This window comes from Microbulbifer mixtoriginis (SeqCode) (assembly GCF_052467945.1).
In genome coordinates this window covers 3,301,274-3,358,944 of sequence record NZ_CP174328.1, presented here as the reverse complement: position 1 = coordinate 3,358,944, position 57,671 = coordinate 3,301,274, and the positions used below count along the sequence as shown (strand labels likewise).

At 46.7% G+C, this 57,671-nt stretch carries 51 protein-coding genes and 1 pseudogene (1 of these 52 cut by a window edge); 14 read left to right on the top strand and 38 right to left on the bottom strand.

Going from position 1 to position 57,671, the window contains the following annotated elements:
- On the top strand, window positions 1–591 hold the 3' portion of the coding sequence (locus ACJJIJ_RS14715; RefSeq protein ID WP_444889418.1) for a glycosyltransferase. Its footprint begins 306 nt before the window's first position; 591 of the gene's 897 nt are visible here — the last part of the coding sequence; the start codon falls outside the window, past its left edge; it ends in the stop codon at window positions 589–591.
- A 38-nt stretch (window positions 592–629) separates the two neighbouring features.
- Here ACJJIJ_RS14715 and ACJJIJ_RS14710 read toward each other — a convergent pair whose 3' ends face one another.
- The 3 genes from ACJJIJ_RS14710 to ACJJIJ_RS14700 form a co-directional block, all read right to left on the bottom strand.
- A complete protein-coding gene (locus ACJJIJ_RS14710) occupies window positions 630–3,011 on the bottom strand; it encodes an autotransporter family protein (protein ID WP_444937744.1) in 2,382 nt (793 codons plus the stop codon).
- 17 nt (window positions 3,012–3,028) lie between these two features.
- A complete protein-coding gene (locus tag ACJJIJ_RS14705; protein ID WP_444887180.1) occupies window positions 3,029–3,793 on the bottom strand; it encodes an OmpW/AlkL family protein in 765 nt (254 codons plus the stop codon).
- 253 nt (window positions 3,794–4,046) lie between these two features.
- A complete protein-coding gene (locus ACJJIJ_RS14700; protein ID WP_444937743.1) occupies window positions 4,047–5,000 on the bottom strand; it encodes a LysR family transcriptional regulator in 954 nt (317 codons plus the stop codon).
- Between the two features lie 114 nt (window positions 5,001–5,114).
- Here ACJJIJ_RS14700 and ACJJIJ_RS14695 point away from each other — a divergent pair, with 114 nt between their 5' ends.
- From ACJJIJ_RS14695 to ACJJIJ_RS14680, 4 genes are read left to right on the top strand one after another with little or no spacing between them, the layout of a single operon-like run.
- Complete coding sequence (locus tag ACJJIJ_RS14695; RefSeq protein ID WP_444937742.1) at window positions 5,115–5,336, top strand: hypothetical protein; 222 nt, start codon at window positions 5,115–5,117, stop codon at window positions 5,334–5,336.
- A 2-nt stretch (window positions 5,337–5,338) separates the two neighbouring features.
- On the top strand, window positions 5,339–6,268 hold the full coding sequence (locus ACJJIJ_RS14690) for a sodium-dependent bicarbonate transport family permease (RefSeq protein WP_444937741.1): 930 nt from the start codon (window positions 5,339–5,341) through the stop codon (window positions 6,266–6,268).
- A gap of 6 nt (window positions 6,269–6,274) precedes the next feature.
- Window positions 6,275–6,766: a 5-(carboxyamino)imidazole ribonucleotide mutase gene (purE, locus tag ACJJIJ_RS14685; protein ID WP_286036982.1), complete on the top strand. Its 492-nt coding sequence runs from the start codon at window positions 6,275–6,277 to the stop codon at window positions 6,764–6,766.
- 5 nt (window positions 6,767–6,771) lie between these two features.
- Window positions 6,772–7,872, top strand: coding sequence for a 5-(carboxyamino)imidazole ribonucleotide synthase (locus ACJJIJ_RS14680; RefSeq protein WP_444937740.1), 1,101 nt, complete (start codon window positions 6,772–6,774; stop codon window positions 7,870–7,872).
- Between the two features lie 20 nt (window positions 7,873–7,892).
- On the opposite strand, the gene mnhG is transcribed toward ACJJIJ_RS14680, so the two are convergent.
- From mnhG to mbhE, 7 genes are read right to left on the bottom strand one after another with little or no spacing between them, the layout of a single operon-like run.
- A complete protein-coding gene (gene mnhG / locus ACJJIJ_RS14675) occupies window positions 7,893–8,243 on the bottom strand; it encodes a monovalent cation/H(+) antiporter subunit G (RefSeq protein ID WP_444910496.1) in 351 nt (116 codons plus the stop codon).
- Entirely contained in the window at window positions 8,224–8,559 is a 336-nt protein-coding gene (locus ACJJIJ_RS14670) for a cation:proton antiporter (RefSeq protein ID WP_444910495.1), read from the bottom strand. Before ACJJIJ_RS14670 ends, mnhG begins: the two co-directional genes overlap by 20 nt.
- The gene (locus tag ACJJIJ_RS14665) at window positions 8,559–9,032 is read right to left on the bottom strand and encodes a Na+/H+ antiporter subunit E (RefSeq protein WP_444937739.1); all 474 of its coding nucleotides are present in this window, start codon (window positions 9,030–9,032) and stop codon (window positions 8,559–8,561) included. Before ACJJIJ_RS14665 ends, ACJJIJ_RS14670 begins: the two co-directional genes overlap by 1 nt.
- A 2-nt stretch (window positions 9,033–9,034) precedes the next feature.
- Entirely contained in the window at window positions 9,035–10,555 is a 1,521-nt protein-coding gene (locus ACJJIJ_RS14660; protein WP_444899844.1) for a Na+/H+ antiporter subunit D, read from the bottom strand.
- Window positions 10,552–10,926 carry a Na+/H+ antiporter subunit C gene (locus tag ACJJIJ_RS14655; protein ID WP_252083283.1) on the bottom strand — a complete coding sequence of 125 codons (375 nt, stop codon included), beginning with the start codon at window positions 10,924–10,926 and terminating at the stop codon, window positions 10,552–10,554. The genes ACJJIJ_RS14660 and ACJJIJ_RS14655 overlap by 4 nt, the downstream gene beginning before the upstream one ends.
- A gap of 1 nt (window position 10,927) precedes the next feature.
- Window positions 10,928–11,347, bottom strand: a complete 420-nt coding sequence (locus ACJJIJ_RS14650) for a Na+/H+ antiporter subunit B (RefSeq protein WP_252083282.1) — start codon at window positions 11,345–11,347, stop codon at window positions 10,928–10,930.
- Window positions 11,344–13,629, bottom strand: coding sequence for a hydrogen gas-evolving membrane-bound hydrogenase subunit E (gene mbhE, locus ACJJIJ_RS14645; RefSeq protein ID WP_444937738.1), 2,286 nt, complete (start codon window positions 13,627–13,629; stop codon window positions 11,344–11,346). Before mbhE ends, ACJJIJ_RS14650 begins: the two co-directional genes overlap by 4 nt.
- Before the next feature lie 508 nt (window positions 13,630–14,137).
- On the opposite strand from mbhE, the gene ACJJIJ_RS14640 reads away from it, so the two are divergent.
- Window positions 14,138–15,280 carry a flavohemoglobin expression-modulating QEGLA motif protein gene (locus ACJJIJ_RS14640; RefSeq protein ID WP_444937737.1) on the top strand — a complete coding sequence of 381 codons (1,143 nt, stop codon included), beginning with the start codon at window positions 14,138–14,140 and terminating at the stop codon, window positions 15,278–15,280.
- 24 nt (window positions 15,281–15,304) lie between these two features.
- Here ACJJIJ_RS14640 and ACJJIJ_RS14635 read toward each other — a convergent pair whose 3' ends face one another.
- From ACJJIJ_RS14635 to ACJJIJ_RS14580, 12 genes are all read right to left on the bottom strand, one after another.
- Window positions 15,305–16,000, bottom strand: coding sequence for a pirin family protein (locus ACJJIJ_RS14635; protein ID WP_444937736.1), 696 nt, complete (start codon window positions 15,998–16,000; stop codon window positions 15,305–15,307).
- A 230-nt stretch (window positions 16,001–16,230) separates the two neighbouring features.
- Complete coding sequence (locus tag ACJJIJ_RS14630; RefSeq protein ID WP_444937735.1) at window positions 16,231–17,127, bottom strand: LysR family transcriptional regulator; 897 nt, start codon at window positions 17,125–17,127, stop codon at window positions 16,231–16,233.
- 632 nt (window positions 17,128–17,759) lie between these two features.
- The gene (locus ACJJIJ_RS14625; protein WP_444937734.1) at window positions 17,760–18,731 is read right to left on the bottom strand and encodes a glutathione S-transferase family protein; all 972 of its coding nucleotides are present in this window, start codon (window positions 18,729–18,731) and stop codon (window positions 17,760–17,762) included.
- A gap of 78 nt (window positions 18,732–18,809) precedes the next feature.
- The gene (locus tag ACJJIJ_RS14620) at window positions 18,810–19,241 is read right to left on the bottom strand and encodes a DoxX family protein (protein ID WP_252083276.1); all 432 of its coding nucleotides are present in this window, start codon (window positions 19,239–19,241) and stop codon (window positions 18,810–18,812) included.
- A gap of 165 nt (window positions 19,242–19,406) precedes the next feature.
- Window positions 19,407–20,144: an OmpW/AlkL family protein gene (locus ACJJIJ_RS14615; RefSeq protein ID WP_444937733.1), complete on the bottom strand. Its 738-nt coding sequence runs from the start codon at window positions 20,142–20,144 to the stop codon at window positions 19,407–19,409.
- Window positions 20,145–20,428: 284 nt separating this feature from the next.
- Window positions 20,429–21,691 carry a hypothetical protein gene (locus ACJJIJ_RS14610; protein ID WP_444937732.1) on the bottom strand — a complete coding sequence of 421 codons (1,263 nt, stop codon included), beginning with the start codon at window positions 21,689–21,691 and terminating at the stop codon, window positions 20,429–20,431.
- Between the two features lie 45 nt (window positions 21,692–21,736).
- On the bottom strand, window positions 21,737–22,621 hold the full coding sequence (locus ACJJIJ_RS14605) for a hypothetical protein (RefSeq protein WP_444937731.1): 885 nt from the start codon (window positions 22,619–22,621) through the stop codon (window positions 21,737–21,739).
- A gap of 330 nt (window positions 22,622–22,951) precedes the next feature.
- Entirely contained in the window at window positions 22,952–23,488 is a 537-nt protein-coding gene (locus tag ACJJIJ_RS14600; RefSeq protein WP_444937730.1) for a hypothetical protein, read from the bottom strand.
- A gap of 244 nt (window positions 23,489–23,732) precedes the next feature.
- Window positions 23,733–26,753 carry a DUF2339 domain-containing protein gene (locus ACJJIJ_RS14595; RefSeq protein WP_444937729.1) on the bottom strand — a complete coding sequence of 1,007 codons (3,021 nt, stop codon included), beginning with the start codon at window positions 26,751–26,753 and terminating at the stop codon, window positions 23,733–23,735.
- A 231-nt stretch (window positions 26,754–26,984) separates the two neighbouring features.
- Window positions 26,985–27,323: a DUF4166 domain-containing protein gene (locus ACJJIJ_RS14590; protein ID WP_444939585.1), complete on the bottom strand. Its 339-nt coding sequence runs from the start codon at window positions 27,321–27,323 to the stop codon at window positions 26,985–26,987.
- Between the two features lie 23 nt (window positions 27,324–27,346).
- Window positions 27,347–27,547, bottom strand: coding sequence for a hypothetical protein (locus ACJJIJ_RS14585; RefSeq protein ID WP_444937728.1), 201 nt, complete (start codon window positions 27,545–27,547; stop codon window positions 27,347–27,349).
- Window positions 27,548–27,596: 49 nt separating this feature from the next.
- Window positions 27,597–27,956, bottom strand: coding sequence for a hypothetical protein (locus ACJJIJ_RS14580; RefSeq protein WP_252083269.1), 360 nt, complete (start codon window positions 27,954–27,956; stop codon window positions 27,597–27,599).
- 337 nt (window positions 27,957–28,293) lie between these two features.
- Here ACJJIJ_RS14580 and ACJJIJ_RS14575 point away from each other — a divergent pair, with 337 nt between their 5' ends.
- Window positions 28,294–28,710, top strand: coding sequence for a thioredoxin domain-containing protein (locus ACJJIJ_RS14575; RefSeq protein ID WP_444937727.1), 417 nt, complete (start codon window positions 28,294–28,296; stop codon window positions 28,708–28,710).
- Entirely contained in the window at window positions 28,703–29,404 is a 702-nt protein-coding gene (locus ACJJIJ_RS14570) for a cytochrome c biogenesis CcdA family protein (RefSeq protein ID WP_252083267.1), read from the top strand. The genes ACJJIJ_RS14575 and ACJJIJ_RS14570 overlap by 8 nt, the downstream gene beginning before the upstream one ends.
- A 182-nt stretch (window positions 29,405–29,586) precedes the next feature.
- On the opposite strand, the gene ACJJIJ_RS14565 is transcribed toward ACJJIJ_RS14570, so the two are convergent.
- Both ACJJIJ_RS14565 and ACJJIJ_RS14560 read right to left on the bottom strand, forming a co-directional pair.
- Window positions 29,587–30,711, bottom strand: coding sequence for an alkene reductase (locus ACJJIJ_RS14565; RefSeq protein WP_444937726.1), 1,125 nt, complete (start codon window positions 30,709–30,711; stop codon window positions 29,587–29,589).
- 36 nt (window positions 30,712–30,747) lie between these two features.
- Window positions 30,748–32,238 carry an aldehyde dehydrogenase family protein gene (locus ACJJIJ_RS14560; protein ID WP_444937725.1) on the bottom strand — a complete coding sequence of 497 codons (1,491 nt, stop codon included), beginning with the start codon at window positions 32,236–32,238 and terminating at the stop codon, window positions 30,748–30,750.
- A gap of 58 nt (window positions 32,239–32,296) precedes the next feature.
- Here ACJJIJ_RS14560 and ACJJIJ_RS14555 point away from each other — a divergent pair, with 58 nt between their 5' ends.
- A complete protein-coding gene (locus ACJJIJ_RS14555; RefSeq protein ID WP_444937724.1) occupies window positions 32,297–33,280 on the top strand; it encodes a LysR family transcriptional regulator in 984 nt (327 codons plus the stop codon).
- A 202-nt stretch (window positions 33,281–33,482) separates the two neighbouring features.
- Here the strand turns inward: ACJJIJ_RS14555 and ACJJIJ_RS14550 are convergent, their stop codons facing one another.
- Entirely contained in the window at window positions 33,483–34,301 is an 819-nt protein-coding gene (locus ACJJIJ_RS14550; protein WP_444937723.1) for a hypothetical protein, read from the bottom strand.
- Between the two features lie 451 nt (window positions 34,302–34,752).
- Here ACJJIJ_RS14550 and ACJJIJ_RS14545 point away from each other — a divergent pair, with 451 nt between their 5' ends.
- Entirely contained in the window at window positions 34,753–37,584 is a 2,832-nt protein-coding gene (locus ACJJIJ_RS14545) for an Ig-like domain-containing protein (protein ID WP_444937722.1), read from the top strand.
- Window positions 37,585–37,854: 270 nt separating this feature from the next.
- On the opposite strand, the gene ACJJIJ_RS14540 is transcribed toward ACJJIJ_RS14545, so the two are convergent.
- On the bottom strand, window positions 37,855–40,023 hold the full coding sequence (locus tag ACJJIJ_RS14540) for a winged helix-turn-helix domain-containing protein (RefSeq protein WP_444937721.1): 2,169 nt from the start codon (window positions 40,021–40,023) through the stop codon (window positions 37,855–37,857).
- 220 nt (window positions 40,024–40,243) lie between these two features.
- On the opposite strand from ACJJIJ_RS14540, the gene ACJJIJ_RS14535 reads away from it, so the two are divergent.
- Together ACJJIJ_RS14535 and ACJJIJ_RS14530 are read left to right on the top strand one after the other, a co-directional pair.
- Entirely contained in the window at window positions 40,244–41,089 is an 846-nt protein-coding gene (locus tag ACJJIJ_RS14535) for an alpha/beta hydrolase (RefSeq protein ID WP_444937720.1), read from the top strand.
- Between the two features lie 57 nt (window positions 41,090–41,146).
- A complete protein-coding gene (locus tag ACJJIJ_RS14530; protein WP_444937719.1) occupies window positions 41,147–42,331 on the top strand; it encodes a serine hydrolase domain-containing protein in 1,185 nt (394 codons plus the stop codon).
- A 190-nt stretch (window positions 42,332–42,521) separates the two neighbouring features.
- Here ACJJIJ_RS14530 and csrA read toward each other — a convergent pair whose 3' ends face one another.
- From csrA to ACJJIJ_RS21085, 7 genes are all read right to left on the bottom strand, one after another.
- Window positions 42,522–42,710, bottom strand: coding sequence for a carbon storage regulator CsrA (gene csrA, locus ACJJIJ_RS14525; protein WP_252083258.1), 189 nt, complete (start codon window positions 42,708–42,710; stop codon window positions 42,522–42,524).
- A gap of 1,172 nt (window positions 42,711–43,882) precedes the next feature.
- Window positions 43,883–44,152, bottom strand: coding sequence for a hypothetical protein (locus ACJJIJ_RS14520; RefSeq protein ID WP_444937718.1), 270 nt, complete (start codon window positions 44,150–44,152; stop codon window positions 43,883–43,885).
- A gap of 588 nt (window positions 44,153–44,740) precedes the next feature.
- On the bottom strand, window positions 44,741–45,139 hold the full coding sequence (locus tag ACJJIJ_RS14515; protein ID WP_444937717.1) for a hypothetical protein: 399 nt from the start codon (window positions 45,137–45,139) through the stop codon (window positions 44,741–44,743).
- A gap of 14 nt (window positions 45,140–45,153) precedes the next feature.
- On the bottom strand, window positions 45,154–48,837 hold the full coding sequence (locus ACJJIJ_RS14510; protein WP_444937716.1) for a S8 family peptidase: 3,684 nt from the start codon (window positions 48,835–48,837) through the stop codon (window positions 45,154–45,156).
- A gap of 200 nt (window positions 48,838–49,037) precedes the next feature.
- Window positions 49,038–49,220 (bottom strand): hypothetical protein, encoded by a 183-nt coding sequence (locus tag ACJJIJ_RS14505; RefSeq protein WP_444887150.1) that lies wholly within the window; start codon window positions 49,218–49,220, stop codon window positions 49,038–49,040.
- Between the two features lie 451 nt (window positions 49,221–49,671).
- Window positions 49,672–49,917, bottom strand: coding sequence for a hypothetical protein (locus ACJJIJ_RS14500; protein WP_444937715.1), 246 nt, complete (start codon window positions 49,915–49,917; stop codon window positions 49,672–49,674).
- Window positions 49,918–49,920: 3 nt separating this feature from the next.
- On the bottom strand, window positions 49,921–50,154 hold the full coding sequence (locus ACJJIJ_RS21085) for a transposase (RefSeq protein ID WP_476169765.1): 234 nt from the start codon (window positions 50,152–50,154) through the stop codon (window positions 49,921–49,923).
- Window positions 50,155–50,455: 301 nt separating this feature from the next.
- On the opposite strand from ACJJIJ_RS21085, the pseudogene ACJJIJ_RS14495 reads away from it, so the two are divergent.
- Window positions 50,456–51,518: pseudogene (locus tag ACJJIJ_RS14495) on the top strand (IS3 family transposase).
- Between the two features lie 558 nt (window positions 51,519–52,076).
- On the opposite strand, the gene ACJJIJ_RS14490 reads toward ACJJIJ_RS14495, so the two are convergent.
- Window positions 52,077–52,670, bottom strand: coding sequence for a hypothetical protein (locus ACJJIJ_RS14490; protein WP_252083252.1), 594 nt, complete (start codon window positions 52,668–52,670; stop codon window positions 52,077–52,079).
- 105 nt (window positions 52,671–52,775) lie between these two features.
- Window positions 52,776–53,342 carry a tyrosine-type recombinase/integrase gene (locus ACJJIJ_RS14485; RefSeq protein WP_252083251.1) on the bottom strand — a complete coding sequence of 189 codons (567 nt, stop codon included), beginning with the start codon at window positions 53,340–53,342 and terminating at the stop codon, window positions 52,776–52,778.
- Between the two features lie 237 nt (window positions 53,343–53,579).
- On the opposite strand from ACJJIJ_RS14485, the gene ACJJIJ_RS14480 reads away from it, so the two are divergent.
- Window positions 53,580–53,876, top strand: coding sequence for a hypothetical protein (locus tag ACJJIJ_RS14480; RefSeq protein ID WP_444937714.1), 297 nt, complete (start codon window positions 53,580–53,582; stop codon window positions 53,874–53,876).
- Between the two features lie 716 nt (window positions 53,877–54,592).
- Here ACJJIJ_RS14480 and ACJJIJ_RS14475 read toward each other — a convergent pair.
- The 3 genes from ACJJIJ_RS14475 to ACJJIJ_RS14465 all read right to left on the bottom strand — a co-directional run bounded on the left by ACJJIJ_RS14475 (window position 54,593) and on the right by ACJJIJ_RS14465 (window position 57,331).
- On the bottom strand, window positions 54,593–55,045 hold the full coding sequence (locus tag ACJJIJ_RS14475; protein WP_444910472.1) for a nucleoside deaminase: 453 nt from the start codon (window positions 55,043–55,045) through the stop codon (window positions 54,593–54,595).
- A 926-nt stretch (window positions 55,046–55,971) separates the two neighbouring features.
- Window positions 55,972–56,772 carry an Ntn hydrolase family protein gene (locus ACJJIJ_RS14470; protein ID WP_444937713.1) on the bottom strand — a complete coding sequence of 267 codons (801 nt, stop codon included), beginning with the start codon at window positions 56,770–56,772 and terminating at the stop codon, window positions 55,972–55,974.
- Between the two features lie 115 nt (window positions 56,773–56,887).
- On the bottom strand, window positions 56,888–57,331 hold the full coding sequence (locus tag ACJJIJ_RS14465; protein ID WP_444937712.1) for a hypothetical protein: 444 nt from the start codon (window positions 57,329–57,331) through the stop codon (window positions 56,888–56,890).
- Window positions 57,332–57,671 lie beyond the last annotated feature (340 nt).

Genomic DNA, 57,671 nt, shown 5'->3' with positions numbered 1-57,671 from the left:
CAGCAAAGAGGGCTGCAAATATTTTTTGTTGAGGAAGATCTGGGACCCTATAAAAAATATGCTTATGCTTTTGAAAGATTTCCTGACAGCTTGATTGTTACTGTTGACGATGATGTTCTTTATCCGCCGGATATGATTGATTTACTTTATCAGGCATATGAAAAAGATCCATCCAAGATTTATTGCCACAGGGCTCATCGAATGCGTCTAGATAAAAAAGGAGCACTACTGCCTTATGGAAGTTGGGAAAGTAGCATAAGGGACACAGAGGCATCTCATTTAGTCTTTCCAACTGGCATGGGAGGAGTTATGTATCCTCCAAACTCCTTGCATAAGGATGCGTTTGACCCCGAAAAATTTATGACCCTGTGCCCAAATGCAGATGATATTTGGTTGAAGGCAATGAGTATTAAAAGCGGGACTTTGGCTGCGCGTATTTCTGATTCCCGTAGCTGGAGACATCGCTTCTTAATGATTCAGGGCTCACAAGAATATGCATTAATGAAGGAAAATCATAAGAACCGTCAGGGGAATGATTGCAAAATTAAGAAGGTCTTCTCTGAATATGACATCTATGATTTGCTGAAATAGTAAAAGATTGAATTGTCGTTGAGATGAGAAGCTAGAGTCTACCATTTATAACGAAACCCAAGCTCTAGCCCTCCTACAAAACTGTCCCCAATACTCTCCAGGCCGCTGCTGAAAAATAATTCAGTATAGATGGAACAGTGGTCCCCACATTCCTCATAACTAGCCCCCATTCTTAAGTCTGCATACCAAAAATCTGGTTTTTGGTAGAGGCGGGCCCCAGAAACGACTAAGTCAGTTTCCTGGTTGAGATTTAGAGTGACCCCGGGAGTTACATAGTAACCAAAGCGCTCCAGAGGTAGGGAACCGTACATATTTCTACTTGATTTACGCTGGCTTTTGCGCTTTTCAAAAGTGGTTCCTAGGCGCAATAAAAACCCATTATTATTAATGTCTCCTACTTTTACAGCGTAGGTATCTTCGAAATCCTCTGCTTCCTCAGAAGTATAAATAAGTTGTGCATGGGGGGTAATAGAATAATAATCATAGAGCTTGAAGCTCCACCCTCCTTCTACAGAAAATCCATAACCATAGCCCTCACTGCTATTGCGAAGAGCACGTAGGTCTTCTGCGTCGAAGTTAAAGTCAAACCAACTTAGCTTAAACTGAGTATCCAGGTACAGGCCTTGGTAGCCATACCAGGTTAAATAGCTACTGACGCCATATGTTTTGGCATCTATATTGCCATCACCAAAAAATGATTCTACTGTATTTCTTGAATCGCCATAGTGCAAAGCCAAACTAACAATAGGTGTGGTGTCAAGAATTAATAGGTTGAGAGGAAAGTCGATACCAAACTGAAATTGATAATAAGTTTGATCCCAACTTGCCCAGGTGGTGGACTCTTTGGGAGTTGTAGTTATATAGCGTGCGCCATTACGTAGCCATAGTCCCTTGCGATCAATAGCGGTTTCCAATGAACTGGTGTAATCGGTGTTATAGACGTCCCGATAACTGCTACCAACCCAATAACGATTGCCTACACGACTCCGCAATGTGGAGGGGATATTTAAAGAGCGCAGCACTTGCGGAAGGGTTTCATACATTACCGCAGCGGGCTGCCAGCGAATCATACCGCCTTTGGGAAGGCGACTTGAATTACTTACTGTAGAACGTAGATACCAATTGCCATCCTCATTTCCAGTTTCGTCACTGTGGTGTAGGGTATAGGCGTATGCTCCACCAATAGTTGCTGGTTGCTCATCCTTGGTAATGTAGTCGCCGTTTAAAATAAAGGCATCTTCAGTAGAGTCACCCTCAATAGAAATTAGTTTTATTCCATTGTCTTGGGTGCGTGCGCCAGTGCCGTTGCGATTATAAACGGTTACATAAGTTGATCCGCTGGTATCCCCTCTGATGATTAGCTGGTCACTGCCGGCAGAACTGTCATTGAGTGCTACATCTAACCACAGGCGTCCGTTTTCGCCGCTATAGTGTCCATACTTATTATCACTATTTTTTTGAATGATTAGAGTGTTGAATTCTTTATTCGCAAGATCGATAGTGCCGTCGTTAGCTACGCTGCCGGTAATTTTATACTCTTTGGCATCTATAAAAGTTTGGCCGCCCCATTTGATGTGTAACCCCAATGGATTGTTTTCAGCGTCTTGGCCGCCGCCAACATTTAAACTGCCCGTTAAAATAATTTTTGAACTACCCCAAACAACAACACGTTCCCAGTTGGTTAGTTTGTTGCCATCCACACGATAGTCTAGCTTGAAAATCAGTGTGTCGATATTCCCATCTTCTGCACTGAGGTCATCACCACCATTTAAAATTGCATCACCCTCGAAAGAATAGGAGTCAATGACTAAGGTATCTGATCCATTACCACCGCGTATCTCATTGCTAATTCCCTCATCCCAATGGATGTAATCATCTCCCCCACCGGCATCCAGGTAATTAAAAATGAAACCTCCATCCAGAATAATTTGGTCGTTACCTTCGCCGCCCCAAACATGAAAGGTGAGTCCGTCTAAAATTTGGATATCATCGTCACCAGCTCCGCCATAAATCCCCCCGCCATTAAGGTAGTTACCAATGTCGCTATTGCGATTATCCAGTACGATTAGATCGTTTCCATTTCCGCCAAAGACAGAATCTTTAACTATTGCCCCTTTCACATGAATGGCATCGTCGCCTTCGCCACCGAAGACGCTATTGATAGTGCCGCCATTTAAATCCAAGGTATCATTGCCGCCTAGTGCATCGACATCGGCCTCTTCTGCATCATTATCTTCGTCACAGGTTATTTGATCTGCGCCACTAGTACCCGTATTACTCGGAGTACACTGCGCGATGGCTTTCAAGGGGAAAATAATCGCTAGTGTCAATGCGGGAGAAAAAAGTAAAGCATTAATCCACTGGCGGACGAAATAGTTTGATTTATAGTTTTCCATTGGGGTGTCTGCACTAAGTTTCATTTACAGAGTTCCGCCATTCAGAACTTGGTGCCAATGCCAACATTGATGATCCAGGGGTTGTAATCGAAGTGTGCGTAGAGGCGGTCTGATCCTAACTCTGTGGGGAAGTTAACTGTGGGGTCGGTATCTGATAAGTAGTAAAGAGCCGCCAGATTAATTAACAGAGGATAACGAAATTGACGGAAATCTAGGTTGAAGTCGATACCCCCTTGAAGAGCCCAATCCCAGGAATGTCCCATATTAAGAGCCCCTGGCGCCACTGACATACCTGAGTCCATCAAATATTCATCAAATTGGCGGCTGATAGAAACCGTATGGTAATCGGTATAGTTAATACCGGCGCCTAGATAGGGTCGAAAAAAATAGGATGGATCGAGAAAATACCAGTTAGCAAAGGCGAGAGTGGTCGATACCTTAAAATCCCCCAGTTGAATTTGGCTGCTGCCTGGGTTGCCAGTAAAGTTGTCGAGGGTCACATCATAGGCAGCACTGTTAATGTGCATCAGCTCGAACCCCAAGCGGTCTGAGGGGCGCCATACTCCGGAAATTTGCCAAGTTTGTGCTGTGTCTATTTCCCAGGTCGAATTATATAAGTCCCATTGTTGTAATACCCGGTATTTCAGTGAAGTTCCGGCATCATTGGGAGCAACATAACTGAGCCCGAAGCGAACTATAAATTCACCCCAGTCAATGTTGCGCCAATCTTCCTGGGCTTTAACACTGATTGTGCTTGTGGCTAAAAGGAATATAAAGAGTCTGAAAATTATTCCCTGGATTTTCATCGTTATACCTTTCTGTGAAAATCGATGACGGCCGGCGTCATTTATTGTTTCCCGTTACATTTAGATAACTGGTGATTTTGGACTCACCAATAGGTATCCCAAAAGTAGCAGGATTCGGCCGGTGCAGAGTAAATTTGACGAGTATTAAATCGGGATTTTTTGGTGGAAGATTGGCTATCACCCAATAGGTTTAACCTGTGTGCGGAGTTAGCCAATTAAAATACTGAATTTTTCTGTACTTTTACATTATGGATTATTGACTGGGAGATAGAGGCCAAGCGATACCGCTCTCTACCGGTACCGTCTCAAGGTTGCGGGCATACTCAAGGAATCCTGCGGCGGCAGGAGATAATGGACGGGACTTTCGCCTGGCCAGATACCAATGGGTAATAATTGGCAGTGATTCCACTTCTAAAATTGACAGGCCGGAATGGCCGCCAAATGCGAGAGTATGTTCGGAGAGAATAGATACCCCGAGCCCTGACATTACAGCGTGCTTTATCGCTTCATTACTTTCGATGGTCATGCGAATATTGAGGTCGATATGTCTCTCTTGTAGGAAACGCTCAATGGCGTGACGGGTTCCAGAGCCCTCCTCGCGCCGCAGGAAGGGACCGCTGGCAAACTCTTCAAGGGGAATCTTTTTTCTACCTGCTAGCGGGTGCTTCTCCGGTGCTATGGCCAACAGTCGATTGGGCAGAAATTCCACCAATTCCAGGTCAGGGTTTTTGGGAGGGTGGCTGAACACATAAAAATCATCCTCATCCTCACTGGTGTAGTCGATGATCTGCCGACGATTACCCACGCGAAAGAGAATATCCAACTTTGGATGCTGCTCGTAAAATTCGCCAATCAGGTGGGGAATAAAATATTTGGCGGTAGTGACGACTGCCAGTTGTAAACGCCCTGTTCCAAGACCGCGCAGTCTGGCTAGCTTTAATTCCAGATATTCATAGCTCTTGAGGATTTCTCGGGCACTGTCCACCAGAGTCTGTCCGGCTTCAGTGAATTGCAATTGTTTACCTACGGCGTAGTAGAGGGGCAAGCCTACGGCAACAGACAACTTGGCCAACTGCATGGATACACTGGGCTGAGTCAGATGCAGCGCTTTTGCGGCGCCACTGATACTGCGGTGTTCATATACTGTAAGTAAAACCTCCAACTGCCTGACAGTGCCGATGCGGGAGTGAGCTCTGCTGGATAACATGATTTTTCTTGTTCATAGATAAAAGATGATAGTTAGCATAATCATTATCTATTTTTATCTATTGGTCTACCTAGGGATAATGCGCCCACTTCAATCCATGGGAGGGGCCCCTGCATGCACAAGTCACAACTTTACTTTGGTACCTTGGTAGGACTGTTAGTTATGTCCATTGGATGGATATTGGCGCTGGTTGGTATTGATGCCGCCGCACTAATGGTGGTGGGGCTGGTGGTGGTGCTTGCCAATGTGGGGTACGGGCTAATGAAGCGTGTTCCCCAGAAAATTCGACTACCCCTATCTGAACTCCGTGATCGCTCCAAGCGCGGGAAGCACTGATCATGCAGCTGGATGTTGTAGTTGGTTTCTTCATCCTTGGGGCTCTGGCGCAGCTGGTACGTAGTGATTTACGCCTGCCCACCGGTCTCTACCAAAGCTGTGTGATCTTTCTGCTGCTGGCTATAGGGCTCAAGGGTGGGGCGGCGCTCAGTACTTATTCCGCTTCCACCCTGATTCCTCAATCTCTCGCAATTTTGGCCTTTGGTGCACTGCTTCCTTTGTTGGCCTTCCCGCTTCTCTATTGGATAGGCAAATGGAGTCGGCTGGATGCAGCGGCTACTGCAGCCCACTACGGGTCGGTCAGTGTCGCCACCTATGCTGTGGCGGTGGCCCTGTTGGAGGCGAAGGGCATCGAATACGAAGCCTATTTCCCCTTATTTGTGGCCTTACTGGAAGTTCCGGCTATTGTGGTGGGAATTCTCCTTGCGCGGAAGTCGATGCAGAACAGCAATAAGGGGCGCCTGGCCCATGAGTTGACCTGCAATCAGGGGGTTCTTCTCCTGCTTGGCGGGATCGCCATTGGGGCCTGGGCCGGTGAGCGTACAGCAGCAGTCATGCCTTTTTTTGGTCAGTTATTTCACGGTGTGCTGGCTCTTTTTCTGCTGGAAATGGGGAGAGTCGCGGCGGCGCGACTCGCAGATGTGCGCGGGCAGGGTGCGTTCTTGCTGAGTTTTGGTATATTTATGCCCCTGCTAGGCGGTGCAGCCGGGGGTGCCCTGGGAGCATTACTGGGGTTGTCGGCGGGAGGAATTTTCCTGCTGGCAGTACTCGGTAGCAGCGCCTCCTATATTGCGGTGCCCGCAGCTATGTCTGTGGCTCTGCCGCAGGCCAATGCCAGCGTGTCCATCACACTGTCCCTGGCGATAACGTTCCCTTTCAATGTCCTGGTGGCGATTCCCGTCTACCTGGCGTTTGTTCAACATTGGAGTTAGCCGCAAGTGAAATCACTGCCCTTTGAAAAAGTCACCATCGTTATGGGGTCGCGATCGGATTGGCCCACCATGGCCAATGCCACCAAACCCTTGAACGAGCTGGAGGTTCCTTTTGCCACTGCGGTTGTGTCCGCTCACAGAACCCCCCAGCGTCTGGTGGAATTCGCCAGTGAAGCCCACAAAAACGGCACCCAGGTGATTATTGCCGGAGCTGGTGGCTCTGCCCACCTGCCGGGAATGATTGCCGCTATGAGCCCGCTGCCAGTGATTGCCGTGCCTGTTGAAAGCCGTTTTATGACCGGAATGGATAGCCTTCTTTCCATCGTGCAGATGCCCAAAGGTATCGCCGTAGCTACCCAGGCGGTAGGTGCCTCTGGGGCTTATAACGCGGGCCTGATGGCGGCACAGATGCTCTCCCTGGGCGATGCTGAACTACAGGAGCGACTGATCGCTTGGCGCGAGCGTCAAACTGACCAGGTTCCGCTAACGGTGGAGTGAAGTCAGTGAGTGAAGTAACCAGACATATCGCTATTGTCGGCTGCGGGCAGCTGGCGCAGATGATGGCACAAGAGGGTAAGCCCCTCGGTATTACATTTAGTTTCCTGGCGGAGAAGGGCGAGGACGCGGGTTGTGTTGAAGGTCTCGGCACAATAGTCAGGCTGGATGAGGCGGGCAGTGGCGAGGATTTATTTCAGGCACTTGGTTGCCCTGAGGTGATTACCGCCGAGCGTGAGCAGGTGGATGTGGCGCTGTTGAGAGCGTTGCAACGCTTCTGTCCCGTTTACCCAGATCCCCATGTTTTTGAGAAAGCCCAACACCGCTTGAGAGAGAAGCGGGCACTTACTGAGAGTGGTCTTCCGGTTGCGCCTTTTATGCCGGCGCAGGGGCGCGATGAATTACTGAATGCCTTGGATAAGCTCGGTTATCCAGCGTTTATCAAGAGCTGTGAAAATGGCTATGACGGTAAGAACCAGTGGCGGGTGAAAGATGCAGCAGAGCTGCAGGAAGCCATAGAAGAGGCCAAAGATCTGCCCTGCGTGGTGGAAGCCTCGGTAGATTTTTCCTGTGAGGTTTCCCTGATCGGTGCCCGCTCTGTTTCAGGGGAAGTAAAGACTTACCCACTAACTGAGAACCTGCATCGCCAAGGTACGCTGTTACTCTCCAAGGCGCCTTATCAGGATGAGCAATTATTGGCCAGTGCCCGTGCCTATTTGCAAAAGCTGATGGATGACTGGGACTATGTGGGCGTACTCTCAGTGGAGTGCTTTGTCACCAGTGAAGGCTTGCTGGTGAATGAAATTGCGCCACGGGTCCACAATAGCGGTCACTGGACTTTAGTGGGTGCGGACACCAGCCAATTTGCCAATCACCTACGTGCGATATTGGATATGCCACTGGGTGACACCGAGTGCCCACGACCCGCTGCCATGGTCAATATGCTTGGTGTGGATCGAGCGCCAACAGGCAAGAATGAGGGCGTTTGGCTCTACGGCAAGACGCTCCGTCCCGGGCGTAAGATGGGCCATGTGATCCTGGTGGATGACAGTTCAGAAGAGCTGGCTCAGCGCTGTGAGGCAATGATTGCCGATCTCTATCAGCAGTAACTAACTCACCTGGGCAGGATCTACTTTAAGTCCCTCTTCGGGTTTTTGAAGCGGGGACTGGCGGTCCTGCCTCGCCACATAGGGGTGCCTACCCGATAGGCCGCTCGCGCAATCATATGCACCCCGATGGGCACAGTGAAGAGCAAAAATAGTAGCGCCGCCACTGCGCGTGCGGTTACCTGGGTATCGTGGAACATTGCGGCTACGCCCCCCAGTAACAGTCCGCAGCACAGGGTGGCGGCTTTGCCCGAAGTGCTCATGCGAGTGTAGAAATCCGGCATTCGTAACAAACCCAAAGCCGCACTAAAACCGAATAGGCTGCCCACTAGCAAAAGGGTAGCAATAAAAACCTCATCGAATACCACTGCCACTTCCCTCTTGCAATACGGTCTTTTTTCCGCTTTTCTCGATAAAGCGGGCGAAGGCGACACTCACCAGGAAGGCTACCAGTGCCAGGGCAATGGCCGCACTCAGATAGGCTGGCTCTCCCGAGGCAATCGCTAACAGAGCGCAATAGGCTACTGCAAGAATATTCAGCACATCGAGGGCTACAACCCGGTCTGCCAGTGTTGGACCGAGAAAAATTCGCATAAAACACATGGCCAGAGCCAGTAATAAAATGAGTGATGAGACATTAATGGCCGCTACGATTAGCGGCGCGTTGATATCAACGATAGTACTGTGCATCAGGAAAACGCCTCCCGCACGCGTTTCTCAAATCCCAGATGAATTTCCTCACGAAAAATATCTGGGTCATCAACGAACATAGTGTGTACTAAAAATCCAGAGTTATCCGGAGTGATTTCCAGAACTACCGTTCCCGGTGTGAGTGATATTAAATTCGCCAGTATAAAAATCTGGGTTTGATCGGTTATTTCTAGAGGTAGCCGCACTACCTGTGGACGGCTTTGTAATTTTGGTGAGAACACCTCCAAGACTGCACGTAAACTTGAAAGTACCAGTTCCTGTAGAAAAAAACTGCCTAGGCGGATTAGACGAGGTAGACGCTGGAAGTACTTGGTTCCCTCAGGGATCTTGGGCGAAACCCGCAATGCCAGATAACCGACAAAATAACCAAAACAAAAGTTTGTCAGTGTCGCATTACCGGTCAGGGCCGACCAGCTAATGGCCAATATTAAATTGAGTAAAAATACGCGCATAATCAGTGGTTCCCCGCGTATTGGGTTTCCATTCCCAGTACGGCCTCAATGTAATCACTTGGATTCAACAATTCCCCTGCCGCGGCCAGTGAGTAGTCGATTAAAGGGCCCGGTACCAGCCCGAGCACTAGAGTGATCAGGGCTAGTAATGCCACCGGCAATAGGCGCTGGTAGCGCTCCTGCTGGGGAATATTCTTTAAACTCTGACAATAGTCCTTCGGGTGATCCTTTAAAAAAGCTTCCGCCCAAATTTTGCTCATGGAAAACAGGGTCAGGGCCCCGGTAATTAAGGCCACAGCCACAACCCAGTAAGCGTCTAGATCTAGGCTTGCCTTCAATAGCAATAGTTTGGCCCAGAAACCCGACAACGGTGGAAAACCGGCCAGGCTGAAGGCGGCGATAAAGAAAAAAACAGAAAGCAGTGGACTGGCCCGATAGAGGCCTCCAATCTGGCTTAATTCGTAACTGCCTGTTAGGCGTTTAGCAGTTCCACTGATAAGAAATAGATTGGTTTTGGCGACGATATTATGAATGGTATAAAAGATCGCTCCGGCCAATGCCAGTGGTGTATCGAGCGCCAAGCCCAATACCAAGAAGCCAATCTGGCTGATGATATGGAATGCGAGAATTTTACGAAACTCATAATGTGCCGCTGCGCCCAATACGCCGGTGAGCATGGTCAATAATGCAGTACCCAGCAAAATAGTGTGGGGGAACTCCAGCTCACTGGGAAAAATAAGAGTGAAGGTGCGGATTAAAGCGTAAACCCCTACCTTTGTAAGTAGGCCGGCAAAAACTGCGGTCACTGTGACAGGTGGTGCATGATAAGAGGCGGGCAGCCAAAAAAATAATGGAAAAATGGCAGCTTTAATACCAAAGGCACAGATAAATAACACCGCCAGAGCAGAAACAGCAGTGGGGTTATCCACAGTGGTTAAAGAGACATGCAGCTGGGCCATGTTCAAGGTGCCTGTTAGCCCATAGGTCATGCCGATAGAGGTCAGCATTAGCAATGTGGAAACTAGATTAAGTGCTACATATTTAATTCCGCCATCCAGTTGAATACGATCTCCACCAAGCACCAGCAATGCGAAAGAGGCAATCAGCATCACCTCAAACCAGACATACAGGTTGAATAAATCTCCAGTAATAAAACTACCGCAAACTCCAGCCAGTAATAACTGGAAGAAACTATGAAAGCCCAGTTTAACCCGGTATTTCCTGATATCAGACAGGGAAAAGACCGATACACAGAATCCAACGATACCGCTAATCAGTAGCATAATGGCGCTCAGCCGATCTGCGACTAGAGTGATACCGAATGGCGCAGCCCAATCTCCCATCTGTGCCGCACGGGTGCCGCCTGTTTCCACCAAGTACAGAATGATAAAGGTCACACCGAGTAGAAGTGTGCAGCCAAAGACAGAAATAGCACCACACAGGCGCTTTCGCCCTCGCGCTGGAAAAGTGGCGAGTGCGGTAAGGATTGGTACTAAGAAGGGTAGGGCCAGTAACCAGCTCAAGGGGATTTATCCCTCTTGGGCAAAACCGGCTCGGCAATACGCATCGAATCCACATCCAGGGTGCCGAGTACTTTATAGGCCTGAGCAATCAGGGCCAGAGCAAAGGCCAGTAGGCCAAATCCAATCACAATGGCGGTAAGGATTAATGCCTGAGGCAAGGGGTTGGAAATTGGCCCAGGAGCAACTTCCATGCCTTTTGGAATTAGGGGAGGGGCGGCGCGAGTGACGCGCCCCGCGACAAATATTGCCAAGTTGGCGGCATTACTAATGAGTATCAGCCCAAAAAGATAATGTAGTAAATTTCTGGCCAACATCAGGTAGACACCGGTAGCGATCAGAATGCCAACAACGAGAGCGAGTGGACCTTCCATCTTAGTTGGACTCCTCCAGGGCAAAAATCAGGGTCAGCACAGCGCCGAGTACTGCGAAATAAACCCCGATATCAAAAATCAGTACATTGCTAATAGTGATTCCGCCAGTATTTTTACCACCGGTAATCTGCAGCCACTGTCCTGAGAATGGCGCTTCACCAGAAAAAAGGCCCAGCATTCCGGAAACTGCGGCGATGAGTACACCGCTCGCAGCCAAAGTGCTCGGGGGAATCTTTAGGGCACTCTGTGCGGACTCCATGCCCCAAGCGATGGCAAATAAGGCAAATGCGGAGGCGGCGATCAAGCCAGCAATAAATCCTCCTCCTGGATAATTGTGCCCACGCAGTAACATATAGATAGAGAACAATAGAATCAGAGCTACCAGTACTCGGGTTGCGGTTTGAAGTATCAGCGAATTCATTGCTTACCTCGCCGTAATTGATGGCCGAGTAGGGTGACTGCAGCCACAGCCGCAGTAAAGACCACAATAATTTCTCCAAATGTGTCCAGTGCTCGAAAGTCCACCAAAATGACGTTGACGATATTGCGGCCATGGGCTTCCGGAACCGATGCTTTCTCAAAAAACTCGGTGGTTGGGCTCTCTAGAGGTGTCTGTAGTACCGCCAGTAGGCTGAAGGTGACCAGTAGACCTAAAACCGCGCTGAGGGTGGCATCTCGTGGGCGGAACAATACCTTGCGACCGGGATTAAATACCGGTAGGCGCGGCAGGATTGCCGCAACCAATACCAGGTAAAGGGTTTCCACTAGCAGCTGGGTGATCGCCACATCCGGTGCGCCAAGAAATAAGTAGATCAGGGCAATTCCCACTCCTAGGGCTCCCAGGGCACAGATGGCAATAAGTGGCTTGCGCGCCGAGCCCGCCATATAGGCCCCTCCCACGGTCAATAACAGGGCGGCCCATTCCTTTAGGTTGAGGCGTGGCCAAGCGTATTCCATAGGAAATTGTCCACTGCGTATCAGGGCATAAGCGAGGGCCAGGGACACAGTGACAAAAATTACTGTTAGGTAACGCCGCATAATACCGTTTTGTAGTATACGGGTTTGTAGTGCGGCAAAGGCTTTGAGTAAATCCAGAGATTTATCCCACAACTGATCGGCATTGGTGGGCGCATGTTTGAAATCCCAGGCCAACCAAGCACGCATGCGCCGTAAGCCCAGATACATGGTGACTCCTAAAACAAAAGTGAGAATACTCATCAGCAGGGGAATATTAATGCCGTGCCATAACTTAAGTTTAATGGTCTCTGGGATTCCCAGAATTGCGCTCAGTGCCGGTTCAACCAAGCCGCCACCAACAAGATCTGGCGCCATACCGAAAGTAAGGCCCAAGCCACTCAAAATTAACGGGCTAATCCACATGCCCAGTGGTGCTTCTTGAACATTGGATATATGTTGCGGCTTTTTTTTCCAGAACGGTTTGATCGCCACCATTCCCGCTACGGTTACCGTGACGGCATTGACAAAAACCGCCACTGTGGCAACCAGCGCCGGTTCTGAGGCCACTGCTAAAGCGCCTTCATATTTAAGCTCTTTGCCGATAAATCCTAAAAAAGGTGGAAACCCGGCCATGGAGAGAGCCGCTGCTGAAGCCGCAATCACAGTAATTTGCATTGAGTGGCCGAGTCCGCCCAGTTTGTTGAGATTGCGTGTGCCGGCCTGTTTGTCGATAATGCCCACCACCATAAACAGCGCCGCTTTGTAGAAAGAGTGCACGATAAGAAAGGTAATGGCAGCGGCCACAGCAGCTGAGGCATCGGAGCCCAGGAACATGGTCAGGGTACCTAGCGCAATCAGGGTGGTATACGCCAGGGCCAACTTCAGATCGGTTTGTCGCAGCGCCGCCAAGGCCGCAACCGCTGCCGTAGCGGCACCCGTACAGGTTAAAATCCATTCCCAATACTCGGTATGCGCTAACACTGGATGCATACGCGCGAGCAAGTAAATTCCAGCTTTTACCATGGTGGCTGAGTGAAGATAGGCACTTACTGGAGTAGGGGCGGCCATAGCATTGGGCAGCCAGAAATGAAAGGGCAGCTGTGCAGACTTACAAAAGGCGCCTATTAATATCAGTATTAAGATCGGTAAATAAAGAGGGCTTGCTCGTACAGTTTCACCGGTGGCCAATACCTGGACTAAATCGAAACTCTCTGCCAGAGAGGCGAGTAGTAGCAACCCAACGAGTAGGCACAACCCACCTAGTGTAGTGACCAGCAAGGCTTGTAAAGCAGAGCGACGTGCAATGGCGCTGGTGTTGTTATAGCTAATTAGTAGATAGCTGGAAATGGTTGTTATTTCCCAAAAAACAAATAGGGTAATTAAGTCTCCCGCCAGAACCAAACCCAGCATACCCACCATAAAAAGGTAGAGGTAAAAGTAAAATCGGCGCAAATCGATGTCGCCGCGCATATAAGCGGCAGCATAGATGGTAACAAAAATTCCAATGCCACTAATTAACAGGGCAAAAAGGAAGCTCAGGCCATCGACATAAAAACGCAGGTCAATTCCCAGTGCTTCAACCCAGGTAACGCCAAAGGAGAATTCCTTACCGGCTGAAATATCCGGCATATGCACCATTAAGATAATGGTGAAAATAGTCGGAAGCACAGGTGAGAGTAGGGATATCCATCTCCCTGGCGTAGCCTGATCGATTTTGCGACCTTCCGTGTCGCCCACTGCGCCCATCAATACATCCCCGATTGCCTCGATCTATTTTAGGAGGGAATTGGCAATAGAGCTGGCGCGGAATCTTAGTATCGAGATTATTATGTTGCTGTCGATTGGAATACTGTTCAATTGATACGAATCGAATTGAATGGAAATTACGACTAGCTACCTCTATATATACTTTTTAGGAGTGTTTTTGCCAAAAGTAATTGTCAATCAGCTAGTTGGAAATAATTTTTATTAGAATCGCTTAAAAACCTGGATAGGGTATCCGTCAATTACCGAATCTGAGGTATTTAGGGGCTCAAGCTAAATATCTTGGTGAGTGTCGGTTTGTTCGACTAAGAAATTTATCTTACTTAGAGTCAGATGTTCTTCTGAGGGGATGAATTTGCGCCATATTGCATAAATAGAAGTAGGATAATAATTTGATGGTAGAATACCTGCTATTTAGAGACTTCCTGAGTAGTTGAGCAAGATAAGAATTTCACTAATTTTATAAATAATATGCTTAAAGGATGCAACTATGGATCGGTCACTTAACGAACATCCTGAGCTAAAGATCCTAGATCAAGATTTATTTGAGTTGGTGCGTGGGGTGGAAATTCTTGCGGCAATTGAGCCAAAAAATTTTCGGGCGATGAAAGAAGAGTTTTTCTCGAAGAAGTTTTCCATTAATCCTCGGTTTGTATACCGTGAACAAAAAATGGACATATTTCAGCGCAAACGGCTGCTTTATGCCCTTCCAGTTGAATCCCTGTCAGATGAGGATCTGACTCAGCTATATAGCGATATCATCGAATCTTATGTCGATAAATTGGATCAGTTTCGCTTTGTGGGAACGGATGATTTTGTTTATAACTCCTTGCGTTACTTTGGAGAGCCCACAGATAAGGATGTAAATAATGCCAATTTTATTCTGCACTTGCCTGATGATTTGGAATCTAGTGATGATCGGTTTCTGAATGCTAGTGAGATGATGCAGTATCTCAGTGACTTCGCTAATAGACAAGGCTATAGCTACGATATTTGCATCGATGATCATATGATTGCCAATGCTTTGGTGGCTGGTAGTACGATTAAAATCAACTCCCATGCCAATATTTCGGAGACTGAGGTATCTGCGCTGGCTCACCACGAGCTGGGGGTTCACCTGGTTACCACTCTTAACGCCCGTAGCCAGACGTTAAAAATTCTAGAGTTGGGTTGCCCTGTCAATACAACTACTCAGGAAGGCTTGGCGATTCTGTGTGAGTACCTGGCTGGATACCTCACTCTGCCAAGACTAAAAGTATTGGCCTTGCGGGTGGTTGCGGTGCAATCCATGTTACAAGAGAGGGATTTTAAACGTACTTTTATCCTGCTCAAAGAAAAATATCAGGTGGAGGAAAATCTGGCCTTTACGATTACTACCAGAGTCTATCGAGGTGGCGGCTTCACCAAGGATTATCTTTATCTACAAGGTTTTCATCTGATGTTAAATGCCCTGGAAAACTGTAAGGATTTTAATAACCTTATGACCGGTAAGGTATCAGTCGAATATCTGCCTCTTGTTTCTCGGTTGATTGATAAAGGCTATCTGCATGCACCACATTTTATCAGCCCTGCGATAAAAGAATCGCAGTCTATTGATCCCGTTAAGCGGTTTATTGCCCATGCGATTAAATAATTTTTTAGAGAATCTTACCTAGATTCAGTTGGCTGGTAGGTCAAACCACAGGGCCGTGATGCTATTCTTTATCGCTTTCAGTTGTACTTGTTTCTTGAATAAACCCAGGCCATCCCCTGAGGCCAGTATAGATTTATCATTTATACTGGCCTCACCTTCAATGACATGTAAGTAGCCGGGCCGCTCATGGGTTTGTATTGTAATGCTTTCTCCGGTATTTAATTGCAAACGGTATAGACTGGTATCCTGATGTATGGAGAGTGTGTTTCCGCTTCCATCGGGGGTGATAAGCGCAGTCAGCTTATCCCGTTGTGGGATTGACTGCTGTTCGTAACTGGGTTTTATGCCTCGGCGATTCGGTTCAATCCAGATTTGTAAAAATTTAAGCTGCTCCGTTTTTGAGTGGTTGTATTCCGAGTGAGTGATGCCGGTTCCCGCACTCATCCTCTGAATCTCTCCAGCTGATACGACCAAACGATTACCCTCACTGTCTTTATGTTCAATCGCACCCTGCAAAATGTAGGATATAATCTCCATATCCCGATGGCCATGAGTATCAAATCCTGCACCAGGTATAACGGTGTCATCATTGATAACACGCAGTACAGAAAACCCCATATGATTAGGGTCGTAATAATGCCCAAAAGAAAAGCTATGTCTACTATCTAGCCAGCCAAAACGGGCTCTACCACGTGCTTGTGAGGGTCTGTAATAATACATAGCCTGATCCCTATTAATAAGATTGGTTGTGATGATAGGGCTATGATAGATAATGGTTACGAAAACAAACATTGGATAAAAACGGACAAGTAATTCGCCTTAATCGAATGAATGGCCTCCAACTTAACATTCGTCTATCCCATCTTCCCATGCTAAAAAAGAGAAAGCGATAAAGAAATATGGATCTATGGAGAAGAAAGGAAGCAGGAAAAAATGAAGAATAAGCACTATTACTCAGAGGCTGGCATCTCCAGGGTTAGTAGGCGCAGTTCTCCAATAAATTCCCGAGCCACAGGTCCAAGCTTATCCTGGTCCTTGAAGTTTATATAAAAACTGGTGGAACGTGTCCCGCCTTTTTTTAAGCGAAGCAGTTTCAGAGTCCCATCATTGAGTGAGTCAACCACCAGTGGCATAGGCAGCCAGGCAAACCCCATGCCCTGGGTGATTAAATCTAGAGATGCACGCAAACTACCCACCTTCCAGCGTTGCTCTGCTCCTAGCCAGCCTGAATCCCGGTTTGTTTGAATCGCCGAATCCCGCACAATAATCTGCCGATAGGATTTTAGATCCTCAAATGTTAACTCACGGTCAAACTGGAGTAGTGGATGTGCATTGTGAGCCACGGCCACAAATTTGATACGGCAGATTTCATCGTTGAGGCTGTCATCCATGGTAAAGGCCGAAAGGCCCAGGTCTACGAGTCCTTCCTGAATCAATTCGTTGGTACCGGATAAAACAGTATCCACAATATCAATATTGACCTGAGGGTAGACCCCAGACACTTTCTCTAAAGCCTGGAAGACTACCTTCTGTGGAAAGGCTCCATCTACCGCAATGCGTAACTCCGATTCCACCCCTTCACTCAGGCTATCTGCAATAGCCTCAATACGAGATACCTCTTCCAGTAGGAACTTGCCACGACGCAGCATTAATCGACCAGCTTCAGTAAGTACTACCTTACGCCCCGATACTTCAAACAGCTTAACACCGAGTGACGCTTCCAAGTTCGTTACCGCATGGTGAATACTGGATTGGCTCTTGTGAACCATCGAGGCTGCCTGATTAAAACCGCCAGCATCTACAACGGCCTTAAACATCCGCCATTGCTCAAGGGTGGTCTTTTGCATGAGTTTTCCCTCTCCTGAGAGCCATTTCAGAAAGGCTACTTTATTCCTCGACTACACAGAATGATAGTGAAAATTATAGGTGGTACTCCTGTGAAGATTTTAAAGTAATTGTTTCTCCCGCTTGGTAAGGCGCTATGAAAAAGAAAAAAGTCGGTATCTCCTTGTGTTGTATCTTTACACTTGTTGTCCCAGGGAGGAGATAATGAGTGAATTAGCGGTTTTTTTTGAATTCATCAAAGCTAGTCGGATGAGAAGCAAGATAAGCTCTGATTCGAGTATGGTATTGCTCGTGTCACTTCTGAAACAAATATAGAGAAAAGTTGAATACGCTTCTATTGATATTGAAAAAGTTTGTTGCTTTACCGTAATGGTATTGGCTAAATCTCAACGTCTTATATTCCCTGTTCAGAGACGTATATATATTCTCTGGCATATTAATCTTTGTATTCCGTACATGGAAAATCTCGAGATTAACTTGCTCAGTAATTAACTCTGTGAGTTGTAAACTATTGTGATGTGGTTTATCTGCAAACAGACTCACGCTTTAAGACCCCAAAGTAAAAAGGAGGCCGCGTTGCGGCCACTGTAAGGATATGTGGATAAGTGTGCAGTAACGGCTTTTTGGGCTAGGCTTAAGCCCGATTGTGAGGGGTGGTGTAATCGATATCCGGTCCCACTGGAACTATCTGAGTTGGATTGATCATTGTGTGACTAAAGTAGTAATGCCGCTTGATATGGTGAAAGTTCACGGTCTCTGCAACTCCGGGCCACTGGTATAGTTCGCGTACATAATTGCTGAGGTTGGGGTAATCCTCAAGGCGTTGACGATTACACTTGAAGTGTCCGTGATAGACGGAATCAAAGCGTATTAGGGTAGTAAATAACCGCCAGTCGGCCTCAGTGATTTTTTCTCCTACTAGATAGCGCTTTTGACCTAAAATATTCTCTACCCGATCCAGGGCATCAAATAAATTTGTATAGGCTTCTTTATAAGCTTCCTGAGTGGTGGCAAAACCGCTTCGGTATACGCCGTTGTTGATATTTTCGTATACTAGTTCATTGATGGTATCAATTTCTGTTTGTTTTTCCTCAGGGGAAAAGTTCTGCGTATCCCCGCTAATTTCATTAAATGCTTGATTAAACATACGGATAATTTCTGAAGATTCATTGCTGACAATACAATTTTGCAGCTTATCCCAAAGTACTGGCACAGTAACGCGACCAGTGTAATCAGCTTTATTACGTGTATATAACTGATGCAAGAACTGATAGCCAAATAGCGAATCACCACTGCTGCCCTCATCGGTATTAAAACTCCAACCATGTTCCAGCATATCCGGGCTGACTACAGAAACACTGATGTGCTCCTCCAGTTTTTTTAACTTGCGGAAAATTAAGGTTCGATGAGCCCAGGGGCAAGCCAGAGATACATATAAATGGTAACGCCCGGATTCCGCCTTAAAGCCACCTCTACCACTGGGGCCTGCGCTGCCATCACGGGTAATCCAATTGCGCAGTTGAGCAGCTTCTCGCTTAAACGATCCGCTGGAATCTTTGGTGTCATACCACTGGTCTTTCCATTGGCCGTTGACTAATAGTCCCATGTTTCTCTCCTGAATCAGTGTTTGTGATAATCGGCCCTGAGGTAGCCAGGGCGAGATAAAAGTATGTTGGCTAAATTATCAAATGGTATTTTTACGCTTATCGATGCTTAAGCGACCGGCGCCATGAGCGGCCAGTACCAGGAAGCCGCCAGCCATGGCCATGTTTTTAAAGAACATCAAAAATTGCATCTGATCGGCTAAGTTATGGTGATACAAGGCCGCGGTTAGCAGGCTGAATGCCGCAAATGCCAGGGCGGTAAGGCGAACATGGAAGCCGACGATCAATGCCAGGGCTCCGCCAATCTCAAATAAGATTACCAGTGGCAGAAGGAATTCTGGCAGGCCGCCCATAGCCAAGTACTGGGCGCTGCCCTCATAGTTCTGAAGCTTATTCACTCCCGCTAGTATAAAGATTGCTGCCAGGCCGATACGCCCACTGAGGTCGGCGATGTCTGCAAACAGATTCGAGTTTGTACTTGTCTGGACTGTGGATAAAGTAGAAGTGGTCATAGGGACGCTCCTCAAAATGTGAATAAGTGGATAACACTGGGTTTTGGCTAAGTAGTCGATGTCTTTAAGGAGCAGTTTAGTGATATTTAATAGAATGAAAATTGGTATAAATAGGCTTATTCATTCTAATAAATAGAAAGAAGGGGCTGCGATGTGCTGAACACCTCAGAAGTGGTAACCGATACCCAGGGAGTAAACAAATGGGTCTATATCCACATTCACCCGAATGTGAGAGCTGTCATCAGCTCCAGAGTGAAAATGGATCTTTGCCTTGGTATCAATATCCAGATACCAAATAGCCGCGTTAAACAACCAGCGGCTCTCCCTGCCAAAGGCGACATCTATACCAACCTCCCCGGCAAGTCCCCAGGAGTTGTCCAGCTTGAGTCTTGCTCGTGATTCGGCTCCGAGTACTGTCTCAAAGTAGTTCTGGGCTACACGGTTGATATGCTCGCTGAAAAAATGGGTGTAATTTACTCCAACACCAATATATGGCTGCACCCAGGATTCTGTACATACCGGGTACCACTGCAACGTGAGGGTAGGAGGTAGGTGTTTGATATCCCCCAGGCGAACCCTGCCCAGAGGCTCCCCAGTATTCGGGTCTGGCAGGCCACTCACCTTAAGGTCGTGTTTGAATGGCAGTGCAGCCAACAGCTCCAGCCCCCAGTGATCGGCGAATAACCAGGTGCCCGTAAAGCTCACGGAGTAACCAGTATCCACGTAAACTCGTGTATCAGGCAGTATGGTGCCATTTAGGCGCAGATTGTCGGAATCGTCATTGGGAGCTACTGCAGCGGCGCCAACACGAACTATAAAGTCTCCTTTTTGGTAATCTGCTATTGCCAGGCAACTGGTTAATAAGGTGGCAAAGAGTGTTATTGCCTGTCTGAGCCGTATCATCTCTCACTTCCCTGAAAGTCCATCTGAGAAAGGGGGCTTTCAATGAGTGTAGACTTTAAAAAATTACTTATTTAGATATGTTTTTAAGTAGATGAATTGACTACTTCTAGTTAAGATTTAATAGAGTGGGTGGGATTTTGTACAGGTGATTTAAAGAATAGATACTTATTAGATCAAATATCTGAAGTATCTATTAAATTTCAATAAATGGTGCCTGCCAAGGCGGGCACCAATAAAATCCTAGATTTACCCTACTAAATAGTAGGGTGATTATCGTTCTAGTCTTAGCCAGATAACTGCTCTAGCAGATCTTTATCACTCTCGTACCAATATTCATTGCCGCGACCAAAGGTACTACTTGCGGTTGCTCTTATCGCTCGGTAGTGATCGTTCCATTTGGTGAACTGGGACTGGGCAAAAACATAAACGGCGGCAACTGACGCACCCGCAGTAGCGATAGTTATAGAATTAGTATTAGTCATAGCGGCGCCAAATGACTCCCCCATTAGTTCACCCTGTTTTTGAAGGTAATAGACACCTGACTTTTTACTTACCGTTGTCGCAAAACCAATTGCCATAGCCGTTGCTCCGATTTTTTTGATCTCTCCCCAGGAGTTGCGCCATGCCCCAGTTGTTTTGAAATTTCGTGTATTGATATTTTTATTTACATAGGTAAGACCAACGACACTACAAAGCTTTTCAATCTTATCGGGATTTGCGCCCACTGGGTTGGAAAGGAAGATCTTCTGACCAGCCATTTTCATACGCAATCCGCGCACGATTTCTTCATCCTTCGCCGCAAAACGGCTTAAAGAGGGGGCAGTCTGCAAGATTTCCAACGCTCGCTGGAGGGTTTTGGCACCCTCACCGTGTACTAACCAGTTGACTGACTCACGGGCATCAGCGGCCTGTTGTATCAGAGAGGTCAGACCATCGACAGATGGCAATGCACCGTGCTCTCCTTTGTTAATCCAGTAGAGGGAGTAATGATTGTCAACTTTGGTAATATCTCTGGGAAGTATCTCCGTTCCGCCATAAGCTTTTTCAATATGCTTAATTAGTATGCGGCCGGCTGAATTATTTGATCCGAATTTGCCGCTCACTGCAGCATAGTGTGCACCATTCCATTTATGTTTATGCTGCATCTTATCCAGGGGAATACTATTTGTTTTCCAGGTGTTTCCATCATGTCGAACTTTGTAAACTCCTGTTGTTTGACTTCCTGTATTAGGTTGTAAAGAATCATCATAGTGGAGTTTATGGATCAGAACATCGCCATTATCAATAAAGTATTCAATGGCCATACCATGGCGTACTAGGTAGCGAATAGTTCCAGCTCCATTGGCACTCTGGCTACTGCCAGTATCGGCATTTAAGCTTATTAGTGCTCGTAGCAGGGTGGCAGAATAGTAATTAGTTTGCGCTTCCTGTTTTACTTTTTCATACATCGGGTAATGGGCATTGTTGACATAAACATCACGGCCCTGTTTTGTCCCCATAGGAGCCATTTCAATTATTTTGGTCCAACCGGCACGAAATGCTGGCATAAGATCTCCTTATCATAGTTCTAAACTAAATCGCAAATAAATTAATCAGGGATTAAAATTTGGTGGCGGTGTTCCTTTTTTGACCACAACAAAAGAGTCTTCGCCAACTCTACTATTACCCTTGCGAATTTTATGGTAAACCCAGGGTTCCGGATCGCGGGCCTGACTAAATCTTGCTTCTGGGAATTGTCGCTTAATTTCTTCTTTTCGTTTTTGCATAGCCGGGCTCAACTTTAAATTTAGCGTTGAGTAAGTATTCGTCATTAAATTTTCCATTGCGGCAATACTATAAGTGGCAGGGGCATAACCTAATGCGCTGAAGTTGACATCAATGAAATATTGGTCATCTATCGGAGCATAGAGTTGCGTGTCGTACACAGCTTCGCTAAAGGGATTCTCTCGTAGTTCTAGTTCGCTACATTTAGGATGTGCCTCACAGTACAGCCAGTTTATGCCATTTATGTTTTTTGAATGCCATTTGATAGGGGCTGCTTTGGGGATCATGTCGATTTCAGGGGGGCCGTAATGAAAATATAGATCCTTTAAAATCACCTGTTCAAGGTGGCTTGGATTAAAGCAACTCATACTTTCAGGTAGATCATCTACCCGATAAACCCTAATTGATATTGTTAAAAAACCATATTCTCTGGAAATCCAGGGAGGTCCATAAAAACCCCAGTTGCGTTTTAAAATGGACTGCCCTGGCATTCTTCCCTCTTGGTACCATTTGCCGCGACTTAGATCGTCATAGGCTTCCCGGTTATAGATATCAATGCGGGGGCCATAATATTCCTCATTAATATCGGCCACGCTGTTGGGGGGCAGTGAGATACTAAAGTGGCTGCCGGACAGGTTGGCAGTCAGTGTTTCAAGTTTGTCCCGATTTGGTACAAATGGCTTTTTTCTGGAGGCAAAGAGGCGTTCAAACATAGACTTGGTGGTTCCTATCCACAACGCTAGCGCTTACGGGATTTTGGCCGCCGTATTATAGTGCTGGCTATTTATTGTAAAGTGCAAACTACTTCACGTTTTTATTGTGAGGGAGTTCCTTTTTGCGGTACGTTCGTGCAGTAAGCGGGCAGGTTATGGATCAAGTATCGTTGGTGGGGAATAGTTTCTGTGAAATTTGGTAGATGAGTACCGTTTATCTTTTTGTTCTTTCATTTTTGACTGCTCGCCTCCGAAGTGTAACCAATGTTTCAATTGACTTATAAAGCCAAATAAAGGTGCCTATTTTATTCGCCAATAAAATAGGCACCTTTACTCCTGCTCACCAACTGAATTTGATTGGTGCTGAATTAAGGATAGCTTTAGCAGAAGCCAGGTATGGTAAGTGATTCCCAAGAGGTACATCATTATGCCGAGTGCAATGAGAATACCTGCTGGGATAAAGGCGTCGCTTTGTTTTAGCAAGCTGGAAAAATACTGGTAGTCAAAAATATTACCCTCAGTAGATAGTTGAAAAATAAATAGGAAAAAATAGCTATACCAAATATTTGAGTTGATTTTGGAAAGGTGTTTTTTTTGCAGTTCAGATATGAAAGGTTTTCCGGTATGTAGGTATCGTATGCGATAAATAATGCAGGCTGAACAAGAAATAAATAAAAATGCAAGAAAACTGGTTGCAAAAATGGTGTTGGCATTTTGCATGTTTAGGTTGGATAGGTAGTGGAGATCAAAAATGTCGCCTTCGGTGTACACTTGATAGATAAATAAAGTTAAATATATATAGCTAATATTTAAGAGAATCTTTTCAAGATGTTCTCTTGTAGGCTTTGAGATTGATACTTTTCTCATGGTTCTACAAATTTTTATTCTGTTTAATCCATTGGTTGATTTTCAGCCAATCGTAATAATAACAATCAGCTGATTGTCTAGGGTGATGAAGGCTAAAGTTCTCTGTCTTTGGGCTTAGTGCTCAATTTTTCAGTACGCGACCGTGATCCTACCTGAAATTGGTGGCTTGTTTAACTTGTCACTGGGTGATCAAATAATGGGTTATTTGATCACCACAAAGATTGGAAGATAAATTAGAATTTATTTAACTTCTTGCTGTTAAAACTTTCTGATACTGAAACGCCGCTCCCAGCATGCACAGCCCCACCAACATACAGACCACAATTTTCTGTATCAGAGAAAAGTCCTGCATATCCCAAAGCACAATTTTAAGTGCGGCAATGCTGTACAAAATAAGTGAAAGTTTCAGTAACTTTTTGGTATCAGGTTTTAGGGTTTGGAATAGTAGCAGTGTTGCATGCACCACCAAGGCAAATGATATTGCCGGCAGCCACATGGTTTCCAGCACTTGGGCCAGCAGCGCAATATAAGCTGGGATGGCTGTAAGGTGCAGCACCCACAGGTTAAACAGCCTGCGGCCGGGCCATACGGCTCTATTGGCGAAAAAGCGCTGATAAACCAACAGTGAAGCGATTCCCAGGGCCACCAGGTTATACAGCCCCAACACTGGCGCCTTGGCGGCATTGGCAATGACGGCAGCAACTTGTAACAAGGTAATAAACTCAAACAGGCGCAGACTTAGCATATAAAGCGGGGTCAACTGGTTGCGCAGTGGCGCTAATTGGGGTTTAAAAATATACAGACCGGCGAAGTACAGCTGGCATAGTAAAAGTGCCAGTGCAAAGTCACGGCTTAGCGCGTAGCTAATAATAAGTAGCGTTGCCGCAAGATAGTAAAAGGCCAATGGAAAGAGTGGCTTAAGTGCCCGGTGCAGGGCCAACCGCCAATCCTGGCCGACCGGCTTCCGCCGCAATCCCTGGCCGATCCACAACAGTGCAGCCATTGATATCAGTCCCAACAGCAATCCACTCATGGCAAACCCCTGCCAGTTGGCGAATTCCTGCAGGGCACAACTGATTATTGCTACAAGGCTTGCGCCTGGGATTAAGATGCGCAGTTCCTGTTTTAATACCTCAAGCTTTAGGTGTGTATAGAGTGCCAGAGCGATAGCGCCAGACAGCCAAACGGCGATGGGGAAGTAGTCGTTGGCCTTATAAAGTACTGTTGGTAGGAAAAATATTGGCACCAGAGCGTAAAATAGCTTGCGCAAATTGAGTGCCAGAGAGAAGCCAGTGGATTGCATATCCAGGTGTTTATACAGAGCTGCAATCATCCACAAGCTAAGGAAGGCCTCTACACTAGCGATCTTTCCGTAAGGTATTTGATCGTAAAAATGCAAGTTACCCACAATCGATGCACTCGCTAGTAGTGGGATAAACAGCAGTAAGTAATGGCTGAGTCCAAACCATTCACTAAATGCTGAGCCAGTGCGCTTGCCGTGCCAGATTAAAAAGCCCATCGGTAACAAGGCAAGCAGCCACATACCCTGGGGCCAGAGGATGCCAACAGATAGCAGAAAGCTTGCGGATAAAAACACCACAAAAGCGTTATCTGCGAAAGAGGTTAAATGGTGCTCTCTAGGAGTAATCCGATCTGCGCAGTGCTGCAACAGTCGGGCTAATGCAAAGGCAGCCGCACAGAGCGCCAACCAGTTACCCCAACCAGAATCTGCGCTTAATGACAGCAACATTGGTGCGGGAACAACTCCGCCAGCTACCCAGGTCAGAGCTTGCCACAGCATGGTAACGCCAGCCGCAGATAGGGCGATGTAACCCTCGCTTCTTACACTGATAAAACCAAAACGGGCACCGAGAAAAATCAGCAACAATCCCTCTAGACACCAGACAATCCCCAATAAAGCGGGACTGCACAACGCAAGGATCGCCAAGCCTGCCAGTAATCCACCGTGTAGCAGAGCCATACTCTGTACAACACGGGCGGAAATGCTGGTGGCGTTGTAGCCAAATAGCCAGCGTGAATAAATGGCCAGAGCCATCCAGGGTAGAAGGTTCAGCAGCCACACAATGCCCAGTGCGTTACTGTTGGGTGCCAGCGACCAGCTGATGTGGATAAACAGCACCAGGTTTGCGGCAATAATAATCAGGCGTTTCCGTTCCAGCCCCCTGGACTCTATTAATTCAGCGTTTAGACCCCGCAAGGCGTAATGGGCAAAGCCATAAAAGAAGCCGTGTAGTATTAGTAATGGCCCCCAGGTAGATGTAGCCTCATCCAGATTTGAGACGGAAAACTCCAGCATGCCTGCGCTCAGTACCATGGTTACGATCGCAAGCTGTGGCCAGCGTATTTGCCTGGACAAATGCAGCATCGCCAGGGCGAGAGCCAATAAATAGCTGAGATAAACAAGTGCGGAAGGATCAAAATGATTCGTCACCAAAGGCATGGTGGCGCCGCCCAGCAGTGTGACCATGGACACCACACGTGTCTCAAATAATAAAGCCAGTAAGTAAGAGAGCCCCGTTGTCACCACCAACAGGCCGACTCCAACAGGAACTGGCAGCAACTGATAGTAAGGCCCGGCAAAGTATCCACACAGGTAGAGAAGAATCACCCCAAGCGCTATCAGCCCAGAGCCGTAGTCCGCCATATGGGGCATACGCCGGCTGAAAGTCACACCGCCAAGAGTTGTGGCTGCTGCGACAACAAAGCCCAGGGTAACCTTGCCAGCCGGGCCCAAATAGTTATTGAAAGAGAACTGCAGCAAGTAAGCAAAGCCAAAGACCAGTGCCAGTATGCCGGTAGCGGTCATAAAGAATACCGGGGCCTTACCCTGGCGCTGGTAATGGCGATAAAAGTTTGCAAGGGGCTCCCACACGCGATTCAGTGGTTCCAGAGCTGGTGCCACTAGGCTAGCTAATCCCTCCTGCAACCAGGGTGTGACTACTGATACTTTTCTGTTTTCTTGTGGAATTGATTTGGATTCAGCAGACGCGGTTGTAAGGGGTATGTTTGCTGGCTGGGTTGGCTCAATGGTTTGCCGGGACTCAGAGGGGGAGCCCATAAGTAGGGCTAAATCATCCTCTAATCCAATAGTGTTTTCTGACAAGGCATCTTTGTTTTCTGTATTGCCTCGCTTGAGTTGTGCCTCAAGGGCGGAGAGTCGCCTTTCGAAGGTCTCCAGCCGACGCCGGTTGTCACGTTCCAGTAGGGCTAGTTCAGCCCGGAGCGACAGCAGTTCACTTTCCATAACTTGCTCTTATCGTTTTGGTCGAGACTATCCCGTGTCTGTTTTTACAACAAGTCCAGGGGGAGCCTCTGAAAACCCTGTAGGCGGGTCTTGAAGACTACAGCTACTGCGTTGTAGCTCTTGCAAAGGCCGATGGCCATTCGCTGTAAGCTGCGCCTAACATATGCAGTCTTCAAAATCCGCAGAGATATTACGGAGTTATTCAGGGGCTTCCTAGTGAACTGCACGGGCTTAATCGATCATTTTTCCATCGTCTTTCTTTAATGTACCTGAGTAGCCAAAGATAAGGCCCAGCAATGGCAAGGAGATTTTTACTTCAAATTGGTAGAGCCCATTCACAACGGCTTTTCCAGCGGAAACCCTTGGCCTGAATATTGTTGGAATAGGAATACGAAAAAGTGATACAGATTGCTGTAGCCATTGCCAGTTGCCACTCTCTGTTGAGACCCCTAGCTGTATTTTGACCGGGCCAGTGGATTCCACCCAGTAACCACCTTGTTGGTGGGTCTTCACTGGCTGGAACTCTGAGGTAACAGTATGGGTTCTGGCAAAAGTGCGGGACCAAATCAGTTTTTCTGGGGAGTGATGGATGTCTACAGAAAAGGCACTTTGCCAGCTGTCGTTGGAGCCCCTAGCTTGTGCGCCATTCGTCGACCAATCCAGCCGGCGACGCCGGAACCAAAACGGGTCTCCACCTCCCCATACAGCTTGGCACCTTGCGTATGCAGGTGCTGCAAAAGTGGATTCAACTCACTATAACTAGGCCCAAACCAGTTGATGACGGCAGTATTCACTGGTTAATACTTAAAGAAGTCACTAGAACTCTTTTGTTTTCTGCAGTGTTCAAGCTTTAGGGCGAACCACGGCTCGCATTGCGCAGTAAATGGTTTTATCACCATCCTTAACCAGCACTTCAGAAGACTCAGAAATCACCTGGGATACAACGAGGTCTGAAACACTAACCACCTCCATTAGCTCTTCCTTGCAGCCTGCAATATTGGCGGCATTAGAAATGGCAGAATCGTAACTGGTTTTGTGGGAGAAACCTCTCTCTTCCTCACCGCGGCGGCTGCGTTGAATACTTTGATAAGCCTCTTTGCCCGCATCCACGGTATCGCCAATAACACGGCCCGGTTTGACTTCGAGTTGCATGCAGGAAGCGGTGGCAAGAGTAATGGCTATAAGGGCAAAAAGTTTGTTCATTTTTCGATCTGAATCCATTTGACATTGAATACTGACGTAGAGCTTCGAGACACGCTTGTTACGGTCGCAAAAATTACCCGCGGGATCTTATAGGGATATTGTCAGCAATCAAGTGACTTAGTGGGTAGATAGGCCCAACAGATGGTTAAGAACAGCCAGTCAATAAGTGAAGCCTGAGATTTGTCACAGTTCTCAGATTTTCCGGATCAGGTGCGGTTGCTTATATTTAAAGCTACCGGGTGTAAGAAATTTACTAGCTAGTACGACAAATCTAGGTAAGCAGCCAAACTTGCCTATTTATTGAAATTTTCAACCCTTCACTTGGGATATTACCAGCATGAAAGTATTTCACCGCACCCTGTTCTTAGTTATCTTACTGCTCTCTATGCCCTTCGCATCAGCGGGAGAGCCCTTCTCCGAAGAGCCCTTCTCCGAAGAGCGCTTCAAAGAGCTGCAAGCTGCCAAGCAACCCGTATTGATTGATGTACGGGCAGACTGGTGCCCTACCTGTAAGAAGCAGGGCACAATTCTTGCGCAGTTCCAGGAAGATAACCCCCAGTGCGGCCTCACAATCCTTAATGTGAATTTCGACAAGCAAAAAGAGTGGGTAAAGCATTTCCGTGCGCCCAGGCAGTCAACTCTGCTGCTCTATCGTGGGGACAAGCAGGTGTGGTTCAGTGTTGCTGAAACACGCGCTGATGTTATTCGCCAGAATATCTTTAACTCAGTTAAGGCCTGCGGCGAAAATGCTTGAAGTCAGCGCCATCCCCCTGGCCTTGATTGCGGGCACACTTAGTATTCTCTCCCCCTGTGTTTGGCCACTTGTGCCAATGGTGGTTGGTGCCTCCAGCAGCGCTGGGCGCTGGGGGCCTTATGCGCTCGCCGTAGGGCTTAGCTTGTCATTTGCCCTGGCTGGAACTGTGCTCAGTTTCCTGTTGGTCTCTTTAGGGCTGGACCCAGAGCTATTTCGCTATATTGCTGCAATCCTGCTTGTGGCCGTTGCCCTTATTCTGCTGATTAAACCCCTTTCCGACTGGGTGACCCTGCGTTTGTCGAAAGTTACCGCTGGGGCGAGCATTACTGGTGATGGCGCCTGGGCCGGGCAGTTTGGTATCGGCTTTCTCACAGGAATTATTTGGTTGCCCTGCGTAGGTCCCACGCTAGGTGCAGCAATCGCGCTTGCTTCCATGGGCCAGCAATTAGGCCAGTCATTTATGGTGATGTTTTCTTTTGGGCTTGGTACCGGCGCTGCGCTACTGGTGGCAGGCGGGCTATCAAGGAAAATTTATAGCCGTTTATCACCATCAGTTGGTACTTTTGCTGTTGGCGGCAAAGTAGCACTTGGTGCCATACTTTTGTTGCTTGGGATTATGGTGTTGAGTGGCTTTGATAAAGTCCTGGAAACCTGGGCTTTGAACTGGATGCCTGAGTGGACTTTTAGTTTTTAATAATCATCTCAAAATAAATCACTATTTAGTCGAGGTGTCCAAAGCGACTAATAGTTATTTTAGTGTCTAGAAAAACACTGAAAATTACCTCAGGAATCCAAGAAGTTTTACGAGTAAGTTTAAAGCCCCAGTAACCTTCAATTACTGGGGATTTTTATGTCCTGTTAAGGAACTGTTAAAAATTATGGCTGGTAAGAAGGGTAATCGGTATAGCCCTCATCAGTACCGCCATACATAGTTTCCGGGTCAACTTTATTAAGAGGCCAATCATTGCGAATACGTGTGGGAAGGTCCGGATTGGCAATGAAAGGGCGGCCAAAACCAAAGATATCTCCGTTACCCGCCTGCAGCACCCGCAAAGCCTTCTCTGGGGAATACTTGCCGGCATACATGATGCGCCCGCCAAAGATCTCTCGCACTTCCTGGTAGAAATTCTCGGGTAAATCCGGTGCATTATCCCAATCTGCTTCTGCTAGAGATAGATAGGCAATTCCCGCCTCGTTCAACAGTTTGATAGCTTCGATATAAGTTGTGTGTGGGTCACTCTCCACCAGGCCAAGATAAACACGGTCCTCATCGGTACTTTCAAACAGCGGAGCAAATCGAACGCCGAGACGATCATTGCCTACCTCTGCTGATACCGCTGCAACAATCTCTTTGAGGAAACGCAGTCGGTTCTCCAGGCTACCGCCATACTCGTCATCGCGTTGATTGGTATGCTCAGAAATAAACTGGTTTACAAGATAACCATTGGCACAATGCAGCTCAACACCGTCGAAGCCTGCTTCCAAAGCATTGCGTGCTGCCTGGGCATAGATCTGCACCAGTTCTTTAACTTCTTCTGTTGTCAATGCACGAGGTTCACTGGGATCAGCCAAAGCACCTTGCCCTGGCCCTGTCTGAATAAATACCTTTACCGCATCTGCACGAATTGCAGATGGCGCAACAGGAGCCGTTCCACCCGGTTGTAGTGATGTGTGGGATACACGCCCCACATGCCAAAGCTGTGCAAAAATAATACCGCCTTGATCGTGAACGGATTTGGTCACTTTTTTCCAGCCTTCGATCTGGTCCTGTGAATAAATTCCGGGAGTCCAGGCATAACCCTGGCCCCTGGGTTCAATTTGCGTGCCCTCTGTAACCATAAAGCCTGCACCGGCACGCTGAGCGTAGTAGTTGGCCATTAAGTCATTAGCGATGTTGCCAGGCTGTGAACTACGCGACCGGGTAAGCGGCGGTAGAACAATGCGGTTTTTCAGGGTGTAAGGGCCCAGGTTGATTTCACTGAATAGTGCTTCGTTTTTCATAACTACTTTCCTGCTAAAAGCTAATTGCAGTGAGGCTTAAAAAAGACCGTAGGGCTTTTCATTAAGGCTGATAAAGATATTCTTCTTTTGCGTGTAGGCATCAATCATCGATTTATGGGTTTCACGCCCAATACCTGATTTCTTGTAACCGCCGAATGGTGCATGGGCAGGGAGTTCGTGATAGGTATTCACCCACATGCGGCCAGTTTCCACGGCTCGTGCAACGCGCAGTGCACGGTTTATATCCTGAGTCCAAACGGCACCTGCCAAGCCATAATCAGATTGGTTGGCCATCGCTATAACTTCTTCCTCAGAGGAGAATGGAATCACTACAACAACTGGGCCAAAGATTTCTTCTTGTGCGACTTTCATTGCGTTATCGGCATGGGTAATGATTGTCGGCTCAATATAAAAACCCTGTTCTAATCCTGGCTTTTGTAATCGCTTACCTCCAGTCAGGATTTTTGCACCTTCCTCTTTGGCGACATCTATGTAGCCAAGAATACGGTTCATTTGCGCTTCACTGATCTGGCTGCCCATCTGTGTGTTGGGGTCCATCGGGTCGCCGACATTCACGGCTTCAAACTTGGCTTTTAGTTCAGTAGTAAAACGCTCAACAATATCTTCGTGCACAAAAAGGCGGGCACCAGATTCACAGACTTGTCCCTGGTTCAGCAGGATAGACAGGGCTCCGCCCTCCAGTGCTTTTTCCCAGTTTGTGTCGGGGAATACGATATTGGCTGACTTGCCACCCAGCTCCAATGTAGCTGGTACCAATTTATCAGCCGCAGCTTTGGCCACGTTATATCCGATGCCGGTAGACCCGGTGAAGGCCAGCTTCGCGACTTTAGGGTGATCCAGTAAAGCCTGGCCCGCTTCTGGGCCTACGCCGGTGACAACGTTCACCACACCATCTGGTAATACTTCTTTGAAAATCTTGGTCAGCTCCAGCAGGGTGGATGAAGTTATCTCGGATGGCTTAATCACTACGGTGTTACCGGTTGCGATAGCGGGTGCAATCTTCCAGGCGGCCATCAGCAGAGGGTAGTTCCATGGGATTACCTGACCGACTACACCCATTGGCTCGCTGAATACCAAGCTCATGGTTTGATCATCAATCATCACCGCTTCGTCGCTGTGAGAGCGGATAACCCCTGCAAAGTAGCGAAAGTGGTCTATGGCCAGTGGGATATCAATATTTGAAGTTTCGCGAATTGGCTTGCCGGTTTCCAATGCCTCAAGGTGGGCGAAAAATGCTTTCTTTTCTGCAAGCATGTCTGCAATTTTGAGCAGTGCATCCTGTCGTTCAATAGCGGAAGTAAGTTTCCAGGTGGGGAACGCCTTTTCTGCCGCAATGACAGCAGCATCGACATCACTTGAATCGGCCAACGGTATGCGAGTCAGTAATTCGCCTGTAGCAGGATTGAGGCTGTCCATCGTACGCCCCGAGTTGCTATTAACCCATTCACCACCAATAAATAATTTATAAGATTCCTGAGGAGCAAAGCGCTTAGTGGGTCGGCTCATATCTATCTCCAGATAATTAGAAGAGTAACTTCTTGGGCTATTAAATAGCCCCAGCCAGATGTGGCTGTGCCTTACGATGGTGGGAATAATAGATAGGCAAAGATACAATTGGAAACAACTACTCTTTGTCCTGGTTACAAATATGAATGGTATTAGTCGGTTAGACCTGAAACAGCTACGTATATTGGAAGCGCTACTGCAAGAGAGAAACCTATCGCGGGTAGCGGTAAAGGTAGGGTTAACTCAGCAAGCAATCAGCGAACAGCTGCGTAAGTTGAGAGAGGTATTTGATGACCGTCTGTTCATTAGGCAAGGTAACGGCATGGTGCCCACTCCTATTGCCGAACAACTGGGCGGCAGGATCAGCAGCATTTTAAAGGATGTAGAGTCACTGCTGACCCCAATAGCTTTTGACCCGGCAACCTATAAGGGGGTTTTTAGCATTAGCGCCACAGACTACGCGATTCAATCGGTACTACCCCAACTACTAGAGGTTGTCCGTAAATCTGCCCCAGAGCTTAAAGTTATCGTCAGGGATTTTGAAACAGATAACCTAAATCAATTAATGGTTGCCGGCGAGATCGATCTCGCGCTCACTTTCCCTGATTTCATCCCGGATGACCTGCCTTACAAACTGTTATTTGAAGAGCAACATGTCTGTATTGCAGGAAAAAAATCTCCTCTAAAGGGCAGGTCATTGACTTTGCCTGACGTAGCAGAGCTTCCACAATTGATTATTTCACCTTCTCGCCCGAACTTGAGAGGGTCTCACGATGAATGGTTTGCTATGCAAGGACTAAAGCGCAATATCGTAATGTCAGTACCTTGCTTTTCAGCCGCACCAGATATTATTGCTGCCACTGACACAATTGCTTTTTACCCCTCAAGATTGTTGCCCAATAAGAAAGTGATTCCTCTCAACTTGGATACACAAACCCCAAAATTTGAAGTCATTGCAGCATGGCATAGCCGATCTAATCACAGCCAGCTCCATATGTGGGTAGTTGATCAGCTTATGAGATTGTTTAAAAGTGAGGTTTAACAATAAGTGGCAATATTCTGGAATTATCGACTCCAGGATAAGGTGTCGATTTCTCGATTTAGGGAGCAGCTCTCCGGAATGAAGAGCTGCTCACTGTAGTAGTAGATAAAAGCTTTGAGCTCTCAGTTGGCTCTAGAAAGTTCTCTACAATTTTGCGTGGGACTGGTTATAAATCGTTACTCGCTTTTCTATATAGCCACTCTCAAACAGAATTATTTGATTCCTTAAGCTCCAGCTGATTTTGTTCAGTCTTTTTGTTTTGGCCAATCAAACTGCGACGTTTGAACCAGAAAATTATGGCGCCTAATGGGAATCCTGCGGTAAGAATTAATGGAGCATGCTCACTTGCGGATACCGCTCCGCCTCCAAAAAGCTGGAAGCTGAGGAGCTTTATTTGGTAAGCCCCAGTGGTCCAGTTAAGCTTGATTGCCCCGACACTAAATAGGATAAATAGTATCCATAACCATTTGCGCTTTTGTAGTGGTGTTCTAATACAGACTACCAGCGTTATAAGGATAAATATTGGGGAAATAATGGTCATCGCCAGCACTAAATAGTGTAAATGGGATTTGTCGGATAAGGTAAAACGGTTCAATTCCTTTTGTGATGCCAATGTTTTATAAACATTAAGCCCTATAATGGTAGTCTTTCCCTCCGATCGCTTAATTGCTGCATTTACCAAGGCCCAGCCACCTTCAAAGTGATACTCGAAGATGAAATTTCCAATCCAAGTGTCATTGGTGGCTTGTGCTTCTGAACCAATTAGCTCAGTGGAAAGCAGGTTCCCCTCTGGAAGGTGGCTGAGCATTTTTTCAAGTAATTCAGGTGTGAGTTCATCAGCCAGCTCTGGATCGACAAGACTTATCACATAGTCGGAATCCTTTTGCATAAATCTGCCAATATAATTTTGGGCGAAGTTTGCATCTTCCTGTGATATCAAGCTGTTCTCCGAAAGCTCGGCAGAGGTCAGTTGAGAATAGATTAATATGGTGAATACGAGGAGTTTCAGAATGCACTTCATTGTTACTTCTTAATAGTACGAGGGTTATAAAACTAATGGTTGTCGCCAAATGGTAAATTCCTAGAGGCTGTCATGCAGAGGTGAGCTTTCAGCAGTACATACATGGGTAAAGGTGATATCCAATAGGAATGTGCTCATGATAAAGCTGGTATTCAAACATGCCAACTGGCTACAGCTTAAGGGATAACTTAATTAGTGGCGGAACCTATATTCACTAAACCTGTGTCGTCACCTTCTAACGGAAATCAGTAAAGAGTTCGTTGTGATAGATAAAGTGACACTTGTGTACAACTTACGAAACTTACCGATCGCGAGATTACTACAGCAATATAAATCTTAAATGGCTTGATGCGTCGAAAGCATCTAAGAGGAGTAGGATTAGAGGTTACATCGCTTTTGGCATTCAAGGCATCATAAGAATTATAATGATCCTTTAAATAGGGAGCCGAATATGAAGCAGTTTTTCGGAAAAACATTGACAACAATTTTACCACTAATTTTTTTGTCAGCCTGTAGCGGAGGTGGTGGAAGCGGTTCGAGCGACGCTAGTTCGAACGATAGTGGTGCGAACAGTGGCAGCCCCAATAGTCCATCCAATCGTACGCCCGTGTTCTTATCCTCAAGCGAAATAGCTTTCCGGGAAGATGGTACTGGTGCTCTACTCACACTATCGGCTAGTGACGCTGATGGAGACAGTATCAGTTACAGTATTATCGGTGGTGAAGATCAGTCCCGTTTTTTAATCGAGAATGGAAACCAGTTACGCTTTGGCTCTGCACCGGATTTCGAAAATCCTGCCGACTCAAATGGAGATAACGTCTACCGGGTAACGGTCGAGGCCAGCGATGGTAACGGCGGCCAATCAACCCAGGAAATTGTAATTACCGTTGTTGATGTTAATGATGGCGCTCCAGAATTTTCTTCTGCAGCTGAGATCACAGTCAAAGAAGGTGTTAGCGGTATTTTTTACAGCGCTACGGCTAAGGACCCAGATAAGGACGAGGTTACCTATTCTTTGAGCGGTGGTGCTGATGTTGCGTTGTTTTCTATTGATTCAACTAGTGGAGAGCTGCGTTTCAACACGGCCCCAGATTTTGAGTCGCCTGCGGATAGTGACGAGGATAACAATTATCAGCTGTTCATCAGTGCCGCGGATAGTGAAGGGGTCTCGAACCAGCTTTCGCTGCAAGTTGTCGTGACAAATCTGGTTATACCTTCGGCTCGCATTATTTTCCCGACGGGCGGTGCCAATATGGTCGGAAAGCTTTCCAACCTCGCCCTTACTGCCAGGGTTTTGGATCTTGAAAGTGGTGATAATGCCTCTGAGCAATTGGCCAGTATCGCCATCAATAATCAGTCACCGACTGTGGACGCAACTTCTTCGTCAACCTGGTATCTCGATAGTCCGATTAATGAAGGTCGGGATGCCTACACACTTTCAGCCCAGTTTGTCACTGGTGAAACGGTCCAAGACTCACTCACTGTTAAGAACGAGCAGTTAATCAAGTCTCCGGTCGGTGTGTTTTACGATAAATTTTATAGAGGTTGGTATTTCGCCGATCGCATTTTGGGCACGATATTTGAGATAGGCAGTTCGCGCCGAGTGATTTCTGGTCCATCTAACGGTTCCGGTCCGATGCTAGAGCCGATTGACATGGAGAAAAACTTCCCGGAAGTACGCAGTAATCCTGCCGATGACTACCTCATCGTATTAGATGATGACGGGAGTATCTATTCTGTGCAACGCACCACTGGTAACCGTAAGCAATTGACCACATGGATTCCTGCAGACCTCCAGGCACTGACACTGACGGGCTCTGGAGGTGAGGCTTACACTACAAGAGCAACGGTGACTTATGGTGAGATTATTAAATTTGATCTGTCGAGCGGGAATTACACCGTTATATCAAGCTCCAATTCATCATCCCCGGCGGGCACTGGCCCCGATATGATGTACCCGAAGGGTATTGCATTAGATGAGATGAATGGACAGCTGTACGTGGGTGATGAAAGGACCGATTCTATTCTTAAGGTAGATATTGCTAGCGGTAATAGAACAACAATAAGTGGCAATGGTATTGGCAACGGCCAACCCATTCACCAGCCAATGGATTTAATCGTCGATGTTGATAGTGGTCAAATTTATGTTGCCAACGGTAACGCCCAGAATATCCTGCAAGTGGATATTGCAACCGGTAATCGATCAGTTGTAACTAGCTGGACAAAAGGTGAAGGGTTACAGCTTCGTTACCCCTGGTCAATTAGTCGAGGGGCTGACAACGATCGTTTGCTGGTGTCCGGAATTGGTTTCGATCCGGTGATCATGTCTGTTGATACAAGTACCGGTGATGGCACAGAAATTTCCTCCAATCATGTCGGGACGGGACCCAGCTATATATGGGACTATGTAAGTTATAACCGTTCGATCGATCGGTTACTGGCGGTTTCCGATGATGATGATGGCATAGTTGTGGAAATAGACTTGCAGAACGGCAATCGTACTATTGTGACTGACTTTGATTCGAATGCATTGCCCTTGAAGAGTGTTGAGCCATCCACAATTGTTTCCGACGAGTCAGGTCGCTACGCCTATATATTTGATAATCATCCTAATTGGGACCGGCTTGTCAAACTTGATCTAGAAAGCGGAGAGTCCCAGGTAATCTCTGGTTCCGGAATTGGTGAGGGGCCCGCGTTTTTCGGTCTTGTAGCGGCCATGGAGCTGGATATCACTAACAATCGTATAGTTTTGTTACAACACTCAGGACTGATAACCGTCGACCTGGATAGCGGCGATAGGGAAATTATTTGCGATGATTCCCTCGGCCACACCCCCTTCTTTAGCCATCCCTCCGGCTTAGCGCTGGATCTGGCTAATAATCGTGTGTTCGTCAGCGATTCAGGTACAGGTGGCATCTGGCAGGTAGACTTGACTACTGGTGAAAAGAGTACATTCGCCTCGACGGTGCATGGTGGCAATAGAAAGCAGTCCCCTACAGGTATTGTCTTGGATACAATTGGCAATCGGCTTCTTGTGGGCACTGACGGACTCTCTGGCACCTACAGCGAAAATCTGATAGCTATCGATCTGGGCGACGCTTCACAATCAATACTGTCTAGTGGTGGGAATTGTTCTACTTTAAATTGCCATGTTTGGGCGGGCAGTCTCACGTCTATGACCATCGACGAAGATGGCCGTAGACTTTTTGCCTATGATAGCGGTCAGCAAGGAATCATCGTTATCGATTTACGTTCTGGTCAACGCGCACTAGCTTCCAAATAAAGACCAGCAGGGCCCCTGCTCAAAGGGGTCCTATCTCTCTATCCCGAAATGTGGTTTTTAAATCGTTCGTAGGGACTACAAAGTGGTTCTCAACCACAACTGTAAGTCCTACTTGGATGGTAGTGTGCCTATGGAAGCAGCACTTGATAATATTCTCTAGTGCTATCTAAGAAAGGTTATAAATCCTTTGTTAGCTTGGGAGTAATTTAAATGTCTCTCAATATTAAACATTTGGTAGCCTAAATTTTTCTTAACTTGTAGTTGCTTGGCTTATTTATTTCTTAAAAAAAGCTCAGCCACTTCCTTTTTAGCGGCAACAACATAGGTAATCATCAGGTTCTCTTGATTAACATCGGTCAAGTAATCGATATCCCTGTGCATTTCCTTCAAAATGGAAAAGTTATCGGTGTCGAGATTGTATGACCACAGCTGATCGTCTCGATTGATTGAGTAAATCACATTATCTTCGATAACAAATCTCTTTTCGCTACCTTGATCAGTTAGCTTCTCGATAAGCTGGTCTTCCGCTGGGCCGGGCTGCCAGAAGCGGTTCATATGGTCCATATAGATCAGCCGACCATCTTTAGTCCTCTGGGCCCAGCTAACTTGTTTTTCATTGATAAACCTGGGCTCAAGGCTATCTAAATCGACTTCTGCAAATTGTGTAACCCCTTTAATCGTCAAGGATAATAACGCTGAATTATCGATACTGTCCCACTGGAAGAGCTGATCAACAGGCGCATTCAGGGGCAAGCCCTCTACACGGCCATCCAAGAAAATTTTATTGAGCTCATTATTGGCATTTACCAGAATACTTTCTCCATCGGCAGACCAATGGATACCGTCGATATTGGTATCGATTGGAAACTGAGATACCTGCCGTAAATCACTACCATCAGTCACCCACACCTGGTCTTCACCAGAGCGCCTGGAGGTAAACGCAATCAAGTTGCCATTGGGTTGGAAAATACCGTCATCCTCTCCGGAAATCGACCGTGTAGCGCTTGGGTAAATTGTGCTGACATCTTCTTCTGAAGGTGTGGTGCTAGCCCCAGGCAGGTTTAGCGGTATCGAGGCAATATCACTATCGTATTGCCCTTTAATAACCAGCGCCCTATGTCCACCTGGATGAAAGTCTGGAGAGCTGGCAGACTGGTCCAGAGGTAACTGAATTCTACTGACCTTGCCATCATAGGTGAGAGAGAAGAGTCTTCGCCCTGTACTAAAGATTAGCTCATCCTCTCTCGGTGAAAAGTTAGGGGAAATGGCTCTGTGTTCAGATATCTCATCTGGATAGTCAATCGGATGGCTGGTTAAAAGCCCCCCCTTAGAATCCAGCATATCGATATAAAGCTGGCCATCTTGATGATAGCTGGTGACGGCTATTAAATCGTCATCGATTGAATAATCAAAGTGAGCTAGGTTTCCCTCTTCCAAGTCATAAAGTACCTGACTCGTGTTATCTCTCACTGAATATTTGATTAGCCGCCAATGATCAGACTCATTATGCAAAATAGCGAGGTCATTGTTATTTAACCATACCGGATTTTTAATGGCCGAGTTCTTACAGTGCATTAATACATTTGGTTGTTGTGGGCTTACCATAGCTTTTTGGAAGTCCAGGCTTACCAGGTTGTAACAGGTATTCTGGGTTAGCGGTATGGTACAGTCTTCTTCTGAAATAAATACCAGTTTTTTGCCATCCGGAGATAATGTATGGCGGCCATAAGTACCCCATTCGGGAGTTAATTCCGTTTCCTGCTGGGTATGTATATTCCTGGCCCAGATTTTATTCACACAGAGCTTATCCAAATAACGATTAAATATAATATATTCACCATCAGGTGAATATGAGGGGCCAAACTCTTTGTGATCCGTAGCCGTTACTGCCTGTAATCGATCAAATATAAGCTGAGCGTTTTGCTTGGGTGAAGAGTAATTAAATCCAATAAATATCAATAATACCATCCCGATTAGCGCAAATATTGGGAATCTATTTGGTTTAACTGGCTGGGTTTGATAATCCGGATTACTTGGTTGTATATCTATTACAGGCTCAGGGGGAGCAGGAGAGAGGGTGTCCTCTTCCGGTGCTGTCTTATCCTGTAGAATAGAACTACCATCTTGCCAAACAATATCACATTCCAGGCTATAACCTTGTTTGGCATGGGTTCTAATATAAGACTGCTGCTTGCGATCCTCCCCAAAGGCTTTTCTAAGTTGCGCAATACTTCTTTGCAGCGTATTCGGTGTGACTATTGTATCGGGCCAGACCTTAGACAGTAGCTCATCCTGGCTCACCACCTTTCGCTGATGCTTTGCCAAGTGGGTTAAGACGGCAAGAGCTTTTGGGGGGATCGTTTGCGATTGCTCATGTCGGGTGATCTGGTTTCTGGATAAATCAATAAAGAACTCACCCACCCAATATTGTGAAGCCATTGATGTATCTACCTGAGCAAAATTTGAGCTACATTTTTGCTATCGATACTAGCATAAATCCTGATTACATCTAAAGCGCGCCTTGTAACCTATTGATAAAAAAGCACTTTATACCAGCAGTAGAAAGTCATCGAAAAATCAGGAGCACTTCAGGTGTTTCACAGGCTTCTTGCTTAGATTGAGCGCTTCTCCGATCACATGTAACGGTATAAATACTGATATGAAAAAGCGTTTACTTGTCGCCTTTCTCCTGTTGCTACCTATGGCTGCCCTTGAAGCAAATGAGGACAAAGCTCTGGAGTTATCCACAATCCAAGTAATACCTATTCAGGACTCCAGCAATAACAGGGAATACGAGCTGTTTATTAAGCTGCCTGAGAAATACGAGGAGAGTGATACTAAAAAGCATCCGGTTATTTACTATACAGATGCTTTATGGGCAGTTGAAATACTATCAGCCATCACAGAGTACGCACTGGAAGATGCCATTTTGGTGGGTATTAGTTGGCAGAAAGATATGACAGGTGCTGAAAAAGAATGGTCGAGTCGATATCGGGACTTTAAACCGGAAGTTCTCTCTAATAAAAAGGATAAAAAATCACACAAAGGTGAGGCCCATCAGTATCTCGCCTTTATAAGAAATGACGTTATAAAGTATATCGAAAGCAATTACCGCGCGAAGCCAGATAACCGCACTTATTTCGGTTACTCATTCGGGGGGCTCTTTGGGGTTTACGCCTTAATAAGCCAACCAGATACTTTTCAAAACTATATTATCGGTAGTCCATCAAGATTGATAGGCACTTATATGGATTTTCGTCTTGAATCAGAGCTTAACAAACCTTTGATCGATATACCCAAGCGAACAAACGTATTTATTGCTTACGGAGAATTAGAGAAGGAGCTGGGTGCTACGGTAGAGAGGTTCGTTAGGGAGTTAAAGGACCAAAAATTGGCTAACTTAACTCTGGAGCCGGTGGTTATCGAATCGGCGAATCACACTACAGCTTTCCCGAAGACTTCAGTGCGCAGTATCTATTGGCTTGCCGAGAAGCTGAAAAATTAATCGATAGCATATCGAGTCATATTAATAAAAACTTCAAAGTTAAATTAAGGATATAAGATGATTTTTAAGAAGCTAATCACAATCGGCCTATTGTACGGCATAAGCGCCACTGCAGGCGCGGGAGACTTACAGGCACCAGAAATAAATATGGCCGACTATCGTAGTGACCTCCCAAGCCTAGAGAGATCCACGCCAAAGCTAAAAAAAGCATTTATTGATACAGCTCCAACGGATAGAGAAGATGGTATTCCAGTCGGTGAGATAGATAAAATCAAAGAGAGCTTGCAACAGCTGGCCCAGGAAATAGCGGATAACCAACACACCCCCTACGATAGCCTGCTTATCGCCCAAAATAACAAACTGGTTTTTGAATCCTACTATTCCCTTGGACGTGTAAACTTGCCTCACCCGCAAGCATCTGCCACCAAGGCCTATACAGCCCTGGCAATTGGTCGGGCGATACAGTTAGGTTATTTGACCATGGCAGACTTGGACAAGCCTGTCATTTCCTTCCTGAAAGGGTTGGATCGGAAGCAGCTTGTTAAAGGCGCAGAGCTTGTTACATTGAATCATACCATGAGCATGCAGTCAGGAATTCGTATTAAAGAGGAAAAACTGAGCGCCTTACTGGAAAACAAAGAGCAGTTATCAGGGAAAAAGCTGGCTCAAATCTATTTGAGCCATAGCAAACCGATAACCTCAGAATCGCAAACCTATTTATACCAAGGCTCAGACCCAATGATTGCAATGCTGGTTCTGGATGCCGTAGTCCCTGGTTCAGCGAGTGACTTTATTAAAAAAGAGCTACTGGAAAAGATGGGGATCGATATCTATCACTGGAAGGAGGCCGTAAGCGGCGTGCCCCAGGCTGGGTCAAGAGCCATGATGACATCTCGCAGTATGGTTAAGTGGGGTACTTTGGTACTTAATAAGGGAAAATGGAATGGCCACCAGTTAATACCGGAGGCTTATATTGCCAAGGCTACTGGTAAAGTGGCTGTTCCTACAGATGATGAGTTTGACTACACCAATTTCTCCTATGGTTATTTCTTCTGGCGAACCCCTCTGAAGGTTGGCAACAAGAAATACTTGGCGAAGTTTGGCTGGGGCGGTGGTGGCCAGTATGTGATCTCTATTGAAGATTTGGATTTGGTAATTGCGATCACAGGCCGTGGTGATGATGATAAAACCCTGGATTTAATAGAGAAACGTATTCTGCCTGCCTTTGCTTTATCCACTTAATAGAAAGTAGTTAAAGCAAACTATGGGCCTATATTTTTTATAGGCAGGGTGTTTAAGTAGTAACTTCAGAGCTTCCTCAGTCACTTCTGCTAATGTTAAATAGAGGGGCTGAGGGAGCTTCGTGGCAACTTGATACTGTGTTATAGGGAGGGGAGGCTTAGGAGCCATCCCCACTAGAAGTAGCCAGCTCTTAAGGGTTTTCATCAGCCGCCTTCTGGTGCTTTTGGATACGCCTGTAAATTTCCTCTCGGTGAACAGGTAAAGATCTGGGAGCGTGTATCCCTATCTTTACCTGATTACCGTTAACCTCCAATACGGTGACTGAGACATTAGCTCCAATCCTGAGGTTCTCTCCGGCCCGGCGTTTTAAAATTAACATGCTTATTTCCTTTGATCATCAAATTATGGAGTGGCCGTTCCACAGTGGGAAAGCTTGGGAAGTACCAACTGGAAATACGAGGAGGGGCACGAGAACGGTAGGCGTAAAAGAAGAAAAGGCGGGCGCTAGACTCCCAGTGCTTGGGGAATCGCCTCAGGCTGCTGAATGTGCAACCTTTTATTGAAGACGAGCGGGTTTTTAGCGTACCATTCATGTAGCCACTTTGATAACTGTGATATCAATTTGGTTAGCTGGCCCTGGGTGTTGCCGCACCTTGGGTCAGCGCCTTTTACTTACTCTTATGTCACGCTACCGTTCTCCCTTGAGAGTGCGTCTTTTAGAAAATTCTCGGTGTTCTTGTTTTATCTTGGGCTGTTGGCTTGTAGAAGCTGGTTTGATCACTGCCCACAATGTTGATAAATATCTTTCGATTCTACGCAGCTTTAGCGCTGAAGAAAACTTAATAAAATCCAATAAGATTATTTGGGCGCCTATATTTTACTGGTTGTCTGGGGTTATATCTGACAGATGATTGGTATATTGCTCTGTAGAATTTGTTATTTGTTAATTTGGTTTATATTTTTAACTCGCTAGAATTTCTTGCGTCTTTGATGTGGTGGGGCGGTGTTATCTGAAGAGCTGAAAGGTGGATGATGAAAGTAGGAACTTTAATATTTCTGCTAGCCTCTTCCTCTACGATTTCTCAGGCAGGAATTCCTGAGATGTTAAAGCAGATTTTATGTGTTCTCTACCGGAAGCATTTGGTGATACGAAATTGTCTTTCCATGTGTCCAGCAACCAACTTACTGGTTTGACAGTTGCTTATAAGGGCCATGATGTGCGTGCCCCAAAAAAATTACTTAAGGGTATATCTTCGCCTTCATGGGATTCTCCTACTGTGGCTTATGAAAATGTAGACGGTGATGAGGTTGTTCAATACTTTTCCTCTGTTTCTATGAAGAGTCAAAGTTAGGCACTGGTAAGCAGTCGAGATTTATTGTCTATTCTGTCTGTGAAGAAAAAATAGATAGAAGAATTATTGATGATTTTGGTTCATTGGTTCCCGTAAACTGTTGGCCAGCTTTTTTGACTTGCCGAGAATAATAGCGCTAGAGAAGCGGATAAACGAAATACTGGAAATAGCTGGAATTGTGCTCGATGGTGAATAAACCTTAAACGCCGTTTATCCTGTTGGGCTCTTCAATCCACTGCAGGTAAAAGCCCACATTTTTTGTATAGCCAATGAATATATTTATTAGCTTTTCCATAAGTCTATCAAGATCTATTTCAAGCTTTATCTCTTTGTCAGCGGAAGAAATGTCATTGTTGCTGAGTATAATATTTTCAGTCGATTGGTTTGCTGGATTTCTAGTGTAGTGAATGGCTGCATCTCTAGCGGTGAGTTCGTATGCGTTCCTTTTTATCACCATTTTAAGGGTCAATATTTTTTTCTATAAAATTATTCCGAACTAAAGGCGATTTTTGGGTTTGCCTTTAGCGCTTATAGGAGGTGATTTGAGCCGTTTTTTGTCAGTTACTGTAGCTACCACAACGACTATAAAAGTAGCCGCACATTGTAAGGTGGCCTCGTAATTAGATTTTAGGCATTATCAATTTCATTATCCCACTGTTTTTCAAGGCCTGCTTCTTCCAGATTGATTGATCCCACACATAAAAACTAGGACAAGCTCCTTCTTTGATAAGACTTTTACTCGAGTTTGACGAAATAATAATCCTTTAGTTGTGAGGTACTATCTACCGGTGAGGAGGGGGGATACCAGCGGAAGTCCGCTACCTAGAAAGGGGGAAGGGAGTTTAATAGCTGAGGGTTGCCCCACCTATGAGGAAAAGGTTGCGAAACTCTAAGCAACTGAAGATATTTTTGTGCAAAGCCCAAGGGCGGCTCTTAGGGTGATTATTGTTGGGTTCTGTCGCAAAGTTTGCGACAGAACCCAAAGTGGACCGTTAAGGTTGGTGTTTACTTGTGGATGACAAAAAAGGCTTTTAGGTTTCCTATACCCAAAAGCAATTTATTGGCTCAGCGTAATTTCACCGCCCTCAGCAGGCAATCCGGATACCGGCAGCGAATCACCGCTGTCTTTTCGGCGAATATCCACGGCGGTAACACTGCTGGAGAAGGTTTTGGATACGGAACCGCCGGTGCTGCCGGAACCGTCGGTGCTGCCGGAACCGCCGGTGCTGCCGGAACCGCCGGTGCTGCCGGAACCGCCGGTGCTGCCGGAACCGCCGGTGCTGCCGGAACCCCCGGTGCTGCCGGAATCGCCGGTGCTGCCAGAACCACCGGTGCTACCGGAACCGCCGGTGCTGCTGGAGCTATCCGAACTGCCGCCCCCGCCGCTACAAGCACTGAGAGCTATTAACAGCAGAGCAGAGACTGCAGATTTAAGTATGTAGTTTTTCCAGTTCATTAGTTTGTGCTCCTTCATTGCACAAAATCGTAAGTGACGATGAAATGACTCTCGCCGGGCTTCAGCGCCATCGGTCCGGGCATGTCGAGTTGGAAAGTCAGTTCACCGTCATCTGCTTGAAACCCACTGCTGGCAAGTATGGTGTCGTCCTCATCCAGGTTTCCGTCGCTGTTATTGTCAAGGTAGAGTTTTGCCTGGGCGATATCCAGTACGTCGTCTCCATTGCCGGATGCCTGCAAGGTCAGAGTGTTGAGTTCCGACTCCACGTCCGTCTCCAGGCTAAACAGCTGCACCACCACATCCTTCTCGCCGGGACTCGCCTCGCGATCGTCTGCAGTACCCGAATTGAGCTCCACGCCTGAACTTGATGCCAACTGGAAGCGGGGGTTAAAGGGCTGGGCATCTTCGCTGTCTACAGCGCCATCATTATCGGTATCCACTACCGTTGCCGCATTCAAGCCCAGCACGAAGGCGCCGCGAATCGTGTTTTGCACACTGTTGCCGGCACTGTCTGTGGCGACAATGCGCAGGTCGGCAACGGCGGATTCCGACACTTCAGGCAGCAGGGTAAGGTAGCGCCCGTCCTCTAGTGCGGTTTCCAGCGGCAACCAGTCACCCCCGTCCAGCGCCAGCTCAGTGGTCACAGAGTCGAGCGGCAACTGGCTTTCGAGGGACAAAAACAGCTTGGCGTTGCGGCGCGCAAAGTGTGAAATCACGCCGTCATCCAGCAGTTCCAGCATGGCGATGCGCGGCGCGGTGGCACCGTCCAGATTGTTGAGTTGCACCCGGGCGCTGGAGGTATATTCATTTTCACCGAGAGACGTGGTGTACTCGAAATCCACCTGCACCGAGGTGCATTCGCTGTCGGCGAAGAACAAGTATTCTTGAATAAAGTCGCTGCTGCTCAACTCACTATCGCCGGGCAGGCACAGGGCGTGGTATCTGGACTCCGGTCTATAGCCGTTGCCCCAGCTGTCCATTATCCAGCTCGAAGAAATACTGCCGATGTGGCTGGGAAGCAAGTGGTGATTACCGCCGTCATTACGTAGGCCCCCAGCAAAATACCTGGGGCCCTGACCCATAAGCATGATTCCGTTGGACCGCTCCAGTATTACCTCGGGGGTAGTGAAGTCCTTATCGCTAGGCCGCAGCTTGCGGTAGACCGTGCGGCCGACGGAAATCTCGTTACTGTGGGCCGCTGTGGTCTGATTTTCCCCTATGGGTACATACAAACTCAAAAATGTGGGCCAAGTGGCGATATCCTCCTCGCGCCCATGCAGGGTGAGCAGCGACGATTTGTGGGTCAACTCACTTGGGTACGACCACCAGTTTACAGCGGCCTCATACGTATTCAGCCCGTAACCCACGGTATAGCCTCCCCAATTCCAGAACGGATTACCGATCAGCAGTTGCGTACTGCCGGAATTACTGAGATCGAAGTGCAGATCTTCAGACATGCCCTGTTGGCTGTGCTTAACCATATACAGCTTGCGGTCCTGCGGGTGCGTGTTCTCTTCCTCCGCCAGGCCCATATAGTTGACATGGAAGCTGTCAGGCAGGTTACGCAGGGTTGTGGTCGGTATATCCCCACCGTACCTTTGGAACATGGCTGACCCGGGAAGTTCGGGGTGGGTCACCTCAAGGGACTGTTGTACAAACTGGAGTGTCTTGCCACTTTCTGTTTGCAGAGGGGGAATGCCAGCTCCCCGAACCCTTGCAGGTACTACCAATTCACCATCGGACACCTGCCGGTTTTCAAATGCTTGCCAGACGTCATACCGCTCCCCGTCAGCAAAGACGTCCGTACCGAACAGAATGTTGATCGGCTCGTCACGCACCGCCATATGCAGAACCGGTTCAGTACTCTCGAAATCAAATAGGCTCCCCCTGGCAGACCAGCCCTCATTGAACACCAATGCGGAATAGGACCAGAATTCCCCCGGCGCCTCGGATTCACGTATGGCCAACACCTCCGCACGATGGAAGGCGACTGGCAGGCGCACCCGTTCTTCGCCGGAGAAATATTCAAGTGCCGAATCGTAGGCGACTTCCAGCGGTTCGTGGTAGGGCACCTGACCGTGATCGACATTCAGGTCGACGAGCTCGGCTCTGCTCGCACCCACTGCCAAATCGAACTGGTCGGCGGAAAGGTCCAAGTCGGCGCCGGCGGGGAAATTACCCCCGTTTGCAATTTTAAATTCGGTAGGAGCGCTCAGGTTTTTAATCGTCACCTGCAGGCTTCTCTGAGCATGAGCGCCCTGTCCGAAGTGACCCGCATACAGTGTGGGGGGGCTGACCAGAAAACGCGCGCTCGCGGCCGCGAAGGCATCTAACTGCCCGTTGCCGACCTCGGCCAGTTTGCCGTCCACCTGCGTGGCGCGGTTGACCAGCAGCGCCTTGATCTCGGTGCTGGTCAGTTCCGGGTGTAACTGGCGCAGTAGTGCCGCGGCGCCTGCCACATGGGGCGCGGCAAAAGAAGTGCCGGATTCAGTGCGGAGGCCGCCGCCCAGGTTGGTACTAGAGATAGCCACACCAGGCGCGACTATCTCCGGCTTGATGCTGTTACTGCTCAGGTCCAGTCTGGTACCGAACATGCCCCGGGAACTGAAGTCCGCCAGGTGGCCCGCCCCATCCACCGCGCCCACGGTGACTATTTCTTCCGCGGAACCGGGACTGCCAATGGAGTTGAGAAAGGGACCGTCGTTGCCGGCGGCGGCGACTACCACGACACCGGCGCGCATGGCATTGTTGGCGGCGACGGACAGAACCGAGTTGTTTCCACCCGCGCCGCCCAGGCTCAGATTGATCACGTCCACCGCATCGTCCGTTTGCGGATTTCCGTCCGGGTCCAGAGAGGCTTCAATGGCGGCGATGATGTCGCTTTCGCTGCCAAAGCCATCGCTATTCAGCACTTTGTAGGCGTAGAGCTTGGCAGCGGGCGCTACCGCCGCGGTCACGCCGGCCACCATGGTGCCGTGGAAGTGGTCGTCCATGGGATCACTATCATCGTTCACGAAATCGTAGCCACCGACCACGCGGCATCCGCTGCCCAAGCAGCCGCCCAGGTCTTCGTGGGTGTAATCGATACCGGAATCGATAATAGCGATGCTGGTCCCTTGTCCCTCGACGGTTCTGTCCTGCGCATCGCGCATTGCCCACACCTCGGGCGCGCGTACCTGCTGTGGACTGCCGGCCTGAAAAGCGCGCACCTGCCGGTCCCGGGTTACCGCGCGCACCTCCGGCATGGCGGCGATAGCGGGCAGCTGATCCACTCTGGCGGTTGCACTGATGGCGTTGACTGCACGAGTAAAGCGGTGGCTATGGCTCGCGATTAGTTTGCGCTGTTGAAGTTTGGTGACCATTTGCCGTTGGCGCAGGCCCAACTCCTGCTGCCGGGCGACGAAAGCGCGCATATCCCACTGTGGGCCAATAGTGTCCGATGCATGCAAGCCTGCCTGCTCCGCAGCAGAAGCCCCGTGCAGTTCGATAATAATGCTCACCTCTTCATCTGGACGATATCTGATCGCCTCCGGCCAGGCCTGCCTGTAGCGCTCGGGCTGAGACGCGTCTTCGCGGGACACGCTCAACTGCAGAGAACGAGACTCTGAAGCTTTTTCCCCCGGATTGGCTGCCGCGGGTTGCAGTAATGCAACCAAGACGGTCGCTGCCAGATACTGCGGAATCGGTTTTACACGCATAGTAAACCTCCTATTTAAGTAGTCGACCCTGACAAAAAACAAATACCCACCTCTACTACCGGGCAGCGTGGGCTTTTATGAGATAATTCTTGCCACTTCAGCTTTTCAGGCGTATACAGCCATGAAAAGCTTGATCGCACCAGCTGCGGGGCCTTTAAGGAAGTTTTTTGACAGTAGAAAATCAAATTTTAGGTGTTCGATTAACGGCTTAATTGCCGCTCGACGCCAACTCTTTTTCCGTTTCTTTTCTCACTGGTAGGGATTATCTTTTTTTTCATAGGCTTGGGTAAAACTATTTTCGCACCTTCGGCCACCTTCTTTCCCTGATTGCCTCGATCACATGTGGCCTGTTCAATCTTGGGCTCTCTAACTTCGTTGTCCATGCTAATCACTTCATCTAAAGTCTTGCTATCGCGATTTTTTTCTGGTGATTCACAGCAATTAGAATAATGCCGTTTTTCGCTATGGAGGCAATAGAAGCTTAGTTGCCATACTGATCCTTACTCCTGGCAACACAATACACTTGTGATTCGTTCAGGCTGTAGATTTTGTTTCTATCATTTTTCTGTTGTTTCAATACACACTCATACAGTGCAAAATAATCTTGACAAGTATCTAAAAGACCCTTAGGTGATTTTTTCTCACTTTCTGCAGAAGAATGCCAGCTATTGTACGAAGAAGTTTTACCGATTTTTCCCTTAAATCACTCTTGATATAGCGATAGAAGCGCAGATTAATTCGTATTTCTTTTCTCTCTTGGTATAGGTTTGGCGCTGCTGGATGCTGTTATGTATAGCGATTTTATTAAGCCGGTTAAAAATTTTTATCGCGAGCTTACCATCCGTTGGGTAGGTAATAAATAAATTTCTCTTGTACTGTAGTTTCGATATTTACAGCTTTAGCTTCAAGTAGGGTGGCATGAAATTGTATCGACATATCAAAAATTTTTTCAACATCGAGCTCACCAATGTGGGTGTGAAAATGTACCAGTTCTATGAGGTGGCAGTAGGCTTTATTCTGGAAAAATCTTAAACCACAGAAGGTTTGATGGTAGGGGGCGATTCTATTGGAGTACAACATTTTTTAACTCAAACTTTCCAATTTTTTGAGAAATGGTAGGCCGACGAGAAGATTAATGGGGATACTGTGGCGACCGCTCCTATCAGAATAGCAGCGCCCAAAAGTGCGTTTAAAATCTGTCCAGGGAATTTCTTTTGAGAGCAATAACAGTGAATCTGATAAATCAAATTGATAAAGGAGATCGGTGCCAAGAAAACTGGTTTGTTGGTACAGATCGGTGTCTGTGAGCACAATCATCCTTGAACATTTCTACCAGAAATTTGACTCAGAGTCGCGAAAAATTGTCGAAATGACTAAGCCGTACATCTACGTAGCTTTAGTGTCTATAAGCTTAACGGCTTTTTCAGGTCGGACTAGTTAACTTTGCTGTAATAGTTAGTCAGGAAAAAATACACATTGCATTGTGGGCGTTTTTTGAGTCTATAAAAAGGGTGGGAATCGGGGGGTCGGCCGATGATATCCCTCAGGTATTTAGTGGTCTACTAAACCCGGACACCAATTTAGGTGGTAAAGTTGCCATCGAAAATAGAGGTGATCAATGAGTAGACAACGCCGGTCCTTTTCTTCTGATTTTAAATTAGAAGCTGCCCGCTTGTTGGTAGATCAGGGCTATTCAATTGCTGAAGCAGCCCGGTCTCTGGATATTGGTACAACGGCTATCCGCCGATGGGTGAAGCAACTAGAGGCAGAGCTGAGTGGAGGGACGCCTGCAAGTAAAGCGCTTACCACTGAGCAGCAGAAAATTCAGGCGCTTGAAGCCCGTGTCAATCGCCTGCAGAGCGTTTGGAATACCTCGACCATGCTACTACGAATACAGGATAAAGAAGAGCTCTGTTGATGTACCCAGAATGCAGCTCCATTCCAAAGTCATTGAAGTCTTTGAGCGCAGCCGTAGCTCTACAGGAAGTCGTACAGTCGTAGGTTTGCTTTATGAGCAAGGGACATCAATCGGATGCTTTAAAGTCTGAAGACTAATGTGTGAGGCCAGCTTAGTGTGTAAACAACCTGGTCCTCATAAGCATAAGAGAGCAATAGTCGAGCACTTAGATATACCGAATGAACTTGATCGCCAGTTTAATGTTGAGAAACCTAATCAAGTTTGGTGTGGTGACATTACCTATATCTGGACTGGTTCAAGCTGGTGTTACCTGACTACCGTTATAGATTTACACGCTCGCCGTATCGTTGGATGGGCCCTCTCAGGGAAACCAGATGCCACACTAACGATAAAGGCTCTGGAAATGGCCTGGGAGCAGCGAGGAAAGCCTAATGGAGTTATGTTCCACTCGGACCAAGGCAGTCAGTATATCAGTCATCAGCTCCACCAACGGCTGTGGCGCTGCCGAATGACCCAGAGCATGAGTCGACATGGAAATTGCTGGGATAGTACACTAATGGAAAGACTGTTTCGGAGTTTGAAAAGTGAATGGATACCCTCTCTCGGTTACACCTCTATCAAAGAAGTAAGCCGAGACATCAGTCATTACAAGATGACTTACTACAAATGGGAGCGTCCCCACTAGCACAATGACGGATTACCGCCTGCAAAAGCGGAAGAAAAACTTAACTTACTATCCGGAAATAGTTGGCCAATGCATTAAATAGGTAAGGTTGATGGCGGACTTTCTGGTGATAATAGTGACTGGGGGCTTTTGGTGACTACATAGGGGGGCTTAATCCCCTACTTGCTGATGTTGGTCTTATGGTTCTTCCTTTTACTATTCGTTTGTAGGTTAAAGAATTAAGAAGCTCCAATAAAGTGCTAAGATATGCTCAGGAAGAGCTAAAAAATTTTACTGAAGATTTAAGGAGGTATTCAGAATACCTAAATAGGTAGAATTTAGAGAATACTTTCCTTTCGCTGGTAAAACTCCACAATGATATTGTGAACACTATTGACTTAGTGGGCAAAAATAAAGTGAAGATTGGGAGTGATAGGGGCGCTGCAAATCCTGTCTGGTTCAATCTATCGAGGAATAGTTTGCCCGACGAGTGACGGTAATGCTGCTGGGCCGCCCGCGTATGGCTTTACCATAAATGTGTGCACTCCTAACACAATATTTATCTGCTCCCACTTATTTAGAAGACTCCGACAGGCATTGAGCCTGCCGGATGAAAAGCGTTCAGCGCCTAGCAAGCAGCTAATAGGGAAATCGAGACTATCTATTGCTAGTCACTCTTTTAGAACCGACGTACATTGCAAATAACCGAAGGCCGATAGAAATTAAGACAAGCATACTTGGCGCTGTATGAGCGGGCATTGCCTTTAATTGCGTGATTTCTCTTTGAAGGGTCATCGTTTGATGTGGATTGGACTGGTGCTTTGGAACCTGAATGACGTTTTTCTTAAGTAATTTATCGAACGACTCGATTTCTCCCGCAAGCATATCCAGGAGTTCCAATTCGGTCTTGCCGTCCCATGGTAGCTGTTTCCTATATGCGTCAACTGCTTTACCAAGCTTGTTCCATTCTTCTGCGAGGAAGGCTTCAAGTGATGAGAGGGTCCTAAGCTTCGAGTTCATGGATTGATTGGCTCGGTAGGCGTTTTGTCCATGAGCGCCGCTCGCCATAATTCCACCAAAGTGCTGTACGTTATGTTTGGCAGTATTCAGGTTCCGGCTGATTAAGCTGAGTTGATCCAAGGTGTGGACCAGAGTCTGATCAAGTCTCGGATCTTTATCCTTAATCGCTGCCAGAGCGGTATTAACCAGTCGACTCACCTGTATCTTGGTTGCATGTTCGTTGATAGACATACTCTTTTATCCTCGTAAATCCATTGAAGAATGTGTTCCGCCTCTCTGATTTGAGATGCATGTGCCACATTCAATTTTTTCCTTGATGAATCTGCGAATTCTAAATCAAATCTGCCGAGTGTCGTGGTCGAATAGAGTACGAGCCATTGCACGGAAGCCGTGGGCGGTCATGGTTTGATTGTCATCGCCCAGTGACCTGAGTGCAGTCCTCACACCTTTATCAGACAGTGGACGGCTCTGGCCTCGAGCTGATGGGAAAACATATTTGCCATGACCAGTTAGCAACTCCAGTTCTTTCAGTTCAGCAAGAGGAATAATGTATGGTTGGCCCATTTTCATCTTTTCGCTGGGCAGTTCTATGTGCTTGGCATCCCAATTGATTACCGTCCACTCAAGTTTTCGCAACTCTCCAGGGCGGCGGAATAGGAGAGGGGATAGTTTTAGGGCCGCTCTTACTACTGGGGTGCCCTGGTATTCGTTTATGGCAGTTAGTAGGCGCCCAATTTCAGCAGGGTTTGTGATTGCTGTCAGGTGCTTTTTCTTGGTGGCGGTGAGTGCGCCGGCCAAGTCTGTGGTGGAACCACAGTCGGCCCTTCCGGTATTTGTAGAATCATTATGTACGATGGTACAAGATGCAGCTGTCAGTTCCTCTTCCAGACATGCCAGTAACAATGCCCTCGTAACACGGTGTTCTTTATGCTGTCAGGTAAATTGGCTTCTTATGGTTTTTCAGATGCACTTCAATAACCTAAACCTTTATGAATAACTTCGAATGGCTTTGAACTAAGTTTGTCCCATTTCTTTGAAATTAGGTGACAATAACTAAGCGCTCAGATAAGTTCATTGGCAACTTTAAAACTTCGGGATTCTGGTGCAGAAAGTGCACCTGAGCCCCAAAAAGGAGGTCAGATGGAAACTGTAGACCCAACAAAAGCTTCGGAAGTAGCCCGCTCTCTTTGCAAAAATTACTCGGTCGAGGTTGAGAGTTTTTCTTCGGAATACTCAGATACCGTAGAGCAATTCAGCGAAGTAATAGCTGAATGTTACAAGAGAGGTGATAAATTCTCAGCTCATGGCAATAAAGTGGAGCAAGAAAAATTATCAGTAGCATTTCTTGACCTTGCTATTAACAATCTTTTTTCATCTATGCAGCTCTTAATAATTGAGCACATAATACTTCCGGCAATATGTATAGGCAGGCGATAGAAGCTGCTTGTCTATCTATACTGCTCTCTCATCAAGGAAAACTTACACCTAACTCAAACAAGCTTGATGACTTCTATTTTAAAGATATCTTTAAAGCAGATAAGCAGTACCAGAAACCCTATCAGTTCGCACCCCTCATAGAAAAAACCAAACAGTTCTTGGGGAGGGTGATGAATTTCTAAAGTTTTTGGAAAAATCGAAAAGAATATTCAATAAATTTAGTCATGCAAGTAAGCTAACTGTAGATCTAAGCCAAACAGGTGGGAATAAATCAAGTATTTTTTTGGGTGGGACAATCGGGCACCCAGAGTTAAAAATATTAGAAGCAGAGCTCGGATCTAGGCTTTTCCTTGCAAAGATGATGGTATCCGTTATTGATGGTGTGTATAACAAATTCCATAAATAGTTTATGGGGGCTGGCTTTTTAGTCTATAAATTGAGCTGAAATTTCGGTCTAGGCTAGTTGTGTATCTCAGGTTAGGGCCCATATCTGGTGGCTGTTGCAACCTTCACCGATTGGGCCTACTTAGCAATTATCAGGTTGACTAGTAGTGTGTCAGATTGGTGCTGAGTAGAGGGCCGTGGAGCTTCTCAAGCAGAATTGAATTCTTGAAAGCCACAGTGTAAACATCAAAAGTATCAATAAAATCTCAATCTATTCTAGTAATTTGGTTTATTGGTGGGCCATTACAAATATACTTTGTAGTTAATTGTTGCTACTGGCCAATATCTTCATGCCAGATTTCAGGATGTTGCTGAATGAATTGATTCATCAGACCAATACATTCAAGATTATTAAGAACAACCAAGCTTACACCTTCAGATTTGAGTAATGATTCATCACCTAGGAATGTTTTATTTTCACCGATAAATATATTCTTAATTCCGAATAGACGTATGGCCCCACTGCACATTGGGCAGGGTGATAAAGTCGTGTAAACGGTGCACTTTTGGTAATCTGTAGAACATAATTTTCCCATATTTTCCAGTGCGCTCATTTCAGCATGCTTGATAACACTGTTTTGCTGGACGTGCTGATTGTAACCTCTGCCGATAATTTCACCATTCAGTACTATTACACAACCGACAGGAATTCCTCCCGTTGCTAAACCTTTTCGTGCCTCATTAATGGCTTCTTGCATGTAAGCGTCATGGTTAGCTTCACTCATTACAGCTCTCTGTTTTAGGTATTAAGAATATTTTAATCAAAGAATGTAGAGCATACTATTAATACATCATTGCATTAGTGAGCTACCGACTAGAATCAGTGTAAACAGGCGCTAGGTTGAGCTATGTCGGCGATATTTGGGGGGCTGAAAGGGGACTCAGTTAATTGGCGATATGTTTCATAACTTGATTCTTCATCGCTGTGAGTTGCTAGCATGTGTCTTCCTTGCTGCTAATGATCACGCCTTTTTGCAGATGATTTAAATAACTTCTTTTTAAACAGATGTTTGGATTTTAGGGGCTGATTTTAGAGGCTATAGAAAGATAGGCCGGTAAATTTACGTGTCATTAAAGTGACTGGAGTGATCGTCCTAGATTTGTGAGCTGGCCGGTAACCCAGTGGTTTTTATTTGGCTTGTTTAGTGCTATCTAACGGGATTCTTGAATTGTTAGTAACCTGAACAAACGCTAATGGTGAGCTTTTTGAGACCGTCAATATTCGCCATCGATAAGCTATGCAAAAAATTTTCTTCGGTGGAAGATTGAATAGGCTGTCGAATAAGCAATAAAAAAGGCCAACCTTACGGTTGGCCTTTTTCGATTTGGTGGAGATGGCGGGAGTCTAAAAGTAGCTATAACCCATTGATAAATATAGATTAAATATTTTCTTTTTTTCAGAACCCGTCAATAAACCCGTCCACTAGAGCAAAGTAACTCCCAGTTTGGCGCGTTAGTACCTAGCTCTGCTGTGCCCCTGGTTGGCCTAATGTGCCATGCGCCAGCAGGCTTCCCGGAGCCATGTACTGACGCGAACAAAACCTTCGCTGATGTCAACATTTGTCAACAGAGAGCGACATTCTTTAATTGGATTTTCTTATAAGAAGGTAGATGTGTCCTAAAGGTGATTCATAAGGGGTAAAAGGTATCGCTACCCGATAGCTTCAGAAGCTTCACCATGGATGCTCTTTTCAAATCTCTTAAAGCCGCTGTAAGTGTTTTCAACGGAAGGCATCTCGTGCTTGACTTCTTCTTCACCCTGGAAAGTAGAAAAATTAGAGGGAAATGAGCGAACCTGATTAGGCCAAATAAGAGTGCAGTGGACATGCGCACTTATACCGGCTTCCGGATTGTCTTTTAGCATCTCGCCAATAAGGAATGCTAGTGTTTCTCCTCCGCGCCCAAGGTATCGGTCGAAGTTTTCAATGGATACCGAGTTCTTGGGTGTGGCTAGTGAGCCCAGGAATCGGATGTACTTTTCTTTACTGCTTCCTGAGCCGACCGAAACAACTTTTCTTGTGCTCTGTATACTGGGAGTAAATCCATTGCTACTTCTCATAATTATTATATCGGAACGCCTTAGGGAGCTATTTCCAGGGGCTCTCTCAGTAAGTGAGCTTCCAGCGACAATCAGGGTGCATCCTAATTTTTGTAAAGAGGGTTGCAGTCTGGAAAAGATTTGTCTCCCTCGTCGATACCACTCAAAAACAAATTTTCGAGGAAGAAGAATCTCACCTTTCAATAACTTTTGTTCGGCGAAATACCGCATATCTGCTAAGAGGTCAAAACCAACATCAACAGACCCAGAAAATCCACAAGCGATATTCGGTGCCATTGCATAAACTTTTCTAAGGCAGTCCTCACGATGTGCTCCCTTATTCCATGTCACCTGCACATCAGAAATCATAGCCGCGTAACCTGAAACAAACGTTTTCGCTATAATCCAAGTCATTCAGCTTTCCTTCACTTTGGAGCTTTTGGGTTAGGTGTATGGTGGCCTAAAAATTTATAAATAGCTAACAGGATACGGCCAATAGGGCTTATTTCAAAGACTTGGCAAGAGGGCCTTATCTACGGAAGATTATCGCGAGGAGTATTAGGGCTAAAAGGGTGTTAATTGATAAGGATGCAATTCCGCCCACTATGTAATAGATTGCTACTCCCGCTACGATTACTGCCCCAATAAAGAGGGTGGCTTTCACTGTTAGTTTGAGTGAAGCTACTAGCTTATCAAAAGCTAAATCAATATTGTCAGCTGTTTTCGTCCCCCCTTCACTGTTTACAAACCAGATGCAACCTCTAATAACCCAGTAGGCGAGGGCATAACCAAGTAAAACGACAGAAAGGCTCAATATATATATTACTGGTTCGCTAGTCTCAACTAATATACCTACTTTATCCATCAATAAGCTGGGTAATATTGAGCTTAGCTGCTTAGTGAAGCCAAAAGTGATAATTACAGCGTATATCGCCAAAAGCGCTCTAACGAAGTAGTCAAAATACTTCACCACTATTTACCTCTAGAATTATTCCCGCAAACGGAGGCCAGTATTGTCTCAAATTAGGGCGGCTACAAACTTGCTTTATCTGATTGTGGAAAAACCTTCCCTGGCAGGCATTTCCCCAAAAGGTAATTCGGTAATAGAAGGTCAATCCTTCGGCCAAGGTTACCTAGAGGGACGAATCTTTTTTATGGTTCTGTACCACAGATTCGCCACTTCCTGTCTTCTGCGGCAGCCATCCCTTCTCTTGCGGCCAACTCTCCCCAATGGGCATGGTTAACGCAGATTTTCCAGTCACTATAAGATGAGGTGCTTTTGGGGTATTTGCTTACAGAAGCTGAACTTGATT

Bases quoted from the DNA above. Each gene is read 5' to 3' on its own strand.
- ACJJIJ_RS14475 (WP_444910472.1), bottom strand. From the start codon at position 55,045: ATGAGTGAAGCTAACCATGACGCTTACATGCAAGAAGCCATTAATGAG.
- ACJJIJ_RS14580 (WP_252083269.1), bottom strand. From the start codon at position 27,956: ATGAACAAACTTTTTGCCCTTATAGCCATTACTCTTGCCACCGCTTCC.
- ACJJIJ_RS14480 (WP_444937714.1), top strand. From the start codon at position 53,580: ATGGAAACTGTAGACCCAACAAAAGCTTCGGAAGTAGCCCGCTCTCTT.
- ACJJIJ_RS14575 (WP_444937727.1), top strand. From the start codon at position 28,294: ATGAAAGTATTTCACCGCACCCTGTTCTTAGTTATCTTACTGCTCTCT.
- ACJJIJ_RS21085 (WP_476169765.1), bottom strand. From the start codon at position 50,154: ATGATTGTGCTCACAGACACCGATCTGTACCAACAAACCAGTTTTCTT.
- ACJJIJ_RS14490 (WP_252083252.1), bottom strand. From the start codon at position 52,670: ATGTCTATCAACGAACATGCAACCAAGATACAGGTGAGTCGACTGGTT.
- ACJJIJ_RS14670 (WP_444910495.1), bottom strand. From the start codon at position 8,559: ATGCACAGTACTATCGTTGATATCAACGCGCCGCTAATCGTAGCGGCC.
- ACJJIJ_RS14535 (WP_444937720.1), top strand. From the start codon at position 40,244: ATGAAAAAGCGTTTACTTGTCGCCTTTCTCCTGTTGCTACCTATGGCT.
- ACJJIJ_RS14635 (WP_444937736.1), bottom strand. From the start codon at position 16,000: ATGTATTATTACAGACCCTCACAAGCACGTGGTAGAGCCCGTTTTGGC.
- ACJJIJ_RS14710 (WP_444937744.1), bottom strand. From the start codon at position 3,011: ATGAAACTTAGTGCAGACACCCCAATGGAAAACTATAAATCAAACTAT.
- ACJJIJ_RS14655 (WP_252083283.1), bottom strand. From the start codon at position 10,926: ATGGAAGGTCCACTCGCTCTCGTTGTTGGCATTCTGATCGCTACCGGT.
- ACJJIJ_RS14570 (WP_252083267.1), top strand. From the start codon at position 28,703: ATGCTTGAAGTCAGCGCCATCCCCCTGGCCTTGATTGCGGGCACACTT.
- ACJJIJ_RS14550 (WP_444937723.1), bottom strand. From the start codon at position 34,301: ATGAAGTGCATTCTGAAACTCCTCGTATTCACCATATTAATCTATTCT.
- ACJJIJ_RS14625 (WP_444937734.1), bottom strand. From the start codon at position 18,731: ATGGGACTATTAGTCAACGGCCAATGGAAAGACCAGTGGTATGACACC.
- ACJJIJ_RS14605 (WP_444937731.1), bottom strand. From the start codon at position 22,621: ATGTTTGAACGCCTCTTTGCCTCCAGAAAAAAGCCATTTGTACCAAAT.
- ACJJIJ_RS14555 (WP_444937724.1), top strand. From the start codon at position 32,297: ATGTGGCTGTGCCTTACGATGGTGGGAATAATAGATAGGCAAAGATAC.
- ACJJIJ_RS14630 (WP_444937735.1), bottom strand. From the start codon at position 17,127: ATGCAAAAGACCACCCTTGAGCAATGGCGGATGTTTAAGGCCGTTGTA.
- ACJJIJ_RS14695 (WP_444937742.1), top strand. From the start codon at position 5,115: ATGCACAAGTCACAACTTTACTTTGGTACCTTGGTAGGACTGTTAGTT.
- ACJJIJ_RS14615 (WP_444937733.1), bottom strand. From the start codon at position 20,144: ATGATACGGCTCAGACAGGCAATAACACTCTTTGCCACCTTATTAACC.
- ACJJIJ_RS14700 (WP_444937743.1), bottom strand. From the start codon at position 5,000: ATGTTATCCAGCAGAGCTCACTCCCGCATCGGCACTGTCAGGCAGTTG.
- ACJJIJ_RS14650 (WP_252083282.1), bottom strand. From the start codon at position 11,347: ATGAATTCGCTGATACTTCAAACCGCAACCCGAGTACTGGTAGCTCTG.
- ACJJIJ_RS14515 (WP_444937717.1), bottom strand. From the start codon at position 45,139: ATGAACTGGAAAAACTACATACTTAAATCTGCAGTCTCTGCTCTGCTG.
- csrA (WP_252083258.1), bottom strand. From the start codon at position 42,710: ATGTTAATTTTAAAACGCCGGGCCGGAGAGAACCTCAGGATTGGAGCT.
- ACJJIJ_RS14540 (WP_444937721.1), bottom strand. From the start codon at position 40,023: ATGGCTTCACAATATTGGGTGGGTGAGTTCTTTATTGATTTATCCAGA.
- ACJJIJ_RS14545 (WP_444937722.1), top strand. From the start codon at position 34,753: ATGAAGCAGTTTTTCGGAAAAACATTGACAACAATTTTACCACTAATT.
- ACJJIJ_RS14530 (WP_444937719.1), top strand. From the start codon at position 41,147: ATGATTTTTAAGAAGCTAATCACAATCGGCCTATTGTACGGCATAAGC.
- ACJJIJ_RS14505 (WP_444887150.1), bottom strand. From the start codon at position 49,220: ATGGACAACGAAGTTAGAGAGCCCAAGATTGAACAGGCCACATGTGAT.
- ACJJIJ_RS14690 (WP_444937741.1), top strand. From the start codon at position 5,339: ATGCAGCTGGATGTTGTAGTTGGTTTCTTCATCCTTGGGGCTCTGGCG.
- ACJJIJ_RS14510 (WP_444937716.1), bottom strand. From the start codon at position 48,837: ATGCGTGTAAAACCGATTCCGCAGTATCTGGCAGCGACCGTCTTGGTT.
- ACJJIJ_RS14620 (WP_252083276.1), bottom strand. From the start codon at position 19,241: ATGACCACTTCTACTTTATCCACAGTCCAGACAAGTACAAACTCGAAT.
- ACJJIJ_RS14610 (WP_444937732.1), bottom strand. From the start codon at position 21,691: ATGCCAGCATTTCGTGCCGGTTGGACCAAAATAATTGAAATGGCTCCT.
- ACJJIJ_RS14565 (WP_444937726.1), bottom strand. From the start codon at position 30,711: ATGAAAAACGAAGCACTATTCAGTGAAATCAACCTGGGCCCTTACACC.
- mbhE (WP_444937738.1), bottom strand. From the start codon at position 13,629: ATGGGCGCAGTGGGCGACACGGAAGGTCGCAAAATCGATCAGGCTACG.
- ACJJIJ_RS14500 (WP_444937715.1), bottom strand. From the start codon at position 49,917: ATGTTGTACTCCAATAGAATCGCCCCCTACCATCAAACCTTCTGTGGT.
- ACJJIJ_RS14665 (WP_444937739.1), bottom strand. From the start codon at position 9,032: ATGCGCGTATTTTTACTCAATTTAATATTGGCCATTAGCTGGTCGGCC.
- ACJJIJ_RS14560 (WP_444937725.1), bottom strand. From the start codon at position 32,238: ATGAGCCGACCCACTAAGCGCTTTGCTCCTCAGGAATCTTATAAATTA.
- ACJJIJ_RS14595 (WP_444937729.1), bottom strand. From the start codon at position 26,753: ATGGAAAGTGAACTGCTGTCGCTCCGGGCTGAACTAGCCCTACTGGAA.
- ACJJIJ_RS14640 (WP_444937737.1), top strand. From the start codon at position 14,138: ATGGATCGGTCACTTAACGAACATCCTGAGCTAAAGATCCTAGATCAA.
- ACJJIJ_RS14705 (WP_444887180.1), bottom strand. From the start codon at position 3,793: ATGAAAATCCAGGGAATAATTTTCAGACTCTTTATATTCCTTTTAGCC.
- ACJJIJ_RS14600 (WP_444937730.1), bottom strand. From the start codon at position 23,488: ATGAGAAAAGTATCAATCTCAAAGCCTACAAGAGAACATCTTGAAAAG.
- ACJJIJ_RS14470 (WP_444937713.1), bottom strand. From the start codon at position 56,772: ATGACTTGGATTATAGCGAAAACGTTTGTTTCAGGTTACGCGGCTATG.